At 66.1% G+C, this 44253-nt stretch carries 42 protein-coding genes; 31 read left to right on the forward strand and 11 right to left on the reverse strand.

The genetic code is table 11. The annotated features are described in order from the left end of the window. Positions 1 to 253: 253 nt before the first annotated feature. Complete coding sequence (locus POF53_RS21385) at positions 254 to 2299, reverse strand: PhoX family protein (protein WP_203650988.1); 2046 nt, start codon at positions 2297 to 2299, stop codon at positions 254 to 256. 219 nt (positions 2300 to 2518) lie between these two features. On the opposite strand from POF53_RS21385, the gene POF53_RS21390 reads away from it, so the two are divergent. Genes POF53_RS21390 through POF53_RS21445 form a run of 12 tightly spaced genes read left to right on the forward strand, consistent with a single transcriptional unit; the run spans position 2519 to position 13223 of the window. Next, on the forward strand, positions 2519 to 4162 hold the full coding sequence (locus POF53_RS21390) for a bifunctional UDP-sugar hydrolase/5'-nucleotidase (RefSeq protein ID WP_232855936.1): 1644 nt from the start codon (positions 2519 to 2521) through the stop codon (positions 4160 to 4162). Further along, a complete protein-coding gene (locus POF53_RS21395) occupies positions 4159 to 4578 on the forward strand; it encodes a pilus assembly protein PilZ (RefSeq protein ID WP_203650992.1) in 420 nt (139 codons plus the stop codon). The genes POF53_RS21390 and POF53_RS21395 overlap by 4 nt, the downstream gene beginning before the upstream one ends. 3 nt (positions 4579 to 4581) lie before the next feature. Beyond that, the gene (gspD, locus tag POF53_RS21400; RefSeq protein WP_203650996.1) at positions 4582 to 6534 is read left to right on the forward strand and encodes a type II secretion system secretin GspD; all 1953 of its coding nucleotides are present in this window, start codon (positions 4582 to 4584) and stop codon (positions 6532 to 6534) included. Next, positions 6534 to 7982, forward strand: coding sequence for a GspE/PulE family protein (locus POF53_RS21405; RefSeq protein ID WP_498969331.1), 1449 nt, complete (start codon positions 6534 to 6536; stop codon positions 7980 to 7982). The genes gspD and POF53_RS21405 overlap by 1 nt, the downstream gene beginning before the upstream one ends. Positions 7983 to 7984: 2 nt before the next feature. Beyond that, positions 7985 to 9181: a type II secretion system inner membrane protein GspF gene (gspF, locus tag POF53_RS21410; protein WP_498969312.1), complete on the forward strand. Its 1197-nt coding sequence runs from the start codon at positions 7985 to 7987 to the stop codon at positions 9179 to 9181. A gap of 14 nt (positions 9182 to 9195) precedes the next feature. Continuing rightward, complete coding sequence (gene gspG, locus POF53_RS21415; protein ID WP_028691608.1) at positions 9196 to 9630, forward strand: type II secretion system major pseudopilin GspG; 435 nt, start codon at positions 9196 to 9198, stop codon at positions 9628 to 9630. A gap of 1 nt (position 9631) precedes the next feature. Continuing rightward, positions 9632 to 10174, forward strand: a complete 543-nt coding sequence (gene gspH, locus POF53_RS21420) for a type II secretion system minor pseudopilin GspH (RefSeq protein ID WP_232855934.1) — start codon at positions 9632 to 9634, stop codon at positions 10172 to 10174. Further along, positions 10171 to 10539 carry a type II secretion system protein gene (locus POF53_RS21425; protein ID WP_203651006.1) on the forward strand — a complete coding sequence of 123 codons (369 nt, stop codon included), beginning with the start codon at positions 10171 to 10173 and terminating at the stop codon, positions 10537 to 10539. The genes gspH and POF53_RS21425 overlap by 4 nt, the downstream gene beginning before the upstream one ends. Continuing rightward, positions 10536 to 11126, forward strand: a complete 591-nt coding sequence (locus POF53_RS21430) for a prepilin-type N-terminal cleavage/methylation domain-containing protein (RefSeq protein ID WP_232855933.1) — start codon at positions 10536 to 10538, stop codon at positions 11124 to 11126. Before POF53_RS21425 ends, POF53_RS21430 begins: the two co-directional genes overlap by 4 nt. After that, positions 11123 to 12184: a GspL/Epsl periplasmic domain-containing protein gene (locus POF53_RS21435; RefSeq protein WP_232855932.1), complete on the forward strand. Its 1062-nt coding sequence runs from the start codon at positions 11123 to 11125 to the stop codon at positions 12182 to 12184. The genes POF53_RS21430 and POF53_RS21435 overlap by 4 nt, the downstream gene beginning before the upstream one ends. Then, positions 12181 to 12567 carry a type II secretion system protein GspM gene (gspM, locus tag POF53_RS21440; RefSeq protein ID WP_232855931.1) on the forward strand — a complete coding sequence of 129 codons (387 nt, stop codon included), beginning with the start codon at positions 12181 to 12183 and terminating at the stop codon, positions 12565 to 12567. The genes POF53_RS21435 and gspM overlap by 4 nt, the downstream gene beginning before the upstream one ends. Continuing rightward, positions 12564 to 13223 carry a type II secretion system protein N gene (locus POF53_RS21445; RefSeq protein WP_232855930.1) on the forward strand — a complete coding sequence of 220 codons (660 nt, stop codon included), beginning with the start codon at positions 12564 to 12566 and terminating at the stop codon, positions 13221 to 13223. Before gspM ends, POF53_RS21445 begins: the two co-directional genes overlap by 4 nt. A gap of 1 nt (position 13224) precedes the next feature. On the opposite strand, the gene POF53_RS21450 is transcribed toward POF53_RS21445, so the two are convergent. The 4 genes from POF53_RS21450 to POF53_RS21465 all read right to left on the reverse strand — a co-directional run bounded on the left by POF53_RS21450 (position 13225) and on the right by POF53_RS21465 (position 20567). Further along, positions 13225 to 14829 (reverse strand): ShlB/FhaC/HecB family hemolysin secretion/activation protein, encoded by a 1605-nt coding sequence (locus POF53_RS21450; RefSeq protein WP_498969316.1) that lies wholly within the window; start codon positions 14827 to 14829, stop codon positions 13225 to 13227. Between the two features lie 330 nt (positions 14830 to 15159). Next, a complete protein-coding gene (locus tag POF53_RS21455) occupies positions 15160 to 19194 on the reverse strand; it encodes a hemagglutinin repeat-containing protein (RefSeq protein WP_498969317.1) in 4035 nt (1344 codons plus the stop codon). Between the two features lie 234 nt (positions 19195 to 19428). Further along, a complete protein-coding gene (locus tag POF53_RS21460; protein WP_498969319.1) occupies positions 19429 to 19992 on the reverse strand; it encodes a L,D-transpeptidase family protein in 564 nt (187 codons plus the stop codon). A gap of 20 nt (positions 19993 to 20012) precedes the next feature. Then, complete coding sequence (locus POF53_RS21465; RefSeq protein ID WP_050704191.1) at positions 20013 to 20567, reverse strand: NUDIX hydrolase; 555 nt, start codon at positions 20565 to 20567, stop codon at positions 20013 to 20015. 137 nt (positions 20568 to 20704) lie between these two features. Between POF53_RS21465 and POF53_RS21470 the strand changes: the two genes are divergently transcribed. From POF53_RS21470 to purT, 5 genes are all read left to right on the forward strand, one after another. Further along, a complete protein-coding gene (locus POF53_RS21470; RefSeq protein WP_203651018.1) occupies positions 20705 to 21304 on the forward strand; it encodes a CoA pyrophosphatase in 600 nt (199 codons plus the stop codon). Positions 21305 to 21346: 42 nt separating this feature from the next. Further along, positions 21347 to 21871: a gamma carbonic anhydrase family protein gene (locus POF53_RS21475; protein ID WP_203651020.1), complete on the forward strand. Its 525-nt coding sequence runs from the start codon at positions 21347 to 21349 to the stop codon at positions 21869 to 21871. Continuing rightward, positions 21861 to 22058 carry a DUF1289 domain-containing protein gene (locus tag POF53_RS21480; protein ID WP_110738362.1) on the forward strand — a complete coding sequence of 66 codons (198 nt, stop codon included), beginning with the start codon at positions 21861 to 21863 and terminating at the stop codon, positions 22056 to 22058. Before POF53_RS21475 ends, POF53_RS21480 begins: the two co-directional genes overlap by 11 nt. A 142-nt stretch (positions 22059 to 22200) precedes the next feature. Then, a complete protein-coding gene (locus tag POF53_RS21485; protein ID WP_050704194.1) occupies positions 22201 to 22668 on the forward strand; it encodes a VUT family protein in 468 nt (155 codons plus the stop codon). Between the two features lie 119 nt (positions 22669 to 22787). After that, positions 22788 to 23969 carry a formate-dependent phosphoribosylglycinamide formyltransferase gene (purT, locus tag POF53_RS21490; protein WP_232855927.1) on the forward strand — a complete coding sequence of 394 codons (1182 nt, stop codon included), beginning with the start codon at positions 22788 to 22790 and terminating at the stop codon, positions 23967 to 23969. A 78-nt stretch (positions 23970 to 24047) separates the two neighbouring features. On the opposite strand, the gene POF53_RS21495 is transcribed toward purT, so the two are convergent. The 3 genes from POF53_RS21495 to POF53_RS21505 all read right to left on the reverse strand — a co-directional run bounded on the left by POF53_RS21495 (position 24048) and on the right by POF53_RS21505 (position 27601). Beyond that, positions 24048 to 25352, reverse strand: a complete 1305-nt coding sequence (locus tag POF53_RS21495) for an MFS transporter (RefSeq protein WP_062574980.1) — start codon at positions 25350 to 25352, stop codon at positions 24048 to 24050. A 242-nt stretch (positions 25353 to 25594) separates the two neighbouring features. Beyond that, a complete protein-coding gene (locus tag POF53_RS21500) occupies positions 25595 to 26782 on the reverse strand; it encodes a transporter associated domain-containing protein (RefSeq protein ID WP_203651022.1) in 1188 nt (395 codons plus the stop codon). A gap of 9 nt (positions 26783 to 26791) precedes the next feature. After that, entirely contained in the window at positions 26792 to 27601 is an 810-nt protein-coding gene (locus POF53_RS21505; RefSeq protein WP_232855926.1) for a cytochrome C assembly family protein, read from the reverse strand. A 296-nt stretch (positions 27602 to 27897) separates the two neighbouring features. Between POF53_RS21505 and ffh the strand changes: the two genes are divergently transcribed. The 6 genes from ffh (at position 27898) to POF53_RS21535 (ending at position 31957) form a co-directional block, all read left to right on the forward strand. After that, complete coding sequence (ffh, locus tag POF53_RS21510; RefSeq protein WP_050704199.1) at positions 27898 to 29274, forward strand: signal recognition particle protein; 1377 nt, start codon at positions 27898 to 27900, stop codon at positions 29272 to 29274. Positions 29275 to 29506: 232 nt separating this feature from the next. Continuing rightward, the gene (gene rpsP, locus POF53_RS21515; RefSeq protein WP_011535318.1) at positions 29507 to 29758 is read left to right on the forward strand and encodes a 30S ribosomal protein S16; all 252 of its coding nucleotides are present in this window, start codon (positions 29507 to 29509) and stop codon (positions 29756 to 29758) included. Between the two features lie 5 nt (positions 29759 to 29763). Then, positions 29764 to 30300, forward strand: coding sequence for a ribosome maturation factor RimM (gene rimM / locus POF53_RS21520; protein ID WP_232855925.1), 537 nt, complete (start codon positions 29764 to 29766; stop codon positions 30298 to 30300). Positions 30301 to 30303: 3 nt separating this feature from the next. Next, complete coding sequence (trmD, locus tag POF53_RS21525) at positions 30304 to 31056, forward strand: tRNA (guanosine(37)-N1)-methyltransferase TrmD (RefSeq protein WP_028691588.1); 753 nt, start codon at positions 30304 to 30306, stop codon at positions 31054 to 31056. A gap of 42 nt (positions 31057 to 31098) precedes the next feature. Then, entirely contained in the window at positions 31099 to 31449 is a 351-nt protein-coding gene (gene rplS / locus POF53_RS21530; protein ID WP_011535315.1) for a 50S ribosomal protein L19, read from the forward strand. A gap of 100 nt (positions 31450 to 31549) precedes the next feature. Then, on the forward strand, positions 31550 to 31957 hold the full coding sequence (locus POF53_RS21535) for an acyl-CoA thioesterase (protein ID WP_023629813.1): 408 nt from the start codon (positions 31550 to 31552) through the stop codon (positions 31955 to 31957). 19 nt (positions 31958 to 31976) lie between these two features. On the opposite strand, the gene POF53_RS21540 is transcribed toward POF53_RS21535, so the two are convergent. Continuing rightward, the gene (locus tag POF53_RS21540; protein ID WP_203651026.1) at positions 31977 to 33797 is read right to left on the reverse strand and encodes a cation:proton antiporter; all 1821 of its coding nucleotides are present in this window, start codon (positions 33795 to 33797) and stop codon (positions 31977 to 31979) included. A gap of 68 nt (positions 33798 to 33865) precedes the next feature. Here POF53_RS21540 and xerD point away from each other — a divergent pair, with 68 nt between their 5' ends. The 6 genes from xerD to POF53_RS21570 all read left to right on the forward strand — a co-directional run bounded on the left by xerD (position 33866) and on the right by POF53_RS21570 (position 39447). Next, positions 33866 to 34762 (forward strand): site-specific tyrosine recombinase XerD, encoded by an 897-nt coding sequence (xerD, locus tag POF53_RS21545; RefSeq protein ID WP_232855924.1) that lies wholly within the window; start codon positions 33866 to 33868, stop codon positions 34760 to 34762. Between the two features lie 154 nt (positions 34763 to 34916). Continuing rightward, positions 34917 to 35666: a thioredoxin fold domain-containing protein gene (locus POF53_RS21550; protein ID WP_232855923.1), complete on the forward strand. Its 750-nt coding sequence runs from the start codon at positions 34917 to 34919 to the stop codon at positions 35664 to 35666. An 82-nt stretch (positions 35667 to 35748) separates the two neighbouring features. Then, the gene (locus tag POF53_RS21555) at positions 35749 to 37053 is read left to right on the forward strand and encodes a homoserine dehydrogenase (protein ID WP_023630110.1); all 1305 of its coding nucleotides are present in this window, start codon (positions 35749 to 35751) and stop codon (positions 37051 to 37053) included. A gap of 54 nt (positions 37054 to 37107) precedes the next feature. Then, positions 37108 to 38517, forward strand: a complete 1410-nt coding sequence (gene thrC / locus POF53_RS21560; protein WP_203651031.1) for a threonine synthase — start codon at positions 37108 to 37110, stop codon at positions 38515 to 38517. A gap of 155 nt (positions 38518 to 38672) precedes the next feature. Further along, positions 38673 to 39038 (forward strand): response regulator, encoded by a 366-nt coding sequence (locus POF53_RS21565; RefSeq protein WP_050704208.1) that lies wholly within the window; start codon positions 38673 to 38675, stop codon positions 39036 to 39038. Positions 39039 to 39165: 127 nt separating this feature from the next. Beyond that, on the forward strand, positions 39166 to 39447 hold the full coding sequence (locus POF53_RS21570; protein ID WP_203651032.1) for a DUF3509 domain-containing protein: 282 nt from the start codon (positions 39166 to 39168) through the stop codon (positions 39445 to 39447). A 173-nt stretch (positions 39448 to 39620) separates the two neighbouring features. Here POF53_RS21570 and POF53_RS21575 read toward each other — a convergent pair whose 3' ends face one another. Continuing rightward, complete coding sequence (locus POF53_RS21575) at positions 39621 to 40499, reverse strand: TIGR02285 family protein (RefSeq protein ID WP_203651033.1); 879 nt, start codon at positions 40497 to 40499, stop codon at positions 39621 to 39623. A 10-nt stretch (positions 40500 to 40509) separates the two neighbouring features. Further along, a complete protein-coding gene (locus tag POF53_RS21580) occupies positions 40510 to 41709 on the reverse strand; it encodes a CaiB/BaiF CoA transferase family protein (protein WP_232855922.1) in 1200 nt (399 codons plus the stop codon). Positions 41710 to 41851: 142 nt separating this feature from the next. On the opposite strand from POF53_RS21580, the gene POF53_RS21585 reads away from it, so the two are divergent. Beyond that, the gene (locus tag POF53_RS21585; RefSeq protein ID WP_203651035.1) at positions 41852 to 42394 is read left to right on the forward strand and encodes a YaeQ family protein; all 543 of its coding nucleotides are present in this window, start codon (positions 41852 to 41854) and stop codon (positions 42392 to 42394) included. A 30-nt stretch (positions 42395 to 42424) separates the two neighbouring features. Next, on the forward strand, positions 42425 to 44134 hold the full coding sequence (gene recJ / locus POF53_RS21590) for a single-stranded-DNA-specific exonuclease RecJ (protein WP_232855921.1): 1710 nt from the start codon (positions 42425 to 42427) through the stop codon (positions 44132 to 44134). Positions 44135 to 44253: the final 119 nt, after the last annotated feature.

Here is a 44253-nt window from a genome sequence, read left to right on the forward strand (position 1 = left end):
CCCCCCCCCCCCCCCCCCCCCCCCCCCCCCCCCCCCCCCCCCCCCCCCCCCCGCTGCTCCAGTCAAATCAAAGAATTATGTTTTGTGCCATGAGAGCGGCCTTGTGCCGCGAATGGGGCGCGCAGCGGCCCCAGGGTTCGGTGTTGACGCTGCATTCGTCGGGGCTGCTGCGCAGCCCATTCGCGGCACAAGGCCGCTCCTACAAGGAGTATGCAAGTCCTTGTGGGAGCGGCGTGAGGCTAAAGCTGATCGATCAGGCCGTACCGATCTCCCCGCCATCGTTACGCTGGATCACCACCGTCGAAGCCCGTGGCCGCACCGAGGTGCCGGTCGGCGTGACATCGGTGGCCTTGTCGGTGGTCGGCCAGTTGTCCGGGTGCTGGATGTTGACGAACATCGTCTTGTTGTCCGGGGTGAAGGCGATGCCCGTCACCTCGCAACCGTTCGGCCCGACGAAGAAGCGGCGCAGGGCCGCCTGGTTGGTGGCGTTGACCGGGATCTGCTTGCCGTTGGCGTCCACAAGGTCGGTGGGGATCACCGCCAGCAGCTGGTCGTTGGTGTAGCTGGTCAGGGTAGCCTCGCCGTTGTCGGTCTCGAACCACAGCACGCCGCGGCTATCGAAGCTCATGCCGTCGGGGCTGGCGAACTGGTTCAGTTCGGTCAGGCCCGAGCGGTTGATGTCCGGGGCGCCGGCGGCGTTGGCGCCGAACACGAAGATGTCCCAGGTGAAGGTCTTGTGGTCGTCGCTGTCGTGCCAACGGATGATGTGGCCATGGCGGTTCGGGCCGCGCGGGTTGGCCGCGTCGACCTTGGCGGCGGTGCGCGCGCTGTTGTTGGTCAGGGTCAGGTAGACGTCGCCGTTGAGCGGGTTGACGGCGGTCCACTCCGGGCGGTCCATGGGCGTGGCGCCCACGGCGTCGGCGGCGCCACGGGTGTTGAGGATGATGCCTGGCAAATCGGTGAACAGCGCGCCGAGGGTGCTGCCGCCGGTGGTCGGGGTGGCGACGTCGAGCAGCAGCCAGGCGCCGGTGCCGTTGGCGTCGAAGCGGGCCACGTAGAGCTTGCCCTTGTCCAGGTACTTGGCGCCGGTGGCCAGGCGGTCGGCCGGGTTGGCGTCAGCCGGGTCCCATAGCGCGTCGGAGACGAACTTGTACAGGTACTCGTTGTTGGAATCGTCGCCGGTGTACCAGACCAGCGGCTTGCCGGCCACCGGCAGGCCCGGGCAGCAGCCTTCGTGGCGGAAACGGCCCAGAGCGGTGCGTTTCACTGCCAGGGTGTTGCTGGTGTACGGGTCGATCTCGACGATGTAGCCGTAGGTGCTGGCTTCGTTGCGGAAGTCGTCGGTGGCGCTGGCGCCGGTGGGGGTGATGTCGAAGCGGGCGAACTCGCCGGCCACTTCGCTGGCGTCACCGGCCGCGGTTTCCCATTTGTACTGGCCGCTGCTGGTGGCGACGCCGATACGCACCTGGTTGGCCGGGCGCGTGCCCTTGTTGACGAAGATGCCGGGCCAGTTCTCTTCGCAGGTCAGGTAGGTGCCCCACGGGGTGTAGCCGTTGCCGCAGTTGTTGTTGGTGCCGCGGCACTGGGTGCCGGTGGGCGAGAACTTGGTCTTGACGTGGTCGGTGCCGCGCAGGGGGCCGGCAATGTCCATCAGCGAGACGGTGGTGAAGCGGCGGTTGAGCGGGTCGTTGTCGACCACCTGCCAGCGCCCGGCGACCTTGCTGATACGCACCACGCCCGCGCCATGGGCGTTGATCTCCTTGCGCACCTCCTCGACCGGGCGCTTGCCGGCGACGGTGGTAGGGCCGGCCGGGTGCAGGGCGGCGGTGTCGATGTACTCGAAGTTGATCGCCAGCAGGCCATCGCTGGAGCTGCCGTTGATGGGGAAGAAGTGCATGCCGTCATGGTGCATGCCCATGGCGTTGGCCTGGTCGGTGGAGGTGTTGCTGCCGTCGGCCTTCCATGGGTTGGCGGTGGCGTTCAGCGGCGTGCCCCAGGGCGCCAGCACATAGGCGCTGTAGCCGGCGGCGACCACGCAGGCATCGGTGCGCGAGCCTGGGATTGAATTGAAGCCCAGCTTGAGTTTCGGTTTCTCCGGCTGGGGCGCCGGATCGTCGTTGTCGGAACCGCCGCCGCCGTCGAAGCAACCGGTCAGGCCGGTGCCGGCGATCATGGCGATGGCGGCGCCGAGGCTGCCGCGCACCACGGCGCGACGGCTCAGGTAGGTGTCCATGACACTGGCCATCGGCAGGTTGCCGCTCAGGTTCCGGTCCAGGTTATCGCCGGTATCTCGACTCATCAGGGTGTCCTTTTATTAGCTGAGTTGAAGGAAACCGCGACTGTAGACGGCAAGTATGTCGATTGATTGGCAGAAATGTTAAAGGGCGTTTAAAACGCGCTGCTATTACTAAAGGCCTAATCAAGTCTGTTTTGGAATTAGCAGCGGATTTCTGCCATCAAACTGTCACGCCAACGCCGCAATATCCGGAGCCCAACGTGAACAGGGATGGCGGAGTCGATGGCAAGCAGTGTGGGCAGGCGCGAGGTGATCGGGTGGATGGGCGTCGGTGCGCTGGCGCCGTTGCTCGGCGCCTGTTCCGCGCTACCGGGGCCGCGTGGCGGCAGCGACCGGGCGCTGGACCTGCTGTATGTGGCCGACACCCTCGATGCCCGCCAGCCGGGCCAGGCCGTGGTGCCGGCCACCCGCCTGGGGCCGGTGAGCCACCTGGGCCGCGCGCCGTGGATGAGTGGGCCCAATGCCAGTGCCGGGCAGCCGGAACTGGCGCCGTTGCTCGACGCCGGCCTCAGCGGGCAAGCCCGTACCGGTGGTTACGCGGTACTCGCGGCGTTGCTCGAGCAATTGCGCGTCGAAGCCGGCAGCGAGCAGTGCCTGACCCTGGAGAACGGCCAGTGCTGGAACGGCAGCGGCCTGGCCTACCTCACCCAGGGCGAGAGCGGCGTGCAGGGCAGCCAGTTGCTCGGCAGCGAGGTGCGGGTCAGCAGCGACGAGCGGGTGCTGTGGCCGCAGCGCAGCGCCGGGCTCTATCGCCAGTCTTCCTCTATTACCCTCGGCGCCGGCCTTGCCGACACCCAGGCCAAGGCGCTGGGCGTCGAAGGCGTCAAGGTGTTCCAGCGCGGCGGCGTGCGCATTGCGGTGGTGGGTGTCACCGACCCTTACGCCCAGGACCAGAAAGCCTCGCTGAAACAGTGGTACCAGTCGCTGCAACCAAGCTTCCAGCAGGCCCGGCGCGAGGCCGACCTGGTGGTGGCGCTGGCGGATGTCGGTACCGGCCCCGGACTGTGGCTGGCCGAGCGGGTGCCGGAAGTGGATGTGCTGCTGTGCGCCCGCGGCCAGGACCTGTGGCCCGCGCCGGTACTGGCGAGCCAGGCCAGTGGCCGGCGGGTGCCGGTGCTGTTCGCCGGCTGCCGGGCCAGCGGCGCGTTTCGCCTGCGGTGCCGCCAGGCCGGTGGCCAGTGGCAGTTCGAGGCGCGGTTCTTCCCGGCCTTCGAGCACAGCCTCGGGCCGCAAGCCCAGGCCCGCGCCAGCCAGCTGCGCGGCGAGCTGCAACGCCAGCGCAGCGGCCATGCCGCCTGGCTCGACCAGCCCCTGGCCCGTGCCCCCGAGGCGCTGTGGCGCCGCGATACCCGTGGCGGCAGCTGGGACCGATTGCTGCACCAGGCCCTGGCCGACGATTCGAGCATGCCGGTGCTGCTGCCCGGCCTGCGTTACGACTACCCGCTGCAAGCGGGCGAGCCGATTACCCGCGAACACCTGATCAGCCTCACCGGCGGCTACCCCGCGCCGGTAGTCGAAGCCCCGGCGCGTCAGGTCGAACAGGTGCTGGAGAACGCCGCCGAGCAACTGTTCGGCGACCCGCTGCTGCTGGACAACAGCCAGGACCTGCCGCGTTGGCAAAGCCAGGGCTGGCAGGTGAGCTACAGCCCCAACGGCAAGCGCATCATCGGCCTGCAACCGGTCGAGGGCCTGTGCCGCACCTTCGGCCTGCACTTCGACGCCCAGGCCGGTGTACCGCTGTGGCAGACCCTGGAAGCCTGGCTGACCCGGCAGACGCCGGGCTGGGCGCTGGCAACACTGCAATTGCCGGCGGTGCGCTACGTCCAGGGCCATCCGGGCTGGCACCCGCACCAGGTGGCGGCGTGACTTCGCGCCTGGCCACCTTCGCCTTGCTGAGCCTGGCCGGCTGGCTGGCGGCGCAATGCGTGCTGCTGCTCAGCCGCCAGCCGCTGCCGGCCAGCGCACCGGTTCAGGCGGATGTCGCGCTGCCGGGCCTGCTGGTGGAGCACTGGCAAGCCCCCGTCGATGACGGAAGTATTCCCATCACCCGCCTGCCCCTGGCTTACCTGGGCGGGCTCAAGGCCCAGCCGCTATCGGCCAGCGTGGTGGTGCTGCGCCACGGCCAGCAGGTGCGCACCCTCGGCCGTGGCCAGCGCCTGGCGCCGGGCATCGTGCTGCAGGACATCGACGTCGATGGCCTGATCTTCGACAACAACGGCCGGCGCGAGCGCCTGCCCTGGCCGCCACGCCCCGCCGTGACCGGCTTCAAGCGCCAAGGATGAATGATGATCGCAAGGTACTGTCTGGCCGGGCTGCTGATGCTCGGCATGTCCCTGGCCCGGGCCGAAGAGCCGGAAGTGTTCGCCGACGACGGCACGCCGCTGTACGAGGTCAATTTCGTCGACACCGAGCTCGGTGAGTTCATCAACAGTGTGTCACGCATCACCGGCACCACCTTCATCGTCGACCCGCGGGTGCAGGGCAAGGTCACCGTGCGCACGGTCGATCGGCATGACGCCGACGCCATCTACGATATCTTCCTGGCCCAGCTGCGGGCCCAGGGCTTCGCCGCCGTGGACCTGCCCAATGGCAGCGTGAAAATCGTCCCCGACCAGGCCGCGCGCCTGGAGCCGGTGCCGGTGGAGAGCGCCGGCAAGAAGTCCGAGGGCAGCGATGGCGTCGCCACCCGCGTGTTCAACGTACGCAACGCCGCCAGTGAGCAGATGCTCGGCATCCTCAAGCCGCTGATCGACCCACGGGTCGGCGTGATCACGCCGTACCCGGCCGCCAACCTGCTGGTGGTCACCGACTGGCGCAGCAACCTGGAGCGCATCGACAGCCTGCTGCGCCAGCTCGACCAGGTCAGCGACGAGCCGTTGCAGGTCATCCCGCTCAAGCACGCCAGCGCCGCCGACACCGCGGGCCTGGTGACCCGCCTGCTGGCCCGCGAGCAGGGCGGCGATGCCGCCCAGGTGGTCGCCGATCCGCGCAGCAACGCCTTGCTGGTACGCGGCAGCGCCGACAGCCGCGAGCGGGTGCGGGCCTTGCTGGCCCAGCTCGACCGGCCCGGCGACAACCTGCGCAGCAGCAATACCCAGGTCATGTACCTGCGCCATGCCAACGCCGCCGAGGTGGTCAAGGTGTTGCGCGGCCTGAGCCAGGCCGGCGCGGTACCGGCCGCCGAAGGCGAGGGCAAGGACGCGGCGCCGGTGCCGGCGGCCAGCGATTCGGGGATCCGCCTGGAATACGAGGAGGGCACCAACGCCGTGGTCATGGTCGGCCCGGACAGCGAGCTGGCCGCCTTCCGCAGCATCGTCGAGCAGCTGGACATCCGCCGGGCGCAGGTGGTGGTCGAGGCGATCATCGCCGAGGTGTCCGACAGCAGCGCCCAGGAGCTGGGCGTGCAGTGGTTGTTCGCCGACGAGAAGTTCGGCGCCGGCATCGTCAACTTCGGCGGCAACGGGGTGAACATCGCCAGCATCGCCGGGGCTGCCAGCAGCGGCGACAACGAAAAACTCGGCAAGCTGCTGTCGGCCACCACCGGCGCCACCGCCGGCATCGGCCATATCGGCGGCGGCTTCAACTTCGCCATGCTGGTCAACGCGCTCAAGGGCAAGAGCGGCTTCAACCTGCTGTCCACGCCGACCCTGCTGACCCTGGACAACGCCGAGGCGTCGATCCTGGTCGGCCAGGAAGTGCCGTTCGTCACCGGTTCCGTCACCCAGAACAACGCCAACCCCTACCAGACCATCGAGCGCAAGGAGGTGGGGGTGAAGCTGCGCATCAAGCCGCAGGTCAATGTCGACAACAGCGTGCGCCTGGACATCGTCCAGGAGGTGTCGTCGATCGCCGACTCCAGCGCCGCCAGCGACGTGATCACCAACAAGCGCGAGATCAAGACCAAGGTGATGGTCGAGGACAACGGCCTGGTGATCCTCGGGGGGTTGATCAGCGACGAGCTCTCCACCAGCAACCAGCGCGTGCCGCTGCTCGGCGACATTCCCTACCTGGGCCGGCTGTTCCGCTCCGACGCCAGCAAGAACACCAAGCAGAACCTGATGGTGTTCATCCGCCCGCGCATCCTGCGCGACGGCGAGAGCCTGGCCGGGCTGAGCCAGCAGAAGTACCAGAGCCTGCAACAGAACACCCCGCTCAAGCTGCCGGCTCTGGCCGAAGGCCTGCCGCTGCTGCAGGTGTTTCCCTCCAGCCGGGCACGCCTCGAAGGCGGTGACTGGTGATGCTGCCCTATCGCCTGGCGCGCCAGAGCGGCGTGGCCATGGCGCCGACCGAAGGCGGCTGGCAGCTGTGGCTGCGCAGCGACGCCGACAGCGACCAGTTGCAGGAGCTGCTGCGCGTGCATGGCCAGCCGGTGGGCGTCGAGCACCTCGACAGCGCGAACTTCGACGAGCGGCTCGGCCAGCTCTACCAGGCCGGCGAGGCGGCGAACGAGGCCTTGATCGAAGGCATCGGCGAGCAGGTCGACCTGGACAGCCTGATGAGCGAGATGCCGCGCATCGAGGACCTGTTGGAAAGCGATGACGAAGCCCCGGTGATCCGCCTGATCAACGGCCTGTTCGGCCAGGCCCTGCGCCTGCGCGCCTCGGACATCCATATCGAGACCTTCGAGCAGAGCCTGGTGGTGCGCCTGCGCGTCGACGGCCACCTGCGCGAAGTGCTGCGCCCGCCCCGGGCGCTGTCGGCGATGCTGGTGTCGCGGATCAAGGTCATGGCCCGGCTGGACATCGCCGAGAAGCGCCAGCCCCAGGACGGCCGCATCACCCTGCGCGCGGCCGGGCGCGAGGTGGATGTGCGGGTCTCGACCCTGCCCGGGATCCATGGCGAGCGGGTGGTGATGCGCGTGCTCGACAAGCAGGCCAGCCTGCTGGCGCTGGACAACCTGGGCATGCCCGCCGCCGTGCTGCGCGGCTTGCGCTCATGCCTGGCGCGGTCCAACGGCATCGTGCTGTCCACCGGCCCGACCGGCTCGGGCAAGACCACCACGCTGTACGCCAGCCTCAACAGTCTGAACGACGGCAGCCGCAACATCCTCACCGTCGAGGATCCGGTCGAGTACGCCATCGCCGGCATCGGCCAGACCGCCATCAACCCCCGCGCCGGGCTGACCTTCGCCAGCGGCCTGCGCGCAATCCTGCGCCAGGACCCGGACGTGATCATGCTCGGCGAAATCCGCGACCAGGAAACCGCGCAGATTGCCGTGCAGGCCAGCCTCACCGGTCACCTGGTGCTGTCCACCCTGCACACCAACAGCGCCGTGGGCGCGGTGACCCGCCTGCGCGACATGGGCATCGAACCCTTCCTGATCGCCTCGTGCCTGCGCGGCGTGCTGGCCCAGCGCCTGGTGCGGCGGCTGTGTGCCTGCGCGGTGGCTCATCCACTGCAAACTGCCGAGCGCGAGCTGTGGCCGGAACTGGGCAGCCTGCGCGAGAGCTATCACCCGGTTGGCTGCGAGCATTGCCAGGGCAGTGGCTATGTCGGTCGGCTGGGGCTGTACGAGTTCATCGAACTGGATGCCGGGCTGATCGCGATGCTCTACGACGGCGAGAGCGAGCTGGCCATGCAGGCCTACCTGGATGGCCGTCGGCAGAGCTTGGTAGCTGAGGCCCGCGACTGCCTGGCCCGTGGCGAGACCAGCCTGGCCGAAGTGCTGCGCGTGGTGCAGGGCTGAGCATGCCGACCTATCGCTATCAGGCCGTGGACATGAACGGCAAGGCGCACAAGGCCAGCGTGCAGGCCGACAGCGAGCGGCATGCGCGCCAGTTGCTGCGCGAGCAGGGTTTGTTCGCCCGGCAGTTGCAGCGCCAGGACAGCGCGCAGCCCCGTCGCCAACGCCTGACCCGCGCCCAGCTGTGCGAGCTGACCCGGCAGCTGGCGACCTTGGTCGGTGCCGGCATTCCACTGGTCGATGCCCTGGCCACCCTGGAGCGGCAGCTGCGCCAGCCGGCCCTGCATGCGGTGCTGGTGACCCTGCGTGGTTCCCTCGCCGAAGGCCTGGGACTGGCCCGCAGTCTGGCTCGCCAGGGCGCGCCGTTCACCGGGCTTTACTGCGCGCTGGTCGAGGCCGGCGAGCGCTCCGGGCGCCTGGGCCAGGTGCTGGCGCGCCTGGCCGATCACCTGGAGCAGGTCCAGCGCCAGCGTCACAAGGCCCGCACTGCGCTGATCTACCCGGCGGTGCTGATGGGCGTGTCGCTGGCGGTGGTGGTCGGCCTGATGACCTTCGTGGTGCCCAAGCTCACCGAGCAGTTCGCCCATTCCGGGCAGAGCCTGCCGTTGATTACCTCGCTGCTGATCGGCATCAGCCAGGGGCTGGTCCATGCCGGGCCGTACCTGCTGGCGCTGGCGATCGGCCTGACCGTGGCTGGCGGCTGGCTGCTGCGCAAGCCGCACTGGCGCCTGCGTCGCGACGACCTGCTGCTGCGCCTGCCGCGTGTCGGCGCGCTGCTGCAGGTGCTGGAAAGCGCGCGCCTGGCGCGCAGCCTGGCGATTCTCTCCGGCAGTGGCGTGGCCCTGCTCGAAGCCCTGCAGGTGGCCACCGAGACGGTCGGCAACCTGCGTATTCGTGCCGCCATGGAGCAGGTCCGCCAGCAGGTGCAGGGTGGTACCAGCCTGCACCGCGCGCTGGACGGCGCCGGCCAGTTTCCGCCGCTGCTGGTGAACATGGTTGGCAGCGGCGAGGCCAGCGGCACCCTGGCCGACATGCTCGAGCGGGTGGCCGATGACCAGGAACGTGGCTTCGCCCGCCAGGTAGACACCGCCATGGCGCTGTTCGAACCTCTGATGATTCTGGTGATGGGCGCGGTGGTGCTGTTCATCGTGCTGGCGGTGCTGCTGCCGATCATGCAGCTCAACCAGGGATTGCAACTGTGACAAGGAGACCTTTCATGCAACAACGACGCAACCGCCAAGGTGGCTTCACGCTGATGGAAATCATGGTGGTGATCTTCATCATCGGCCTGCTGATCGCCGTGGTCGCGCCCAGCGTGCTGGGCAACCAGGACAAGGCTATGAAGCAGAAGGTCATGGCCGACCTTGCGACCCTGGAGCAGGCGCTGGACATGTACCGCCTGGACAACCTGCGTTTCCCCAGCAACGAGCAGGGCCTGGCGGCGCTGGCGAAGAAACCGACCCAGGAACCGCTGCCGCGCAGCTGGCGTAGCGACGGCTATATCCGTCGCCTGCCGGAGGATCCGTGGGGCACGCCGTACCAGTACCGCATGCCCGGTGAGCATGGCCGGGTCGATGTCTATTCGCTGGGGGCCGACGGCGTGCCGGGCGGCGAAGGGCTCGATGCCGACCTGGGCAATTGGGCGCTCTGAAATGCCTGCCCGAAATGAGCGCAACTGCGTGGGAGCGGGCTTGCCCCGCGATGGCAATGTTGGCCATGCCACCGCCATCGCGGGGCAAGCCCGCTCCCACGCTGTCGCGATCCAACAGCGCGGCTTCAGCCTGCTCGAACTGCTGGTGGTGCTGGCCATCGCCGCGCTGATGACCAGCCTTGCGGTGGCCTGGCTCGACAGCGGAAGGAGCAGCGTCGACCAGACCCTCGACCGCCTGGCCGCCGCCACCGTGGCCCAGGCCGACCTGGCACGTCATGCCGGGCAACTGCGGGGGATTCGCTGGAACGGCCAGCGACCTGAGTTCGTGCGCCGCCAAGGTGATCAATGGCAGGTGGAAACCGTGGCCTTGGGCGATTGGCCCAAGGGCCTGCGCCCGGACTGGCCGGCCAGCCAGACGCCCGCGCTGCTGTTCACCCCCGATGGCTGGGCTCGCCCGGGCACCGTGCGCTGGCGCTGGGCCGAGGGCGGCCGGCGCTGGGACTGGGACCGCAGTGGCCAGTTGCGCGTGAGCGTGATGCCATGAAACGCGGGCAACGGGGGTTCACCTTGCTCGAAGTGAGCGTGGCCCTGGGCATCGCCGCGGTCCTGGCGGTGATCACCAGTCAGGTCCTGCGCCAGCGCCTGGCTGTGCAGGACACCGTGCAGCAGCATCGCCTGGGCCTGCTGTGCGCCCGCGAGCTGCAGGCACGTTTCGCGGTCGAGCAGTACTGGCCGGTGGCCAACCAGGACAGCGGCGTGCTGGTCGAGGGCGGGCAGGCCTGCCATTGGCAGCTGCAGCTGCGCCGTACCGGCGTACGCGACCTGCGCCGTGGTGAGTTGCTGCTGCATGCCGACCGCGACCAGCGCCTGCCGCTTGGGCAGTACACCGTGTTCCTGGAGCGACCATGAAGCGGCGCCAGGCGGGCATGACCCTGATCGAGCTGCTGGTGGCCCTGGCTCTCACCGCCTTGCTCGGGGTGATGCTGTCGGCGCTGGTCAACGGTTGGCTGAAGGTGCGCGAGCGGCTCGACGAACAGGTACGCGAAACCGGCTTGCTGGATTTCTGCCTGGCCCTGGAGCGGCGCTTCGACAGCCCGGTGTTGCGCCGTGTGTATGAACAGCGCCTGCCGCTGGCGCCGCGCTGGCTCGACTGGCAACCCGACCGCCAGCAGTTGCTGTGGGTGGCCGCCGCAGCCTGGCCCCAGGCCGAGGGCGGCTCGCGTCTGCAACGCCAGCGCCTGCGTTTCGAGCCCCGCGAACAACGCCTGCTGCTGGAAACCTCGGCCGACCTGTATGCCGCCGCGGCCCCGCAGTGGGTGATGCGCGAACGGCTGGAGCGGGTCAGCGCGATGAACATCCTCTACCACCAGTCCGGCCGCTGGCTGGCCTGGCCTTCCGAACAACCGGCGCACCCCGGGCGGGGTGTGCGCGTGGAGCTAGTGCGTGATGGAGCACCGTTTACCTGCACCTTCGTTCTGCCCTGGGGGCGCTCATGAAGCTTGAATGGCGCCGCCGGGCGCCGGCACAACCCTGGCTGCTGCTGCGCCCAGGCGAGGTCTGGGAGTGGCTGCTGGTAATCCAGGGACGCCCCGTGCGCGAGGGACTGGGGGAACCACCGCCAGGGCTCGAGGCGCGCGTCGCCCTGATCGTCCCCGGCGAGCATTGCAGCCACTTCCAGCTGGCCGCGCCACCCGGGCTCAAGCGCGAAGAGTGGCCGTTGCTGGTCGAGGACCGCTTGCTGCAAGGCGTCGATGAGGTGCTGTGTGCCTGTATCGGGCGTCACGCGGGGCAGGTGCAATTGCTGGTGGTGGCGCGGGCGAGGCTGGACGAATGGCGTGCTCAGTGCGCCACTTGGGCATTGCCGGTGGAGCGTTGCTGGGCTGAGTTCCAGCTGCTGCCCGACAGCGTGGGCGCGGCGGGTTGGCATTGGCGACGAGGGACGACGAGCCTGTACAAAAGCCAGGCGCGTTGGTTGGCCTGGCCACAGGCGCTCGGCCTGCCGCCGGCGTTGGACGGGCTGGCCGATGACGCCGAATGCATCGAGGCCCCATGGCCAGAGGTGCTGGCGCCGCTCGATGGCCTGCCGGGAGTGTTCGAGGCGCGACGTGCCCGCTCACGCCCGCGTTTGCAGGGCGGGCAATCGCGCCTGGCCGTCGCCTGCCTGGCGCTTGCCTTGGCATGGGGCGGGCTGTGGTGCGCGCAACAGTGGCGACAGGCCCAGGTCTATCGCGCCCAGGTGCTGGCGGTGACCGGTCCCCAGGCGACACCACGCCAGGCGGCGGTGGCGCTCAAGCGCCTGTGGGACGACGCCGGTGAAAGCCAGGTGCGCCTGCGTCTGCTCGACGCGGTGCAGGCGCAGGTCCATGCCTGGTTGAGCGATCACCCTGGCTGGCAGGTGCGGGCGGTGCGGTACGACGGCCAGCGCTGGCACCTGGAGCTGGAAGGCGAGGGCGACGTCGCGCCCTGGCACGACATGGCCACGGCGATCGGCGTGCAGGTCCAGGTGGAAGACGAGGCGCGTCGCGTGGTGTTCGACCTGGGGAGCGCAGCATGAACCGCGAATGGTTGCAGCAGCATCGGTTATCGCTGGCCTGGGGCGCCGTCGCGCTGTTGGTTGTGCTGCTGGCGCTGCGCGAGGGTAACGCCTACTGGCGCGAACAGGCGCAGTGGCGGGCGCTGGCCGAATCGCTGACGGCGCCAGCACAGCAACCCGCATTGACCCTGGAAGAGTTGCACCAGTCGGCCCAGGCGCGACGCATCGAGCTGGCCGAGGTGCAGCCCGAGGACGAAGGTTGGCTGGCGCGTGGCAAGGTGGCCGATGCCCAGGTGCTGCAAGGCTGGTTGCAGGCCCTGCGCGATGATGGCGCGCAGCCTTTGCAGTGGGGGCTGGAGCGAGACACCGAGGGGCTGCGCTTTACCGTGCGGCTGCGGCCATGAACCGGCGGGCTGGGCTGTGGGTGGCCCTGGTGTTCTGCCTGACACTGTTGACCGAGCTGCCGGCACGCTGGCTGGTCGCGGGGGTTGGGCTACCGGCCGAGGGCGTGAGCGGCAGCCTGTGGCAAGGGCAGGCCGTTCGGCTGGGTGCGGCAGGCCCGGTGCAATGGACGTGGCGACCGTGGCAGCGCGACCTGCAGGTGCGGTTGGGTTTTCAAGGCCAGGGTTGGCAAGGGCGCCTGAGCGGCTGGCCGTGGCGTTGGCAGGCCGGGCTGCAGGCAGTGGGCTCGCAGCCCAGCGCTGCCCTGGGATACCGCCTGACTGGGCAGTGGCAAGGGGGCATCAGCCTGCAAGGCTCGGGGCAGCGTTGCCTGGCCGCTGAAGGGCGGATCACGGTGGCCGATCTGGCCTTGAGCGCCCCGTGGTCCCTGGGATTGGGGCAGGGGACGCTGGAAATGGACTGCCGCCAGGGCTGGCGGCTGGCTGCGGGGCTGGTTCGCCAAGGTCAGCACCAGCTTGGCCTGGAGGCCGACCTGGTGGCACGGCGGGCGCAGCTCGACTTCGCAATGTCGGCTGACGCCGGCCTGACACCGGTGCTGCGCGGCCTGCAATGGTTGGGGCCGCAAGACCGTGTCGGGCAGCGCCGGCTGAGCTGGTAGCTCAGAGGTTCAGGGACCACTGCGCGACCCAGAAGCCTTGCTCCAGCGCCTTGCGTGGTCGATCGCTGGCATACAGCCCGCGCTGGTAGTCCAGGCGCAGCTGGCTGTGCGGCAGGCTCAGTTCGACGCCTGCCGAGGCACCGACCAGGCGCTGCGATGGGCTGGTGCGTGCGTAGCGGGCCCAGCCCAGGTCCAGGCCTGCGGTGGGGCGCACCTGTACCGGCAGCGGCAGTGGCTGGCTGAAGGTATTGCGCCAGGCGCCGGCACTGGCGCCGGAGACGTTGTGCTGGCGGAAACCACGCACGGCCGAATGGTCGCTGAGTGACATCTGTTCGACGGCAGGCAGCACATGGGTGCTGTATTGCAGCGCCAGTTCGCTCTGCCAGCGCCACGGCCATTGGGCGGGGCCCTGGCGCAGGTGCAGCAGGTTGGCGCGGTACTTGGTGAAATCCGGTCGTGGCGCCTGCTTGTGGGCGAATGGGCGGTCGGCGCCGAGCCAGTGCATGCCCTGGCTCAGCCCCAGGTAGGCGTTCCACAGCCCGCCTTCGAGCCACAGCAGGTTGAGCCCGGCCTCGACGGTGGCCAGGGTCGGGCTCTGCAGGGCCAGCACGGCGGGGCCGAAACGGTTGACCAGTTGCTTGCGGTCGAGCCGGGCGCTGGCGCTGAGCATGCCCTGGTGATTGCGCCACAGCACGCGTTCGGCGCCGAGGCCGAAGAACTCGCTGCGGCCGTTGCTGGCATAACGAGTGTTCGGGATCGGCGCGCGGTAGCGCATGCGGCTGACGTTGAGGGTGAAGGTCCAGCGGCCATGGGGCAGGCTGTAGTACAGGCTGGTCCCTTTGCTTTGCCCGGGCGCGCCGAACACCACCGAGCTAAGCGACAGGCGCAGGTCGTCGTTCAGCCCCAGCGGGCTGTCCAGGCCAAGGCCCAGGTTGAGGCGGTGGCGGCCGGTGAGCTCACCGCCGCGGTTGTCGAGGAGGGCATCCAGATGCACGGGCGAGGCGGCCCGTCGTGGTTCGATCATGACACGGGTGCCACCGCGCAACTCACCTGGCAGCAGGGCCATCTCCAGGTCATAGGCGCGCAGCCGGTTGAGCTGGTCCAGACCCTGTTCGAGGTCCGGCAGATACAGCGGCTGGCCAAGCTGGCCGGGGAACGCGCCGTGCAGCGAGAGTGGCAGGTCGGCGCCAGCGAGCTCGATCGACTCGATGAAGCCTTCGACAATGACGATGTCCAGTGGCGCGCCGTGCTCGGGCGGGCTGGCCACATAGGGGCGGCTGGTGGGGTAGCCGGCCTCGACGTAGTGCTGGGTCAGGTGCTTGAGCAATCGGTCGATATCGGCGACGCCCATGCATGAGGAAGACACTGCGCGCACGCTCGATTCCAGCTGCCGGGTATCGAGTGTGCGGTTGCCAGCCAGGCGCACGCCGCTGATTGCCCAGCAGTGCTGATCGGGCGCAGTGAAGGTTGAGTCGGTGGCCTCCAGGGCGGTGGAGGCCTGGGGACGTTGCCAGCGATCGAGGCGCTGTTGCTGTTCCAACTGCCGCAGCTTCTGCTGCTCGTTGCGCAGTTGCTGACTGGCCGGATCGGCCTGGGCCAGGGGCATTGCCAGTGCGAGGCAGGCGAGCAGCAGGTGAATGATGCGTCGTGTTCCGACGGTTGAGTGGAGTCTTTGTCTGGTCATTGGCATCTGGTCTGGTCACGGAGCCGTTGTGCAGGAATCGGAGTTCGCAGGTAGTCCGCGTGCCCTGTGGGAGATCGCCCAGCCCTTGGGATACGCTGTCGCGCAAGGAACTGTTATCTCTGTGGGAGCGGGTTTACCCGCGAACACCGGCGGAGCCGGTGCCAGGCACCGCGTTGGATTCTTCGCGGGTAAACCCGCTCCCACAGGATCAAGCTAAATCAATGGGTTATGCGTTTTTCCATAGGGGCTGGCTCAGTGCCTGCGACCCTCCTCGATCTTCGAGACGTACTCGACGCTGCGGTCATGCCCGCTGGTGCGGACCAGACCGAGATCGAGTGGCTTGTCACCGTTGTCGGCACCGTCATTGCCCGTGACCTTGTCCTTGATGAACGAGAACAGGGTGCCTGCCAGGTCGACGGGCGAGAACGAGGCATCGACCTTCACCTTTCGCTCATGGTCACGACCGTTCAAGGTCTTGCGCGAAACGCTACTTTCGCCAAGCTCGACCTGGCCTTCGCTGGCGCGCAGCGTGGCGCCGACCAGGCGGGTTTCGCCGCCGACTTCCAGGTCGATGCCGTGCGTTGCGGACAGCGTGGTCTGCTGGTTGACGGTGTCGTTCTTGCGCTGGGCGTACTCGGCCTTGAGGGACGGTGTGAACTTCGCGGTGATCTTGCTCCAGAGCGCACCAGCAATTTCCCCGAGGTTGCCGCTTGCGAGCGTCTCCAATGGGCTGCTCGACTCGTCAGTGCCTTGCGTGGATGCCTTCTGGGTCAGGCTGGCGTCGATGTCGAGGACCAGGCTGTCGACCTGATCCTGGCGGCTGGCGACCAGCAGGTCACCGCCGACCTTGCCTTCGATCCGCTTGGCCTGCACCTGAGCACCTTCGACGCGGGTATCGCCCTGGCTGCGCAGGTCTACCAGGTCGGCGCGCAGGTTGCTGTCGTGCCAGGTGGTGTTGTTGCGCTTGTCCAGCTTCAGGTCGACCTGGCCATTGATGCCGCCCAGATCCAGGGCCGCCAATTTGAGGCCGCCGCCGACTGTGACGGCGAGATTGTCGTGATGCTCGGTGTTCCTGGCCGCCTCGATCAGCAGGCCACCATTCTGGGCATCCAGGCCAATCCGCTCGGCACTGGTCTGCAGCCCTTGCACCTGCAAGGCGACATCTTCGCGGGCAAGGCTGGTGAGCTGCACCGCGCCCTTGCCGGTGAACTGCGCGCCAACAGCCATGCTGGCCTGTTCGTTGACCCAGCCAAAGGTGCCGTGGCCACCCAGGGCACCACCGGTGGCGCTACCTGTGACATCCAGGCCGCCACCCCAGGTCTTGCCCTCGCTTTTGCGGGTGTCGTGGGCAGCGGTCACTTTCAGCACGCCGTCGCTGTGCAAGCGGATATCGCCTTCACGGCTGTCGATACGGGTGCCTTGCAGGTGCATGTCGCCTGTGCTGGACAGCTCGATCGTGCCCTTGCCGTCGATCTGCGCCACCCTTGCCTTTTCGGTGTGTTGCGTGAGTGTGCTGTGCTTGAGGTTGCCGTCCAGCCCGCCGTTGGGGCCGAGCAGACCGGTACCACCTTTGGCTGCCAGACCGGCCTCGAATTTGGTGCTGCTGCTGGAGGTGTGATCCTGGGCTGCGGCAAGGGTCAGGTCGCCGCTGCTTTCCAGGCTGACCGCACCCTCTTCACTGGCGATGTAGGTGCCTTGGTAGTGGCCTGCGCGTTCAAGCTGCACCTCGATGCCGCTCTTGCCACGCAGGCTGCCGACACGGGCGAGCGATGCTTCCTCTTTTTGTGTCAGGTTGGAGCCTTTGCCTTCGAGCCTGGCGTTGATGTCCGTGGCCAGGGTGGTGTCCACCCGCAGGCTGCCGCCCCCGGTGATGTACTTGACCTCACGGGTCTTGCGGTCGTTGGCGGCCAGTGCCTGGTGCTCTCCGGCCTCGATTCGCAGGCTGCCGGTCCTGGCGTTGTAGTCGGTGCCCTCGTCCTTGATGTGGTCGGCCTTGACCCGGACATCGGCGCCGTTGAAGGTGCTGACCTGCGCGGTACTGTCGATGTCTTTCTGCAGGCGGGTCTGGTGCCCGATGGCCAGTTCGGCGCCGGTCTTGGGCAGGGCCAGTTTGTCGATCACCGTAGAGGGACGTGCACTTTCGGCTTGCTTGCCGGTGAACAGCCGTTCGATAGGGCGGGTGATGCGCTGGTAGTCGGTGCTGATGCCGAGGCTACCGTCCCATTGGTTCAGGCTGGTTTCGGTTTCCCGGATATTGGCGACCGCGCGGTTGTCGATACGCTCGGCGTTTACGTGCAACGTACGGCTCGCTTGCACATTCGCCGCCTCGGTGGTCAGTTGCCGGGTATCAAGTCGCAAGTCGCCGCTGGCCTGCAGGGTGCTGCGGCGCACGTTGTTTTCACGTTCGATCAGGCCGGCTGGGCCACGATAGGCATCGATGCCCAGGCCCAGGCGGTCCATGCCGCCGGTGACGGCCAGCGCGGCGCCGGTACGGGTGTCGATGGTTTGTCGGGCCACGCTGTCGTGGGCTGCGGCGAGTTCGATTTCGCTGGCCGAAACCTCAAGGTTGCCGGCGTTCGCCTTTACCTCGGAGCCACTCACAGTCAGTTTCTGTCCACTGCGCACGGTTACGGCGGCGCCACTGATGTTGCTGGCGACCTGGCGTGTGGCCGAGGTCTGCTCGTCGCTGTGCAGGGCTTCGTAACCCACGCTCGCGGTGTACTGGCCCGAGCCTGGCTGGCCATCCTGCCCGGCCCTGGCAGTGAAATTGCGCTTGCCGGTGGACCGCTCGGTACGGGCGTTTTCCTCGGCGCTTTCGATGGTCAAGTCACCGTTGGCGTCGAGCGCGATTGTCTTCTCGGCCTCGAGCCTGGCTGCGCGCAGTTGCAGGTCGCCGCCGGCACTGGCAACCAGGGTGTCGGCCTTGAGCGTGCTGGATTTTACTTTCTCGGAGTAGGACTTGCTGTCGATGCCCGTATTGTTCAGGTAGACGCGATGGTTGAGCCGCTCATCGACCTGCTCGCTGTCCACGCCGGCATCAATGGTCATCGTGCCGCCACTGCGCAGCTTTAGCCCGTTATCTGCATTCAACTGCACGGCGGTCAGGTGCAGGTCGCTGCCAGCTTGCAGGTTGATGCTGTCTTCGGCGCGCAGCCGACTGCCCAGTTGCTCGCGGCGGGTCGTTTTGGTATTGCCGTCGAACGCTTCGGTAGTGATGAACGCCCACTCTTTCTTCCAGCTGGTAGGATCGTCCAGCACCTTCTCCCGGGTGACGGTGTCCAGGGTCAGTTTCTTGCCGGCATTGACCTCGATCTGCCTGGCCTTGCCCTGGGTGGCGGTGAGCCGCAGGTCGCCGGCGGCGTTCAGGTCGAGCTTGCCGGTATTGCTGGTGAGGCTGGCCTGGCGCCTGTCGCTGCCGTGCACATGCAGGTCTCCGGCGGAGTGGATGATCAGGTCACGGTCCGCCAGCAGGCTGGCGTCACCGACCTGCACACCGGCGCCTTCGGCAGTGCTGACGATACGGATGCGACCGCCTTGCATGGCGCCGAGTAGCTTGGCATCGATGGAGGCACTGGCGGCGGGCAGGTGCTCGAGCACTTCGCGGTTGCCGGCATCGATCCGGTTACGACCAACGGTCAGGTTCAACTGGCCCTGGGCCAGGAGTGGCCCCTTGCTGTCAATGCGTGGGGCGATCAGGTCGAGGGCGCCCCTGGCGTTGCTCTGGCCGCCTCCCAGTACCTGCAGGGTGGCGCTGGCTTCGCGGCTGTCGAGGTGCTTGAGCTGGCCGTCCTGGATGTCGACATTGCCGACCAGGAAGCCGGCGCGGGTGGTGTTGATGAAGCTGCCACCGTTAAGCGTGATGCCATTGGGGTTGGCGAGCAGGTAGTCGGCCTTCTGGCCGAAGATTTCCTGCGCGCCTTCGATCCGCGAGGCGTTCTGGCTGACCACCTCGTTGAGGATGGTCGAGGCGGCCTGGCCCTGGAACTGCGGGTTGGCGCCCAATTGACCGGCCAGTTGCGATTGCCCGGCCTGCAGGGCGTTGTTCAGTACCAGCCCTTGCTTGCCAACGTTGTAGTCGAGGAACTGGTTGTGCGACAGGCCGCCGGCATTGGGCGCGACGATGTCGATCACCGGCACGCCGTGGCCATTGTCGATGATCGGCGTGCCACCCGGGCCGGGCGTCGGCGTCAGGGCGCCCTGCGCCTCGACCTGGGTGCTGCCCAGCAGGGCGAGAAAGACGGCCCAGCGTAGGGTGTCAGGCCTGGTCTTGGGTGTAGGGATTTGCATGGGAACCTCGCAAGTGATGTATGAAACAGAGAAATCATTTGCGGGAATTTTAAGAATGCCGGTGATGGCATTTGTATGGCTCAAAGCCATCGCCTTGTGGGAAGGAAGGCTATTGTGTGCGTAGGAAAAGTGAGCGGTTATGCGTCGAAAGGGAATATCGGCGGTGAAAGACAAAGGCCTGCCCCGCGAGAGCGGGGCAGGCCTTTGTTGTAATCGAAAGCTGTCGAGGGTGGTTCAGGGCCGGATTTCAATCAGCGTGCCGTCCTTGACCATGCTCCATACCTCACGCATGTCGTCGTTGCGCATGGCGATGCAGCCCTCGGTCCAGTCGAGGGTGTGGAAGTACCACTCTGGGTACTCCTCGTTGATCGGCGTGCCATGGATCATGATCATGCTGCCGGCGGCCACGCCTTCGTTGCGGGCCTTGGCGGCATCGGTGATGTTCGGGTAGGAGATGTGCATGGCCAGGTTGTAGCGGTCGCTGACCTTGCGCCAGTCCAGCCAGTACAGGCCTTCGGGAGTCTTCTTGTCGCCCTCGCGCTCTTTGGCACCCTTGGGCTGCTTGCCCAGGGAGATGCGGTAGGTCTTGAGCGGCTCGCCACGGCTGATCAATTGCAGGCGGCGTTCGGACTTGATCACCAGCACCTTGTCGATCAGCCGTTCCTGCTGGACGCCGCCAGCGGCGGGCTGGACCGGCGACGGCACGGCCGACGGCGTCTTGCGGATGATGGTCTCGGTGAAGGCAGCTTGCGACACCGAGGCGAAACTGAGGCAGAAGAGGGCAAGCAGCCAGCGCATGAAACCGTATCCCTGAAGACTTAAGTGGTGGGCGACGAAACGTTCATCGGCGGCAGGTATTCATGGCCTATCGGGTAGTGCTGCCTGATGCGGTCGCGATAATAGCATTCTAGTGTGCGTGTGACGGTGCGGAAAGCCAGCTCGCCCCAGGGGATCTCGTGCTCCTCGAACAGGCGCACCTCCAGGCTCTCGACCCCCACGGCAAAGTCCAGGTCGGCCAGTTCGGCGCGGAAGAACACATGCACCTGATTGATGTGCGGCAGGTCGAACAGCTGGTACAGGCTCATCTCGGCGACCCGGGCGCAGGCTTCCTCGACGGTTTCGCGACGGGCGGCGGCATCCAGGGTCTCGCCGTTCTCCATGAACCCGGCGGGCAGGGTCCAGAAGCCCCGGCGCGGCTCGATGGCGCGGCGGCACAGCAGCACCTGGGAGCCCCAGGTGGGCAACACCCCGGCGACGATGTTGGGGTTCTGGTAGTGGATGGTCTGGCAATGGTCGCAGACATACCGCAGGCGGCTGTCGCCTTCGGGTATCCGCTGGGTGACCGGTTGGCCGCACGCGCTGCAGAATTTCATGCTTACATTCATTCCAATGGGGTCGGACTATCTTGGCGCGCCCGGCCCGCCCACCGCAAGCGGCCTGCGGGCGGGGCTTGGGTGCCTCGCGGCTTTGGTGCATCATGCACGGCAGGCCTTGGACACGAGAGTGCGTAATGCTGGACGAGCTTCTTCGCCGAATGAGCAACCATACCCCCGCGTCACTGGAGACGGATCGTCGTTTCCCCGAAGCGGCGGTGCTGCTGCCCATTACCCGCAGCGAAGAGCCGGAGCTGGTACTGACCCTGCGCGCCAAGGGCCTGTCGACCCACGGCGGCGAAGTTGCCTTCCCTGGCGGGCGGCGCGATCCGGAAGACCCCGACCTGGTGTTCACCGCCCTGCGCGAGGCCGAGGAAGAAATCGGCCTGCCGCCGGGGCTGGTCGAGGTGATCGGGCCGCTCAGCCCGGTAATTTCGCTGCACGGCCTGAAGGTGACACCGTTCGTCGGTTTGATCCCCGACTATGTCGAGTACCGCGCCAACGACGCCGAAATTGCCGCGGTGTTCACCGTGCCGCTGGCGTTCTTCCGCCAGGATCCTCGCGAGCACACCCACCGCATCGATTACCAGGGGCGCAGCTGGTACGTGCCCAGCTACCGTTACGGCGACTACAAGATCTGGGGGCTGTCGGCGATCATGATCGTCGAGCTGGTCAACCTGCTGTTCGATGCCGGCATCAGCCTGCACCACCCACCCGAGCGTTTCATCAAGAACTGAGTGGGGCACACCCCGCCGGCTTCAAACCGTGAGGAGCGATACATGAAATTCCGCCTGGGCGACCTGCGGGTCGATACCCATCCTGAGAGCTGGACCGCGCCCAACGCCACGCTGATCGGCAAGGTGCGCCTGCAGGCCCGCGCCAGCGTGTGGTTCGGCGCGGTGCTGCGCGGCGACAACGAGCTGATCGACATCGGCGAGGACAGCAATGTCCAGGACGGCACGGTGATGCATACCGACATGGGTTCGCCGCTGAACATCGGCAAGGGCGTGACCATCGGCCATAACGCCATGCTGCATGGCTGCAACGTGGGCGACTACAGCCTGATCGGCATCAACGCGGTGATCCTCAACGGGGCGCGTATCGGCAGGCACTGCATCATCGGCGCCAACGCGCTGATCCCGGAAGGCAAGGAAATTCCCGACGGTTCGCTGGTGATGGGCTCGCCGGGCAAGGTGGTGCGTGAACTCACCGAGCAGCAGAAGCGCATGCTCGAGGCCAGCGCCGCGCACTACGTGCACAATGCCCAGCGCTATGCGCGCGAGCTGGTGATCGATGAAGACTGACGAACGGCCCGTGGCCTCGCCCTGCGTCAGCATCTGCGCGCTGGACGAGCAGGACATCTGCACTGGGTGCCAGCGCACGGTGGACGAGATCACCCGCTGGGGGCGGATGGACAACGAGCAGCGCCGGGAGGTGCTGAAGAAGTGCCACGAGCGGGCGCTGGCGGCCGGGCTGATCATCGGATCGTAGAATCTGCGCGGGCATCTTCGCGGGTAAACCCGCTCCCACAGGGATCGCACCCCTCCTGTGGGAGCGGGTTTACCCGCGAAGAGTCTGGCGTTGACTTTAAATTCAAGTACTCTGTGCGGCTGGCCCACCGAACACACAGACCATGTTCTATCTCATCGCCTACATCAGCAGCGTGGTGCTGATCAACTACGCCTTTTCCAGCGCGCCGCACCTGGACGTGATCTGGTCCGCCTGGGGCGGGCTGGTGTTCATCCTGCGCGACATGGTGCAGACCCGCTACGGCCACGGCGCGCTGCTGGCCATGCTGGTGGCGCTGGTGCTGTCCTACGCGACATCGGAGCCGGCCATCGCCCTGGCCAGCGCCACCGCGTTCTTCGTCTCCGAGCTGATCGACTGGCTGGTGTTCAGCGTCACCCGCCGGCCCCTGCGCGACCGCCTGTGGCTGAGTTCGGCGCTGAGCATCCCGGTGGACACCTTCATCTTCTTCGGCATGATCGGTGCGTTGACCCCGGCGGTGATCGGCACGGCGCTGGCCTCGAAATTTGCCGGGGTGACGGCGGTGTGGTTGATCATGGCCTGGCGGGCACGGCGCGCGGCGCTGGCCGGCTGATCATCGTCGCGGCTATCGCGGGGCAAGCCCGCTCCCACGGAATCTTGTAGAATAGCGGTCCATTTTTCAGCGGGCGGCAGCCAGCGTGGCGCGGCCCCGGACGCCTTCGAGGACCTGAAATGACCCGTATCGGAACCCCATTGTCGCCCACCGCGACCCGTGTACTGCTGTGCGGCTGCGGCGAGCTGGGCAAGGAAGTGGTGATCGAGCTGCAGCGCCTGGGTGTCGAGGTGATTGCCGTGGACCGTTACGCCAATGCGCCGGCCATGCAGGTCGCGCACCGCAGCCACGTGATCAACATGCTCGACGGCGTCGCCCTGCGTGCGGTGATCGAGGCCGAGAAGCCGCACTACATCGTGCCCGAGATCGAGGCCATCGCCACCGCCACGCTGGTCGAGCTGGAAAGCGAAGGCTTCAACGTGGTGCCCACCGCTCGTGCCACCCAGCTGACCATGAACCGCGAAGGCATCCGCCGCCTGGCGGCCGAAGAGCTCGACCTGCCGACTTCACCGTACCACTTCGCCGACACCTACGAGGACTACGCCAAGGCCGTGGCCGACCTGGGCTACCCGTGCGTGGTCAAGCCGGTGATGAGTTCCTCGGGCAAGGGCCAGAGCCTGCTGCGCGGCGACGATGACCTGCGCAAGGCCTGGGACTATGCCCAGGAAGGCGGGCGCGCCGGCAAGGGCCGGGTGATCATCGAGGGCTTCATCGACTTCGAGTACGAGATCACCCTGCTGACTGTGCGCCATGTGGGCGGCACCACCTTCCTCGCGCCGGTCGGCCACCGTCAGGAGAAGGGCGACTACCAGGAGTCCTGGCAGCCCCAGGCCATGAGCCCCAAGGCGCTGGCCGAGTCGCAGCGCGTGGCCCAGGCAGTCACCGATGCGCTGGGCGGGCGTGGCCTGTTCGGCGTGGAGCTGTTCGTCAAGGGCGACCAGGTGTGGTTCAGCGAGGTCTCGCCGCGTCCGCACGACACCGGCCTTGTGACCCTGATTTCCCAGGATCTGTCGCAGTTCGCCTTGCATGCCCGGGCCATTCTCGGCCTGCCTATTCCGGTGGTGCGCCAGTTCGGCCCGTCGGCGTCGGCGGTGATCCTGCCGGAAGGCCAGTCGCAGCAGACCAGCTTCGCCAACCTCGGCGCGGCTTTGAGCGAGCCGGATACCGCCATTCGCTTGTTCGGCAAGCCAGAGATCAACGGTACACGGCGCATGGGGGTGTGCCTGGCGCGCGACGAGTCGGTCGAGGCCGCGCGAGCCAAGGCGACCCGTGCTTCGCAAGCCGTCAAGGTCGAGTTCTGATCTGAAACGATCGCGGGGCAAGCCCGCTCCCACGCCAGTATCAGTCTGGCGTGGGAGCGGGCTTGCCCCGCGATTGATTCAAAGCTCGGTATTACGTGTCTCTTTCAGGCACAACACGGCAATCAGACTGATCACCGCCGCCACCGACACATACCCCCCCACCCAGCTCAATCCCCCCATGCTCACCAGCTTCTGGGCAAAGAATGGTGCCGCCGAGGCGCCGACGATGCCGCCCAGGTTGTAGGCCGCCGAGGCGCCGGTGTAGCGCACATGGGTCGGGAACAGCTCGGGCAGCAGCGCGCCCATCGGCGCGAAGGTCACCCCCATCAGGAACAGCTCGATGGCCAGGAACAGCGCCACGCCGGTGGTCGAACCCGAGGTCAGCAGCGGTTCCATGGTGAAGCCCGAGGCGATCGCCAGCAGGCCGCCGACCACCAGCACCGGCTTGCGCCCGTAACGGTCGCTGAGCCAGGCCGACAGGGGCGTGGCCAGGGCCATGAACACCACCGCGAAGCACAGCAGGCCGAGGAAGGTCTCGCGGCTGTAGCCCAGGGTGGTCACGCCATAGCTGAGCGAGAACACCGTGGAGATGTAGAACAGCGCGTAGCACACCACCATGGCCGCGGCGCCCAGCAGGGTCGGCAGCCAGTAGCGGGCGAACAGGTCGACCACCGGCATCTTCACCCGCTCATGACGGGCCACCGCCTTGGCGAACACCGGGCTTTCCTCCAGCTTCAGGCGCACGTACAGGCCGACCAGCACCAGCGCCGCGCTGAGCAGGAACGGAATGCGCCAGCCCCATTCGCGGAACTGCTCGTCGCTGAGCACCAGGGCCAGGGTGAGGAACAAGCCGTTGGCGGCGAGAAAGCCGATCGACGGGCCCAACTGCGGAAACATGCCGAACCAGGCACGCTTGCCCTGCGGGGCGTTCTCGGTGGCCAGCAGCGCCGCGCCGCCCCATTCGCCGCCCAGCCCCAGGCCCTGGCCGAAGCGCAGCAGGCAGAGAATGATCGGCGCCCAGACGCCGATGCTGTCATAGCCGGGCAGCACGCCGATCAGCGTGGTGGACACGCCCATCAGCAGCAGCGAGGCGACCAGCGTCGACTTGCGCCCGATACGGTCGCCGAAGTGGCCGAACAGCGCCGAGCCCAAGGGGCGGGCAAGGAAGGCGATGCCGAAGGTGAGGAAGGCCGCGAGCATCTGCGCGGTGCCGGAGCCGGACGGGAAGAACACCGGCCCGATCACCAGCGCGGCGGCGGTGGCGTAGACATAGAAATCGTAGAACTCGATGGCGGTGCCGATGAAGCTGGCAGTGGCCACCCGGGCCGGTGAATTGACCGGTGTTGCCGAGGCAGGTTCGGCGTAGGTGCTGCTGGTAGTCATGCGAAGGTCCCTGACAGTCATGCTCCATGGGGCACGGCCCATGTGACGGGCACACGGGAGCCGGAGCGTATTGTTGTTGGTCGCGCGACTGACGATAGCCCAGGGGATAGGCAGTGAGCGGTTGCTGTTCGGGGTGCTGAAGCAGGACCGCGGGGCGTGTCAGTGGTGCGGACTGGCCGTCGGACGCCGGGTGCGGGTAGCGGGCGAGACGGCAGGGCTGGGTAAGCGTGACCCGAGTATAGCTAGCGAGTCAGTGTCCAGACCAGTACCTTGCTTGCGCAATTATCCTCGGTTTCGAGGATTTCCAGCCGATATCTGCCAATTTTAAGGCATACAGCGCTTGCCGGGATGCTTTCCAAGGCCTCGGTGACCAGGCCGTTGAGGGTTTTCGGCCCGCCGTCGCAGGGCAGGTGCCAGCCCAGGGTGCGGTTGATCTCGCGCAGCGAGGCCGTGCCTTCGATGACGAAGCGGCCATCGGGCTGGGGATGGACATGAGGGTTGTCCAGGCTCTGCTCGTCCTCGAACTCGCCGACGATCTCCTCGAGGATGTCCTCCAGGGTGACGATGCCGAGCACCTCGCCGTATTCGTCCACCACCACGCCCATGCGCCGCTGCTGCTTGTGGAAGTTCAGCAGCTGCATCTGCAGCGGTGTGCTTTCGGGGACGAAGTAGGGTTCGTAGCAGGCTGCCTGAAGCTTCTCCGGGGTAAGTTCGGCCCGTGGCAGCAGGTGGCTGATCAGCTTGGTGTTGAGTACCGCTTCGACCTGGTTGATGTCGTTGTGATAGACCGGCAGGCGGGTGTGACGGCTGACGATCAGTTGCTCGATGATGCGCTCGATGGGGTCGTCGAGGTTGATGCCGTCGACTTCGTTGCGTGGTACCAGGATGTCGTTGACGGTGATCTTGTCCAGTGCCTGCAGGCCTTCCAGCAGGCCGTGGCGGGCGCTGTCGACCGGGCCGTCTTCGTCGAAGTCGTCGTCTGCCTGCGGGTGCAGGGCCACTGCAGTGGGCTGCACGCGGAACGGGCGCAGGATCAGCCTGGCGCAGCCATCGAGCAGGCAGCCCAGCGGCTGCAGCAGCGCCAGCGGCCATTTCAGCAGGTTGCCGCCCAGGCTCAGGAAGGCGTGCGGGTCGCGGCGGGCCAGGCGGCGCGGCAGGTAGTCGGCGAGCACCAGCAGGGTGAAGGTGGCACCAAGGCCGGCCAGCCAGAAACCGTGTTCACCGTCGTAGCGCTGGCCGATCAGGCAGGCCAGGCCCAGTACCAGCAGCTTGCCGAGGCTGGCGCCAAGCACCAGGCCCTGGGCGGGGAGGGGGGAATCGCCCTGGCCGTTGGCTTGCTGGCGGGCGCTGTCGACCGCGGTGAACAGCGCCGACCACAGCAGCGCCAGTGCGATGATGCCGAGCAGCGGGGCGTACGGCAGGGTGTCCATGGGCGGCCGTCAGATATGCAGGATGAATTCGCGGACCAGCTTGCTGCCGAAATAGGCCAGCATCAGCAGGCAGAAGCCGGCCAGGGTCCAGCGGATCGCCTTGTGACCGCGCCAGCCGAGGCGTGTGCGGCCCCACAGCAGCACGCTGAACACGACCCAGGCCACGCAGGCCAGCAGGGTCTTGTGCACCAGGTGCTGGGCGAACAGGTTGTCGAGGAACAGCCAGCCGGAGATCAGCGACAGCGACAGCAGCACCCAGCCGGCCCAGAGGAAGCCGAACAGCAGGCTTTCCATGGTCTGCAGCGGCGGGAAGTTGCGGATCAGCCCGGACGGGTGCTTGTGCTTGAGCTGGTGGTCCTGCAGCAACAGCAGCAGGGCCTGGAACACGGCGATGGTGAACAGGCCGTAGGCCAGGATCGACAGCAGGATATGCGCGAGGATGCCGGGCTCTTCGTTGATCAGCGGTACCGTGCCAGGTGGGGCGAACTGGGCCAGCAGCGCGGTCACCGCGCCGAGCGGGAACAGCAGCACCAGCAGGTTCTCCACCGGGATGCTCAGGCAGGCGAGCAGGGTCAGGCCGATCACCGCCACGGCGATCAGGCTGGCGGCACTGAAGAAGTCCAGGCTCAGGCCCAGGGGCGTGATCAGCTGGAAGAACAGGGCGCCGCCCTGAGCGACCACCGCCAGGGTGCCGAACAGGCCCAGCAGCCGTTTGTCGGCACGGGCGCCTCGGGCCAGTCCGGTGGCCTGGTAGACGGTCGCGGCCAGATAAAGGAAGGCGGCGAGCAGATTGGGGATGAGGCTGGGTGAAGAGAACATAAGTCCTGGCAGGCAAGCCCTAAAGGGACGGAGTTTGGCATAGATCGCGGTGGGCAAGGAAGACCAGCAAGCCTTGCTCCGGTGCCTGGCGAGCGACTTGTACCCCATATGCCGGCCTCTTCGCGGGTTTACCCGCGAAGAGGCCGGCATGGTCACCGAATATCCAGAGGGGCTGCTCCAAGGTGTGCGCCGCCGCCGCTCTCCGCTATAATCGCCGCCTTGCTCTGCCCGGCGCGTGTACATGTTCACCTGGGCATCTGAAAAACCTCGGCTCCACTGGGCCTGAAAGGATCACCATGTTCGAAAACCTGACCGACCGCCTGTCACAGACGCTGCGCCATGTCACCGGCAAGGCCAAGCTGACCGAAGACAACATCAAGGACACGCTGCGCGAAGTGCGCATGGCCCTGCTCGAGGCCGACGTCGCCCTGCCGGTGGTCAAGGATTTCGTCAACAGCATCAAGGAACGCGCGGTCGGCACCGAAGTGTCGCGCAGCCTGACCCCGGGCCAGGCCTTCGTGAAGATCGTCCAGGCCGAGCTGGAAAGCCTGATGGGCGCGGCCAACGAAGAGCTGACCCTCAACGCCGCGCCACCCGCCGTGGTACTGATGGCCGGCCTGCAGGGCGCCGGTAAGACCACCACCGCCGGCAAGCTGGCGCGTCACCTGAAAGAGCGCAAGAAGAAGAGCGTGATGGTGGTGTCGGCCGACGTCTACCGTCCGGCGGCGATCAAGCAGCTCGAAACCCTGGCCAACGACATCGGCGTGACCTTCTTCCCGTCGGACATCAGCCAGAAACCGGTGGCCATCGCCGAGGCGGCGATCCGCGAAGCCAAGCTCAAGTTCATCGACGTGGTGATCGTCGACACTGCCGGCCGCCTGCATGTCGACGCCGACATGATGGACGAGATCAAGGCGCTGCATGCCGCGGTCAAGCCGATCGAGACCCTGTTCGTGGTCGACGCCATGACCGGCCAGGACGCGGCCAACACCGCCAAGGCCTTCGGCGACGCCCTGCCGCTGACCGGCGTGGTGCTGACCAAGGTCGACGGCGACGCCCGTGGCGGTGCCGCGCTGTCGGTACGCGCCATCACCGGCAAGCCGATCAAGTTCATCGGCATGGGCGAGAAGACCGAGGCCCTGGAACCGTTCCACCCGGATCGTATCGCCTCGCGCATCCTCGGCATGGGCGATGTGCTCAGCCTGATCGAGCAGGCCGAGCAGAACATCGACAAGGCCAAGGCCGACAAGCTGGCCAAGAAGCTGAAGAAGGGCAAGGGCTTCGACCTCGAGGACTTCCGCGACCAGCTGCAGCAGATGAAGAACATGGGCGGCCTGGGCGGTCTGATGGACAAGCTGCCGAGCATTGGTGGCGTGAACCTGTCGCAGATGGGCAATGCCCAGGGCGCGGCCGAGAAGCAGTTCAAGCAGATGGAGGCGATCATCAACTCCATGACCCCGGCCGAGCGTCGCGACCCCGACCTGATCAGCGGTTCGCGCAAGCGCCGCATCGCCCTCGGCTCCGGCACCCAGGTGCAGGACATCGGCCGCTTGATCAAGCAGCACAAGCAGATGCAGAAGATGATGAAGAAATTCTCCGCCAAGGGCGGCATGGCCAAGATGATGCGTGGTCTTGGCGGGATGCTGCCGGGTGGCGGCATGCCGAAACTGTAAAAGAATCCGGTGGGCTTCCTTATATGAGGAAGCCCGCCAGACCCCCGCTACGGCGGGATCATGGCCGCCGCGAGGAGGCCCAAACCGGCAGAACTGAGCGGCAGGCCCCGGCATTGCCGAAAAAGGCATTTGCAAATGTCCGTGTATTCCCCGAGAATATGCGGCCTTTTGGGCACCCGTGTGCCCATTGGGCATTCAGTTTTGCAGCACCGACTATAGGAACGATGTTCACATGGTAACCATTCGTCTGGCCCGTGGCGGCTCGAAAAAGCGCCCATTCTACCACCTGACCGTGACCAACTCGCGTAACGCCCGTGACGGCCGTTTCGTTGAGCGCGTTGGCTTCTTCAACCCGATCGCATCGGGCGCTGAAGTCAAGCTGTCGGTCAACCAAGAGCGCGTCACCTACTGGCTGAGCCAGGGCGCACAGCCGTCTGAGCGCGTTGCTCAGCTGCTGAAGGAAGCTGCCAAGGCTGCAGCCTGAGCAGTATGAACGCGACGCCAGAAAAGGCTGATGACCTCATCGTCGTTGGCAAGATTTTTTCGGTTCACGGCGTTCGCGGCGAGGTGAAGGTGTATTCCTTTACCGATCCGATTGAAAACCTGTTGGATTACCCGCGCTGGACGCTCAAGCACGAAGGCAAGGTAAAACAGGTCGAGCTGGTCAGCGGTCGTGGCTCCCAGAAGGGCCTGGTCGTGAAACTCAAAGGCCTCGATGATCGTGATGAAGCCCGTCTTCTGAGCGGTTACGAAATCTGCATTGCGCGGAGCCTTTTGCCCAACCTGGCAGCCGACGAGTACTACTGGTACCAGTTGGTGGGCCTGAAGGTCATCAATCAGGACGAACAACTGTTCGGCAAGATCGATCACCTGTTGGAGACCGGCGCGAACGATGTAATGGTGGTCAAGCCCTGCGCAGGCAGCCTGGATGATCGCGAGCGTCTGTTGCCCTATACCGGGCAATGCGTGCTGGCAATCGACCTGGACGCAGGCGTGATGCGGGTTGAGTGGGACGCGGACTTCTAGACGATGGGTAACCTTCGCGTAGACGTCATCACGTTGTTCCCCGAGATGTTCTCGGCCATCACGGAGTACGGCATTACCAGCCGCGCGGTGAAACAGGGGTTGCTGCAAGTGACCTGCTGGAACCCGCGGGACTACACCACAGATCGCCACCACACCGTGGATGATCGGCCGTTTGGCGGTGGTCCGGGCATGGTGATGAAGATCAAGCCTCTGGAAGACGCCCTGGTTAGCGCCAGGCAGGCAACCGGAGCATCGGCAAAGGTGATCTACCTTTCGCCACAAGGCCGCAAGCTGACCCAGCAGGCGGTCAAAGGCCTGGCCGAACAGGAATCGTTGATCCTGATCGCCGGTCGTTATGAAGGCATCGACGAGCGCTTTATCGAGGCTCATGTCGATGAGGAGTGGTCGATTGGCGACTATGTGCTTTCCGGTGGCGAGCTGCCGGCCATGGTACTGATCGATGCGGTTACACGGCTGCTGCCCGGAGCTTTAGGGCATGTGGACTCGGCGGAGGAAGACTCTTTCACCGACGGTCTGCTGGATTGCCCGCACTACACCCGACCTGAGGTGTATGCGGATCAGCGTGTTCCCGACGTGTTGCTAAGTGGCAACCATGCACATATCCGGCGTTGGCGGATGAAGCAGTCCCTTGGTAGGACCTTCGAACGACGCGCCGATCTTCTGGAAAGTCGCTCGCTTTCTGGAGAAGAGAAGAAGCTGCTCGAGGAATACATCCGCGAGCGGGACGATAGTTAAACGTATCGATGGTGGATCAAGTATCCATCTTAGGAGCACAGCATGACCAACAAGATCATCCAGCAGCTCGAAGCCGAGCAGATGAGCAAAGAGATCCCGACCTTCGCACCAGGCGACACTGTTGTCGTCCAGGTTAAAGTGAAGGAAGGCGACCGCTCGCGTCTGCAGGCGTTCGAAGGCGTCGTTATCGCCAAGCGTAACCGCGGTCTGAACAGCGCCTTCACCGTGCGCAAGATCTCCAGCGGCGTTGGCGTAGAGCGTACCTTCCAGACCTACAGCCCGCAGATCGACAGCCTGGCCGTGAAACGTCGTGGTGACGTGCGTAAAGCCAAGCTGTACTACCTGCGCGACCTGTCCGGCAAAGCCGCTCGCATCAAGGAAAAACTGTCCTGAGTACAGTTTGCCTGGCGGCCTAGGCCGCCTTGCGAGAAAAAAGCAGCCTTCGGGCTGCTTTTTTGCTTTCTGAAACCCGCCCTTGCGATGTGACCCGAAGATGACCACCCGAGACCAGGAAATCCAGCGCCGCACCGAGCTGTCGGTGACCCGCGTGACCAAGGCGGTGTTCCCCAACACCACCAACCACCACAACACCCTGTTCGGCGGCACCGCCCTGGCGTGGATGGACGAAGTGTCGTTCATCGCCGCCACCCGGTTCTGCCGGTTGCCGCTGGTGACCGTGTCCACCGATCGTATCGATTTCAAGCACCCGATCCCGGCCGGTTCGATCGTCGAGCTGGTGGGCACGGTGATCAAGGTCGGCAACACCAGCCTGCAGGTGCAGGTGGATGTGTTCGTCGAGAACATGTACCTCGATGGCCGCGAGCGGGCGATCCATGGCGTGTTCAGCTTCGTCGCCATCGACGAGGACAAGCGCCCGGTGCCGGTGCTGCCGTTGGCCTGATTCCAGGGCCATTCATGGATCAATGCGCCACAGGCTGCTCGGTCAGCTCCGGCTCCACCAGTGCCACCAATGTCCACCCAGGCTGCGGCTTGAGCGGATTGTCCGGGCTGGCCACATGCACCCAGCCTTGCCCGTCCCGGGCGAACAGCAGCGTGGCCCGCGGACCATGCAGTTGCTGGTAGTCGCTCCAGCCGAAGGCCTCGGTCAGCGTGGTGCTGTACAGCTCGGCACCCTGGTGCAGCAGCTTGGCCAGCTGCCCATAGGTCATGGGGCTCGACCCAAGCAATTGCCCGCGATGCTCCTCGCTGGCCCGGTGCTTGTCGCTGCGCTGTTTTTCCAGGCCGCTGGCCAGCACGAACAGCCGGGCCTGGCCGAAGTCATGACGAAAACGCGCGCAGGCCAGGGCATTGAGCTCGCCTGCCGGTGACAGCCCCAGCAGGTGGCCCAGGCCGACCAGGTCGAGGTGGGCGTCGGCGTGCTGCGAGGCGGGGTTGCCGAAGTAGGTCGGCAGGTTGTCCATGCGCGCGGCGCGGATGTTCTCCCAGCTCGAGTCGGTCAGCAGCACCCGGCAGCCCAGTTGCTGCAGGGCCTTGGCAATGACCCGCGCAGGCGGGTTGGCGCCGACCACGAGAAACCCGCTCGGCGCCGGTTCCGCCACCTTCAGCAGGCGCGCCAGGGGCCTGGCGGTGGCACTTTGCAGCACCACGGTGCCGATGATCACGGCGAAGGTCAGCGGCACCAGCAGCAGCGCGCCGTCGTGCCCGGCCTGGTCCAGGCGAATGGCGAAGATCGCCGACACGGCCGCGGCCACGATGCCCCGTGGCGCGATCCAGGCCAGCAATGCCCGCTCCCGCCAGCTCAGCGGCGAGCCCAGGGTCGACAGCAGGACGTTCAGCGGCCGTGCCAGCAACTGGATCACCAGCAGCAGCGCCAGCACCGCCGGCCCCAGGGCCAACAGCGCGTGCAGGTCGAGCCGCGCGGCCAGGAGGATGAACAGCCCGGAGATCAGCAGCACGCTGAGGTTCTCCTTGAAATGCAGGATCTGCCGCACATCCACGCCGGGCATGTTGGCCAGCCACATGCCCATGACCGTGACTGCCAGCAGGCCCGATTCATGGACGATCTGGTTGGCGGCGATGAAGATGCCCAGCACCGCCGCCAGCGAGGCCAGGTTGTGCAGGTATTCCGGCAGCCACTGCTCGCGCATGACCTGCCCGAGCAGCCAGCCACCGGCAACGCCCAGCGCACTGCCGCAGAAGATCACCCCGGCAAAGGTCGCCAGGCTGTGGCTCAGGCCTTCACCGGCGGCGCTGGCGATGATGAAGCTGTACACCACCACCGCCAGCAGCGCGCCGATCGGGTCGATGACGATACCTTCCCAGCGCAGGATGTTGGCGATCGCCGCCTTTGGCCGCACCACCCGCAGCATGGGCACGATCACCGTGGGGCCGGTGACCAGGGTCAGGGTGCCGAACAGGATCGCCAGGGGCCAGTCGAAACCCAGCAGCCAGTGGGTGGCCAGGGCAATCACCAGCCAGGTGCTCAGCGCGCCGACGGTGACCAGGCGATGCACCACGCTGCCGATCTCGCGCCATTGCGACAGGTGCAGGGTCAGGCTGCCTTCGAACAGGATCAGCGCCACCGCCAGCGACACCAGCGGCATCAGCAGCGGGCCGAACAGCGCCTGCGGCTGCAGCCAGCCCAGCACGGGCCCCGCGAGGATGCCGCACAGCAGCAGGAACAGGATCGCCGGCAGCTTCAGGCGCCAGGCCAGCCATTGGCAGAGCAGGGCGGCAGCGCCGATGCCACCGACACTCAAAAGAATCTGTTGTTCGTTCACGCGGGCTCCCTCTGCATGCCGTGTTATGAAAGACTAAGCGTCATTTCGTCGTTTGCCACCGAGTCTTCATGCCTGCACTGGACCACCCCCTGATCGACCAGTTCCTCGATGCCCTCTGGCTGGAGAAGGGGCTGTCCGACAACACCCGCGCTTCGTATCGCAGCGACCTGGCGCTGTTCAATGGCTGGCTGCAGGAGCATGGCGTGGCACTGCCCGATGCCGGGCGTGAGCTGATCCTCGACCACCTGGCCTGGCGTTTCGACCAGGGCTACAAGCCGCGTTCGACCGCGCGCTTTCTTTCCGGGGTGCGCGGGTTCTTCCGTTACCTGCTGCGCGAGCGGCTGGTCGCAGTCGACCCGACGCTGCAGGTGGACATGCCGCAACTGGGCCGGCCGCTGCCCAAGTCGCTGTCGGAGGCCGATGTCGAGGCCCTGCTGCAGGCACCGGACCTCGGCGAGTCCATCGGCCAGCGCGACCGTGCCATGCTCGAGGTGCTCTATGCCTGCGGCCTGCGCGTGACCGAGCTGGTCAGCCTGACCCTGGACCAGGTCAACCTGCGCCAGGGCGTGCTGCGGGTTATGGGCAAGGGCAGCAAGGAGCGCCTGGTGCCGATGGGCGAGGAGGCGGTGGTGTGGATCGAGCGCTACCTGCGCGATGGTCGCGCCGAGCTGCTGGGCGGGCGCCCTAGCGACGTGCTGTTCCCCAGCCAGCGCGGTGAGCAGATGACGCGGCAGACCTTCTGGCACCGCATCAAGCACCAGGCGCGGGTGGCCGGCATCGACAAGCCGCTGTCGCCGCACACGCTGCGCCACGCCTTTGCCACGCACCTGCTCAACCATGGCGCCGACCTGCGCGTGGTGCAGATGCTGCTGGGCCACAGCGATCTGTCCACTACGCAGATCTATACCCATGTGGCCAAGGCCCGGCTGCAACAGCTGCACGCCGAACACCACCCACGTGGATGAATGCTTTTCATGTTCCGCCGACCGGTGCCTGAGTACCCCTACTGCGCCAGTTTGTTGTGGTAGGCTTGGACGGTTTGTTGCAAGGGCCGAATGTTCGCTACCCGCCAGGGTCAAGCAACGCCCCCACGGCCCCGTCCGCCTTCAGGAGTACCCCATGCGCGTGACCCAGATTTTCGCCGCCGCCGCCCTGGCGTTGGCCAGTACCTTTGCCGTCGCCGCGGCCACCGATGCCAATACCGGTGCCGAGCAGGCGATCCGCAAATCCTTGCAGAACCTCGCGCTGGAAGTGCCGGTCGAGAGCGTCAGCAGCAGCCCGCTCAATGGCCTGTACGAAGTCAAGCTGCAGGGCGGGCGCGTGCTGTACGCCAGCGCCGACGGTCAGTTCGTCATGCAGGGCTACCTGTTCCAGATCCAGGACGGCAAGCCGGTCAACCTCACCGAGAAGACCGAGCGCCAAGGCATTGCCAAGCTGATCAACGGCATCCCGGCCGGCGAGATGGTGGTCTACCCGGCCAAGGGTGAAACCAAGTCGCACATCACCGTGTTCACCGACACCACCTGCCCGTACTGCCACAAGCTGCACGCCGAAGTGCCGGAACTCAACCGCCGTGGCATCGAAGTGCGCTACGTCGCCTTCCCGCGCCAGGGCCTGGGTTCGCCGGGTGACGAGCAGCTGCAGGCGGTATGGTGCTCCAGCGATCGCCGCGCGGCGCTGGACAAGATGGTCGACGGCAAGGAGATCAAGGCCGCCAAGTGCGCCAACCCGGTCAGCAAGCAGTTCCAGCTGGGCCAATCGATTGGTGTAAATGGCACGCCGGCGATCGTTCTACAGAATGGCCAGGTGATTCCGGGTTACCAGCCGGCGCCGCAAGTGGCCAAGCTGGCCCTGGCCGAAAGCAAGTAATCAATTCAGTACGCCGTCGTCATGGGGTGACGGCATGTTTCACGGTCGGCGCAGGTGCCGGCCGTTCTATGGGGAGTTCACAGTGAAACCGGTCAAAGTAGGCATCTGTGGGTTGGGGACCGTCGGTGGCGGAACCTTCAATGTACTTCAGCGCAACGCCGAGGAGATCGCCCGCCGTGCCGGGCGCGGTATTGAAGTGGCACAGATTGCCATGCGCTCGCAGAACCCGAACTGCCAGATTACCGGTACCCCCATTACCGCTGATGTGTTCGAAGTCGCGAGCAACCCCGAGATCGATATTGTCATCGAGCTGATCGGCGGCTACACCATCGCCCGCGACCTGGTGCTCAAGGCCATCGAAAACGGCAAGCACGTGGTCACCGCCAACAAGGCGCTGATCGCCGTGCACGGCAACGAGATCTTCGCCAAGGCCCGCGAGAAGGGCGTCATCGTCGCCTTCGAAGCCGCCGTGGCCGGTGGCATCCCGGTGATCAAGGCGATCCGCGAGGGCCTGTCGGCCAACCGCATCAACTGGCTGGCCGGGATCATCAACGGCACCGGCAACTTCATCCTCACCGAGATGCGCGACAAGGGCCGCGCCTTCCCCGACGTGCTGGCCGAAGCCCAGGCGCTGGGTTATGCCGAGGCCGACCCGACCTTCGACGTCGAAGGCATCGATGCCGCGCACAAGCTGACCATCCTGGCGTCCATCGCCTTCGGTATCCCACTGCAGTTCGACAAGGCCTACACCGAGGGCATCACCCAGCTGACCACCGCCGACGTGAACTACGCCGAGGCCCTGGGCTACCGTATCAAGCACCTGGGCGTGGCCCGTCGCACCGCCGACGGCATCGAGCTGCGCGTGCACCCGACGCTGATCCCCAACGATCGCCTGATCGCCAACGTCAACGGCGTGATGAACGCGGTGATGGTCAACGGCGACGCCGCCGGTTCCACCCTGTACTACGGCGCCGGTGCCGGCATGGAGCCGACCGCGTCGTCGGTGGTCGCCGACCTGGTCGACGTGGTCCGCGCCATGACTTCCGACCCGGAGAACCGCGTGCCGCACCTGGCGTTCCAGCCGGACGCGCTGTCGGCCCACCCGATCCTGCCGATCGAAGCCTGCGAAAGTGCCTACTACCTGCGCATCCAGGCCAAGGACCACCCGGGCGTGCTGGCCCAGGTCGCCAGCATTCTTTCGGAGCGCGGCATCAACATCGAGTCGATCATGCAGAAGGAAGCCGAGGAGCAGGACGGCCTGGTACCGATGATCCTGCTGACCCACCGTGTGGTCGAGCAACGCATCGACGACGCCATCGTCGCCCTGGAAGCGCTTCAGGACGTGGTCGGCAAGGTCGTGCGCATCCGCGTCGAACAGCTCAATTAATTTCGGCGGCGGGCCGCGACGGCGGCCCGCGCCCAGCATCGAAGGTTTGCACCCATGCGCTATATCAGTACCCGCGGCCAGGCTCCGGCCCTGAACTTCGAAGACGTCCTGCTGGCGGGCCTCGCCAGCGACGGCGGCCTGTACGTGCCCGAGAACCTGCCGCGCTTCACCCAGGAAGAAATCGCCTCCTGGGCGGGCCTGCCGTACCACGAACTGGCTTTCCGGGTGATGCGCCCGTTCGTCGAAGGCAGCATCGCCGACGCCGACTTCAAGAAGATTCTCGAAGAGACCTACGGCAACTTCGCCCACGCCGCCGTCGCGCCGCTGCGCCAGCTCAACGGCAACGAGTGGGTGATGGAGCTGTTCCACGGCCCGACCCTGGCCTTCAAGGACTTCGCCCTGCAACTGCTCGGCCGTCTGCTCGACCACGTGCTGGTCAAGCGCGGCGAGCGCGTGGTGATCGTCGGTGCCACCAGTGGTGACACAGGTTCCGCCGCCATCGAAGGCTGCCGCCGTTGCGACAACGTCGACATCTTCATCCTGCACCCGCACCAGCGTGTGTCGGAAGTGCAGCGCCGGCAGATGACCACCATCCTCGGCGACAACATCCACAACATCGCCATCGAAGGCAACTTCGACGACTGCCAGGAGATGGTCAAGGCCAGCTTCGCCGACCAGTCGTTCCTCAAGGGCACCCGCCTGGTGGCGGTGAACTCGATCAACTGGGCGCGGATCATGGCCCAGATCGTCTACTACTTCCACGCCGCCCTGCAGCTCGGCGGCCCGGCCCGTTCGGTGGCGTTCTCGGTGCCGACCGGCAACTTCGGCGACATCTTCGCCGGTTACCTGGCGCGCAACATGGGCCTGCCGATCAGCCAGCTGGTGGTGGCGACCAACCGCAACGACATCCTGCACCGCTTCATGAGCGGCAACCAGTACGTCAAGGATGCCCTGCATCCGACCCTGTCGCCGTCGATGGACATCATGGTCTCGTCCAACTTCGAGCGCCTGCTGTTCGACCTGCACGGTCGTAATGGCGCCGCGGTTGCCCAGCTGATGGACACCTTCAAGCAAGGCGGTGGCTTCAGCGTCGAGCAGGATCGCTGGACCGAGGCGCGCAAGCTGTTCGATTCGCTGGCCGTCACCGACGAGCAGACCTGCGAGACCATCGCCGAGGTGTTCAAGGCCACCGGTGAAGTCCTCGATCCGCACACCGCGATCGGCGTCAAGGCCGCCCGCGAGTGCCGTCGCAGCCTGGATACGCCGATGGTGGTGCTGGGCACCGCGCATCCGGTCAAGTTCCCCGAGGCGGTGGAGAAGGCCGGTGTCGACAAGGCCCTGGAACTGCCGGCGCACCTGAGCGACCTGTTCAGCCGCGAAGAGCGCTGCACGGTGCTGGCCAACGACCTGAAGACGGTGCAGGCCTTCGTCAGCCAGCATGGCAACCGCGGCAAGCCGCTGTAAGCCGAGCACTACGCGAAAAAGCCCGTCCTAGACGGGCTTTTTCATGTCCACGACACAGGGTTTGGATCTTTCAGACTTTTCCCATGTAGTTCGATACATACCCCTACTAAAGTGGTCGCTCCAACCTACACGCCACACTGTTCCGGGGGAAGCTCATGCGTCAGCTCAATGTTCTTATCCACCAGGCTCGGCCCTACCACCAGATGCTGCTGCATCAGGCCTTCAATGCCCAGGGCGTCTACAGCGTCCGGGTCACCGATGACGTGCCGACCGCGACGGCGCGGCAGCGCCCGGTGGATGTACTGGTGCTCGACCAGCGCATGCCCAGGGGCTATGCCCGGCGCCTGTTCAAGTACCTGGTGCAGGCTTCCTGCGCGGGGGGATTGCTGTTCGTCGGGTGTGCTGGCGCGGGGGAAATGGATCTGGCGCTCGAGGCCCGCCAGTACGGTTTGAATGTGCTGGCAGAGTTGCCATGGCCGATGTCGATGGTAGGCCTGGAACAGGTGTTGGAGCGCCTCTGATCGGACGCTGGGTGGGCGCATCGAAACTGTCATGTTGTCCGCGCATGCTCGCGGTAACGGGCCACGGCGAACTTTCCGTCGGGCCCGATGGTCAGTTTCCTCGAACCTTAGCCAGCGAGTGATCCGGATGGAAAGAATCTGCAGACTGCTCAACGACGCCCTTTCCCCATACCAGGCCGAGCTTGGTACGCCCGACAGCCTTGGCAGTCGCCAGTTGACACTCTATGACGAGCACGGGGTGCGGATCCTGCAGCGCGGGGTCTGCACTCGTCAATTGGCGGAGCAGCAGTTGCTGGTTGATCTGGTCGATGGCCTGCACCGTGACTTGCAGATCGCCGAAGGCCGCCTGCAGCCCTGTGTGATCGCCGCCCTGCAACATCAGCGGCAGATACAAGGAACCTTTGCCTGACAGACCCATCAGATTCAGCAAGGGCCGTCTGATGGTGCTTTGCTCCGGTACCGTGCAGATTGTCACTGGAAGTCCCAAGGGCTTTCGCTTGACCCCGGTCGTCCTCCCCAGCGGCCGGGGTTTCTTTTTGCCCCGACTTCAAAACGCCCCTGTGCCATCGACTTCAGGGCGCTTCAGCGCGGCGACGGTTCACCCTGCTCGAAGAAGTGCCTGGCCTGCTCCAGGTAATCCTCCTGCAGCCCAGGGTCCAGCCAGTGGGCGTAGAGCTCGGGCAAGGTATCGCGACGCAATGCCGGCAGCAGTTGGTCGATATGGGCGATCGCCTCGCGCCCCAGCGGAGTATCCGAACAGCCTACATGCAGGAACTGGTAACGGTTCACGCCAAGGATGGGGTGGAAACTGTAGTCGTCCAGCGAGCCATTTTGCTGCTGGATCAGGTAACGCATCTCGGGCCAATAGCCGAGCACCAGTTGCAGGCGCCCCAATTGCTGCATCTGCAGCAGGCTGGCCGTGGCATCGTTGCCATAGTGTCGGCTGAACGCGGTATCAGGCAGTTGCCTGAGGACCTCATCGACCTGCACGCTGTAGCTGCGCTCGGCGACGATGCCCAGCTTCAGGCGGGTCTCGGCCAGCAAGCGCTGCAGGTCGACCTGCTGGCCCTCCAGGTAGGGCGCCAGCAGCGCCTGGTCTTGCTTGCGTACGATCAGGCCACTGCTCAGTACGCCGAGCGATGGTTGGGAGAAATGCACGTATCTGGCGCGGTCGGGGGTCCACAGCAGGGTCGGGTCGCAGGTGAAACTGGGCTCCTGGAGCATCTGGATACCCCGGGCCCGGTTGACCCGGACGATGCTGTGGTCGTACTCGGGCATCCGGGCGATCAGCATCGGCAACAGCTGGTCGATCACCCCCTGGCCCTTGGCCGGCCCTTCGAAGATGGTGAACGGCGGCAGGTCGCGCACCAGCCATAGCAGGCGCTCCCTGGCCTCGACCGCCTGCCCCGCGAGTGCGGTCAGCAACAGGCAGAGCACGATGGGCAGATGGCGGATACGCATGGGGCCTGGGTCAGACCGTACCGGCCGCGCGCAGGCGGGCTATGGTGGTTGCGTCGTAGCCCAGGCTGGCCAGCACCGTGGCCGTGTGTTCGCCCAGGGCGGGGCCGACCCACTCGGCGGAGCCCGGTGTGTCGGACAACTTGGGCACGATGCCCGGCATCTTGAATGGCTTGCCGTCCGGCAGCCGGGCCTGGAGGAACATCTCGCGGGCGAGGAACTGCGGATCGCCCAGCATGTCCTCGGCGGAGTAGATCCGGCTGGCCGGCACCTCGGCATCGTTCAGCGCCTGCATTACCTCGGCCAGTGGCAGGCTGTTGGCCCAGCGGTCGATGACCCCGTACAGCTCGTCGCGGCGCGCATCGCGGCCGTCGTTGGTGGCCAGGGTCGCATCGTTGGCCAGGTCGTCGCGGCCAATGGCCTGCATGAAACGCTTGAAGATCGCGTCGCCATTGGCGCCGATCTGCACGTGACGGCCATCGGCGGTGGTGTGGATGGAGGAGGGGGTGATGCCCGGCATGATGTTGCCGGTGCGTTCGCGGATGAACCCGAACACGTCGAACTCCGGGACCATGCTCTCCATCATGGCGAAGATCGCTTCATACAGTGCCACGTCCACCACCTGGCCCGCGCCACCGTTGACCTCGCGGTGACGCAGGGCCATCAGTGCGCCGATCACGCCCCACAGGGCGGCAATGGAGTCGCCGATGGAGATCCCGGTGCGTACCGGCGGACGGTCCTCGAAACCGGTGATATAGCGCAGTCCGCCCATGGACTCGCCGACCGCGCCGAAGCCAGGTTGGTCCTTCATCGGCCCGGTCTGACCAAAGCCTGACAGGCGCACCATGACCAGGCGCGGGTTGAGGGCGTGGAGCACGTCCCAGCCCAGCCCCAGTTTCTCCAGCACGCCGGGGCGGAAATTCTCGATGAGGATGTCGGCGTCGGCCAGCAGGCGCTTGAGCACGTCGCGGCCTTCCGGGTGCTTGAGGTTGAGGGTCAGCGACTGCTTGTTTCGCGCCTGGACGAACCACCACAGCGACGTGCCTTCATAGAGCTTGCGCCACTTGCGCAGCGGGTCGCCGCCATCGGGGGATTCGACCTTGATCACCTCGGCGCCGAACTCGGCGCAGATCCGCGAGGCAAACGGGCCGGCGATCAGGGTGCCGAGCTCGATGACTTTCAGGCCGGCGAGGGGTTTGCTGGGCGTAGGCATGGGGCATCCGTGGCGGCTGGGCGTGAGCGCAGGTTGTATCACAGCTCGGCGGTGGCAGGTATATCGGCGTTGTCTGATCCGGCGCAGATGGCCTGGATCGGTTAGACTGTGCGACTTTTCCCCCGCAAGAAGCCCAGCGCCCATGGCCCAGCCGTCCACCACCTACAAGTTCGAACTGAATCTGACCGACCTCGACCGCGGCGTGTACGAGAGCGTCAAGCAGACGATCGCCCGCCACCCTTCGGAAACCGAAGAGCGGATGGCCGTGCGCCTGCTGGCCTATGCCCTCTGGTACAACGAAAACCTGTCCTTCGGCCGGGGCCTGTCGGATGTCGATGAAGCGGCGGTGTGGGAAAAGAGCCTGGATGACCGCATCCTGCATTGGATCGAGGTTGGCCAGCCCGATGCCGATCGCTTGACCTGGTGCTCGCGTCGTACCGAGCGCACCAGCCTGCTGGCCTATGGCAGCCTGCGGGTCTGGACGACCAAGGTGCTGGGCGCGGTGAAGGGGCTGAAGAACCTGAACGTCGCCGCCGTGCCGCAAGAAGTGCTGGAAACCCTGGCCACCGATATGCCCCGTGCCATCAAGTGGGACGTGATGATCAGCGAAGGTACCGTATTCGTCACCGACGACCGTGGCCAGCACGAAGTGCAACTGGAGTGGCTGCTCGGCGAGCGCGGCTGACCCGATTCACACTGGATTATCGAAGACCCCATGCGTATCGAACCTCGTCCCCTGCCGTCGCCCCTGCCATTGCTGGGCAACCTGCCACCCCTGTTGACCCGCCTGTACGCCGCCCGTGGCGTGCAGTCCGAGGCTGAACTGGACAAGAGCCTGGCGCGCCTGCTGCCGTTCCAGCAGCTCAAGGGCATCGAAGTGGCGGTGGACCTGCTGGTCGAGGCGCTCGACCAGCGCCAGCGCATTCTCATCGTCGGCGACTTCGACGCCGACGGCGCCACCGCCAGTACTGTCGGTGTGCTTGGTCTGCGCCTGCTGGGCGCGGCGCATGTCGACTACCTTGTGCCCAATCGCTTCGAGTATGGCTATGGCCTGACCCCGGAGATTGTCGAGGTCGCCCTGCAGCGCCAGCCGCAGTTGCTGATCACCGTGGACAACGGTATCTCCAGCGTCGACGGCGTCGCAGCGGCCAAGGCTGCCGGACTCAAGGTGCTGGTCACCGACCACCACTTGCCTGGCGAACAGTTGCCCGCCGCCGATGCCATCGTCAACCCGAACCAGCCGGGCTGCGGGTTCCCGAGCAAGTCCCTGGCCGGCGTGGGGGTGATCTTCTACGTGCTGATGGCCCTGCGCGCGCGCCTGCGCAGCCTGGGACGCTACGAGACGCAGCCGCAGCCGAACATCGGCGAGCTGCTCGACCTGGTGGCGCTGGGCAGCGTCGCCGACGTGGTGCCGCTGGATGCCAACAACCGCATCCTGGTGCACCAGGGGCTGGAGCGCATCCGCGCCGGCCGCGCCCGCCCCGGGCTCAAGGCCATCCTCGAGGTGGCGCGGCGCGATCATCGACGCATCACCTCCACCGACCTGGGCTTCATCCTCGGCCCTCGGCTCAATGCCGCCGGGCGTCTGGACGACATGAGCCTGGGCATCGAGTGCCTGTTGTGCGATGACGCGGCGCTGGCGCTGGACATGGCCCAGCAGCTCGATGGCCTGAACCAGGATCGCAAGTCCATCGAGCAGGGCATGCAGCGTGAGGCGCTGGCCCAGCTCAAGGACCTGCCGGTCGAGTCCATGCCCTATGGCCTGTGCCTGTTCGACGCCGACTGGCACCAGGGGGTGATCGGTATCCTCGCCTCACGGTTGAAGGAGCGTTACCACCGTCCGACCATTGCTTTCGCTGATGCGGGGGAGGGGATGCTCAAGGGGTCGGCGCGTTCGGTAGCGGGGTTTCATATCCGCGATGCGCTGGATGCCGTGGCGGCGCGGCATCCGGCTTTGATCAGCAAGTTTGGCGGGCATGCGATGGCGGCGGGGTTGTCGCTGCCGGCCGAGCACTTCCCGGCGTTTGCCGAGGCGTTCGATGAAGAGGTGCGGCGGCAACTGCGTGAGGATGACCTGACCGGTCGGCTGTTGTCCGATGGCACCCTGGCGGTCGAGGAGTTTCACCTGGACCTGGCGCGGGCATTACGCAATGCCGGGCCGTGGGGGCAGCATTTTCCCGAGCCGTTGTTCCATGGGGTATTTCAGCTGGTCGAACAGCGGGTGGTCGGGGAGCGGCATCTGAAAGTGGTGCTCAAGAGCGAGTGTGGGGTGGTGCGGTTGGATGGGATTGCCTTTGGGGTTGATCGGGAGGTTTGGCCGAATCCTACTGTGCGGTGGGTGGAGTTGGCTTACAAGCTGGATGTGAATGAGTTTCGGGGGAATGAGAGTGTGCAGTTGATGATTGCTCACATGGAAGCTCGGTGATTTTGTTTTGATTGGTTAACTGGTTGTTTTGAGGGTTGTATGCGCATTCATTTGTGATGTCGACGCTTATTCACCTTTCCGCCCTTACGGCGGGTAACTTTTTGAAGGATCAAAAAGTC

This window comes from Mitsuaria sp. RG, assembly GCF_028369275.1.
In the GTDB taxonomy this organism is placed as follows: Bacteria; Pseudomonadota; Gammaproteobacteria; order Pseudomonadales; family Pseudomonadaceae; genus Aquipseudomonas; species Aquipseudomonas peradeniyensis.

Bases quoted from the DNA above. Each gene is read 5' to 3' on its own strand.
- POF53_RS21505 (WP_232855926.1), bottom strand. From the start codon at position 27,601: ATGTTCTCTTCACCCAGCCTCATCCCCAATCTGCTCGCCGCCTTCCTT.
- thrC (WP_203651031.1), top strand. From the start codon at position 37,108: ATGCGCTATATCAGTACCCGCGGCCAGGCTCCGGCCCTGAACTTCGAA.
- gspF (WP_498969312.1), top strand. From the start codon at position 7,985: ATGCCGACCTATCGCTATCAGGCCGTGGACATGAACGGCAAGGCGCAC.
- gspH (WP_232855934.1), top strand. From the start codon at position 9,632: ATGCCTGCCCGAAATGAGCGCAACTGCGTGGGAGCGGGCTTGCCCCGC.
- POF53_RS21425 (WP_203651006.1), top strand. From the start codon at position 10,171: ATGAAACGCGGGCAACGGGGGTTCACCTTGCTCGAAGTGAGCGTGGCC.
- purT (WP_232855927.1), top strand. From the start codon at position 22,788: ATGACCCGTATCGGAACCCCATTGTCGCCCACCGCGACCCGTGTACTG.
- POF53_RS21460 (WP_498969319.1), bottom strand. From the start codon at position 19,992: ATGCGCTGGCTGCTTGCCCTCTTCTGCCTCAGTTTCGCCTCGGTGTCG.
- POF53_RS21475 (WP_203651020.1), top strand. From the start codon at position 21,347: ATGAAATTCCGCCTGGGCGACCTGCGGGTCGATACCCATCCTGAGAGC.
- POF53_RS21450 (WP_498969316.1), bottom strand. From the start codon at position 14,829: ATGCCCCTGGCCCAGGCCGATCCGGCCAGTCAGCAACTGCGCAACGAG.
- gspG (WP_028691608.1), top strand. From the start codon at position 9,196: ATGCAACAACGACGCAACCGCCAAGGTGGCTTCACGCTGATGGAAATC.
- gspD (WP_203650996.1), top strand. From the start codon at position 4,582: ATGATCGCAAGGTACTGTCTGGCCGGGCTGCTGATGCTCGGCATGTCC.
- rplS (WP_011535315.1), top strand. From the start codon at position 31,099: ATGACCAACAAGATCATCCAGCAGCTCGAAGCCGAGCAGATGAGCAAA.
- POF53_RS21575 (WP_203651033.1), bottom strand. From the start codon at position 40,499: ATGCGTATCCGCCATCTGCCCATCGTGCTCTGCCTGTTGCTGACCGCA.
- POF53_RS21550 (WP_232855923.1), top strand. From the start codon at position 34,917: ATGCGCGTGACCCAGATTTTCGCCGCCGCCGCCCTGGCGTTGGCCAGT.
- POF53_RS21570 (WP_203651032.1), top strand. From the start codon at position 39,166: ATGGAAAGAATCTGCAGACTGCTCAACGACGCCCTTTCCCCATACCAG.
- POF53_RS21585 (WP_203651035.1), top strand. From the start codon at position 41,852: ATGGCCCAGCCGTCCACCACCTACAAGTTCGAACTGAATCTGACCGAC.
- POF53_RS21430 (WP_232855933.1), top strand. From the start codon at position 10,536: ATGAAGCGGCGCCAGGCGGGCATGACCCTGATCGAGCTGCTGGTGGCC.
- POF53_RS21465 (WP_050704191.1), bottom strand. From the start codon at position 20,567: ATGAAATTCTGCAGCGCGTGCGGCCAACCGGTCACCCAGCGGATACCC.
- rpsP (WP_011535318.1), top strand. From the start codon at position 29,507: ATGGTAACCATTCGTCTGGCCCGTGGCGGCTCGAAAAAGCGCCCATTC.
- POF53_RS21445 (WP_232855930.1), top strand. From the start codon at position 12,564: ATGAACCGGCGGGCTGGGCTGTGGGTGGCCCTGGTGTTCTGCCTGACA.
- POF53_RS21405 (WP_498969331.1), top strand. From the start codon at position 6,534: ATGCTGCCCTATCGCCTGGCGCGCCAGAGCGGCGTGGCCATGGCGCCG.
- rimM (WP_232855925.1), top strand. From the start codon at position 29,764: ATGAACGCGACGCCAGAAAAGGCTGATGACCTCATCGTCGTTGGCAAG.
- POF53_RS21580 (WP_232855922.1), bottom strand. From the start codon at position 41,709: ATGCCTACGCCCAGCAAACCCCTCGCCGGCCTGAAAGTCATCGAGCTC.
- gspM (WP_232855931.1), top strand. From the start codon at position 12,181: ATGAACCGCGAATGGTTGCAGCAGCATCGGTTATCGCTGGCCTGGGGC.
- POF53_RS21390 (WP_232855936.1), top strand. From the start codon at position 2,519: ATGGCAAGCAGTGTGGGCAGGCGCGAGGTGATCGGGTGGATGGGCGTC.
- ffh (WP_050704199.1), top strand. From the start codon at position 27,898: ATGTTCGAAAACCTGACCGACCGCCTGTCACAGACGCTGCGCCATGTC.
- POF53_RS21495 (WP_062574980.1), bottom strand. From the start codon at position 25,352: ATGACTACCAGCAGCACCTACGCCGAACCTGCCTCGGCAACACCGGTC.
- POF53_RS21470 (WP_203651018.1), top strand. From the start codon at position 20,705: ATGCTGGACGAGCTTCTTCGCCGAATGAGCAACCATACCCCCGCGTCA.
- POF53_RS21485 (WP_050704194.1), top strand. From the start codon at position 22,201: ATGTTCTATCTCATCGCCTACATCAGCAGCGTGGTGCTGATCAACTAC.
- POF53_RS21435 (WP_232855932.1), top strand. From the start codon at position 11,123: ATGAAGCTTGAATGGCGCCGCCGGGCGCCGGCACAACCCTGGCTGCTG.
- xerD (WP_232855924.1), top strand. From the start codon at position 33,866: ATGCCTGCACTGGACCACCCCCTGATCGACCAGTTCCTCGATGCCCTC.
- trmD (WP_028691588.1), top strand. From the start codon at position 30,304: ATGGGTAACCTTCGCGTAGACGTCATCACGTTGTTCCCCGAGATGTTC.
- POF53_RS21385 (WP_203650988.1), bottom strand. From the start codon at position 2,299: ATGAGTCGAGATACCGGCGATAACCTGGACCGGAACCTGAGCGGCAAC.
- POF53_RS21565 (WP_050704208.1), top strand. From the start codon at position 38,673: ATGCGTCAGCTCAATGTTCTTATCCACCAGGCTCGGCCCTACCACCAG.
- recJ (WP_232855921.1), top strand. From the start codon at position 42,425: ATGCGTATCGAACCTCGTCCCCTGCCGTCGCCCCTGCCATTGCTGGGC.
- POF53_RS21500 (WP_203651022.1), bottom strand. From the start codon at position 26,782: ATGGACACCCTGCCGTACGCCCCGCTGCTCGGCATCATCGCACTGGCG.
- POF53_RS21455 (WP_498969317.1), bottom strand. From the start codon at position 19,194: ATGCAAATCCCTACACCCAAGACCAGGCCTGACACCCTACGCTGGGCC.
- POF53_RS21480 (WP_110738362.1), top strand. From the start codon at position 21,861: ATGAAGACTGACGAACGGCCCGTGGCCTCGCCCTGCGTCAGCATCTGC.
- POF53_RS21535 (WP_023629813.1), top strand. From the start codon at position 31,550: ATGACCACCCGAGACCAGGAAATCCAGCGCCGCACCGAGCTGTCGGTG.